Source organism: Serpentinimonas barnesii (genome assembly GCF_000696225.1).
GTDB lineage: Bacteria > Pseudomonadota > Gammaproteobacteria > Burkholderiales > Burkholderiaceae_C > Serpentinimonas > Serpentinimonas barnesii.
Genome location: NZ_BAWN01000033.1, coordinates 1 through 56,893 on the forward strand (window position 1 = coordinate 1; position 56,893 = coordinate 56,893).

Here is a 56,893-nt window from a genome sequence, read left to right on the forward strand (position 1 = left end):
ACACCGGTCGATGCGGTCACGCTCAACCCGGAGCGCGACTCGGTCATCAAAGCGGCTGTGGCGGGCGCACATATTCAGGCGGCGGCTGCATGATTCAGGCGACAACTATCTTGACATGCGCCGTCACCAACGTCACCATCCGCATGGAAGACGCCGGCGCACTCAAGCGCAAGCTCTACGGCTACTTCATGGAGCACGCCAAAAAGGTTGGCCCCGCGCTCATGGACGGCAAATCCATAGGCGGCATCGACCGCCTGCTGTATGCGCTGGGCAACCTGATGGTCTATGGGCCGCTGCGCAACACGCTGGGTTTTTCGCGCGTGCGCGTGGCCTACACCGCCGGTGAGGCCATCGGGCCGGATTTGTTTACCTTCTACCGCTCCATCGGCATCAACTTAAAGCAGCTCTACGGCTCCACCGAGACCGCCGTGTTCGTCTGCCTGCAACCCGACCACGAGGTGCGCGCCGACACCGTCGGGGTGCCGATCGAGGGCGTAGAAATCAAGCTGGCCCCGAACGGCGAAATCCTGGTCAAGTCACCGGGCCTGCTCAAGGAATACTACAAAAACGAAAAAGCCACGCGCGAGGTGCTCACCGACGACGGCTGGTACCACACCAGCGACGCCGGCTTCATCGACGCCAGCGGGCACCTGAAAATCATCGACCGCGTCAAAGACGTGGGCCGCATCAAGGGCGGCGCCAACGACGGCGCCTTGTTCGCCCCCAAATACGTCGAGAACAAACTCAAGTTCTTCCCCTACATCAAAGAGGTGGTGGCCTACGGCGACGGGCGCGAGCGCGTTTGCGTGTTCATCAACATCGACCTCGAAGCCGTGGGCAACTGGGCCGAGCGGCGCAACCTGCCCTATGCCGGCTACACCGATCTGGCCGGCAAGCCCGAGGTGCTGCAACTCATCAAGGGCTGCGTGGAGCAAGTCAACGCCGACCTCAGCCGCGACGAGTTGCTGGCAGGCAGCCAGATCGCCCGCTTCCTGGTGCTGCACAAAGAGCTCGACCCGGACGACGGCGAGCTCACCCGCACCAACAAGGTGCGCCGCGGCTTCATCGGCGAGAAATACGCGGTGCTGGTCGATGCGCTCTACGGCGGCAAGGCCGAGCAGTTCATCGAAACCCAGGTCAAGTTCGAGGACGGGCGCACCGGCAAAGTGAGCGCCACGCTCAAGCTGCTCGACGCGCAAACCTACTCCCCCGTCAAGGCCGCCGCATGAAGCATTCACCCATCCACCGCGCACAGGGTCAACGGAGCAAGGCATGAGCAAGAAAAAGATCGGCGAGGTCATCCTCGATGTGCAAAACATCAGCCTGCGCTTTGGCGGCGTGAAAGCGCTGAGCGACATTTCCTTCGATGTGCGCGAGCACGAGATTCGCGCCATCATCGGCCCCAACGGCGCTGGCAAGAGCTCGATGCTCAACTGCATCAACGGCGTCTACAAGCCGCAAGAGGGCTCCATCACCTTCCGCGGCCAGACCTTCAAGCACATGAACAGCCGCCAGGTGGCCGAGCTGGGCGTGGCGCGCACCTTCCAGAACCTGGCGCTGTTCAAGGGCATGAGCGTGATCGACAACCTCATGACCGGGCGCAACCTGCGCATCAAAAGCAACCTGCTGCTGCAGGCGCTGCGCTGGGGTCCGGCCGAGCGCGAAGAAACCGAGCACCGCGAGAAGGTCGAACGCATCATCGACTTCCTCGAAATCCAGGCGCACCGCAAAACGCCGGTGGGCCAGTTGCCCTACGGCCTGCAAAAGCGCGTGGACTTGGGCCGCGCGCTGGCCATGGAGCCGCAGGTGCTGCTGCTCGACGAGCCCATGGCGGGCATGAACGTGGAAGAAAAGCAGGACATGTGCCGCTTCGTGCTCGACGTGAACGACGAGTTCGGCACCACCATCGTGCTGATCGAGCACGATATGAGCGTGGTGATGGACATTTCCGACCGCGTGGTGGTGCTCGACTACGGCAAAAAAATTGGCGATGGCTCACCGGGCGAAGTGCGCGCCAACCCGGACGTGATCAGCGCCTATCTTGGCACCAGCCACTAAAGGAGACGGCAAATGGGATTTTTAATTGAAACCGTGATCGCCGGGCTGATGAACGGCGTGCTTTATGCGCTGGTGGCCTTGGGCTTCGTGCTGATCTTTAAAGCCTCGGGGGTGTTCAACTTCGCCCAAGGCGCGATGGTGCTGTTTGCCGCGCTGGCCATGGCGCGCTTTGCCGAATGGCTGCCCGAGTGGCTGGGCTTTGAGAGCCTGCTGCTGGCCAACATCCTGGCCTTTGCCATAGCCGCCTTCCTCATGTTTCTGTTTGCTTGGGCGGTCGAGCGCTTGGTGCTGCGCCACTTGGTGAACCAAGAGGGTGTGGTGCTGCTCATGGCCACGCTGGGCATCACCTTCTTCATCGACGGCTTTGGCCAGACCATTTTTGGCAGCGACATTTACGCCATCGACCTGGGCCTGCCGGCCGAGCCGATCTTCATCCTAGAGGGTGTATTCCCGGGCGGCCTGCTGATCAACTCCGACGACCTCGTCACCGCCCTGATGGCCATTGCCATGGTGGCCCTGCTCACGCTGTTCTTCCAGAAAACCGGCACCGGGCGCGCCCTGCGTGCCGTGGCCGACGACCACCAGGCGGCTCAGTCGGTGGGCATTCCGCTGGGGCGCATGTGGGTGATCGTCTGGTTCATGGCCGGCCTGACCGCGCTGGTGGCCGGCATGATCTGGGGCGAGAAGATGGGGGTGCAGTTTGCGCTCACCTTCGTCGCCCTCAAGGCGCTGCCCGTGATCATTCTGGGCGGCCTGACCTCGGTGCCTGGGGCCATCGTGGCCGGCCTGATCATCGGCGTGAGCGAGCAGTTGGCCGAGGTCTATATCGGGCCGCTGGTCGGCGGCGGCATCCAGATCTGGTTTGCCTACGTGCTGGCGATGGTGGTGCTGCTGTTCCGACCGCAGGGCCTGTTTGGCGAAAAAATCATCGACCGCGTGTAAACCTCGCTCAGGACGAACGGAATCATCATGTTTTACCGCGAAAACGGTCAGTTCAAGACCACCTACCAATCCGACCAGCAGATCTTTGGCGTCAAGCAAGACCGCATCGCCATCATCGCGCTGATCGCCTTTGCCTTCATCGGGGTGCCGCTGCTGGCCGATGAGTACCTGTTTCGTGCCATTCTGGTGCCCTTTTTGATCTTGTCGCTGGCCGCCATCGGGGTCAACATCCTGGTGGGTTACTGCGGTCAGATCTCGCTCGGATCGGGTGCCTTCATGGCGGTTGGGGCCTACATGGCCTACAACGTCTTCATGCGCGTTGAAGACGTGCCGCTGATTGTGGCCCTGCTCTCGGGCGGCTTCTTTGCCATGGTGGCGGGCATCATCTTTGGCATTCCGAGCCTGCGCGTTAAGGGCCTGTATTTGGCGGTGGCCACGCTGGCGGCGCAGTTCTTTTTCGATTGGCTGTTTGTGCGCGTGAAATGGTTCACCCTCGACAGCCCCGCCGGAACCGCCGAAGTGAGCAACCTGAGCGTGTTCGGCTGGCAGATCGCCTCCCCGCTGGACAAATACCTGTTCGTGCTCGGCTTTGTGGTGGTGTTTGCGCTGCTGGCCAAAAACCTGGTGCGCGGCCCCATAGGGCGCGAGTGGATGGCGATCCGCGACATGGACGTGGCCGCCTCGGTGATCGGCATCCGCCCCATGTACGCCAAGCTCACCGCCTTTGCCGTCAGCTCCTTCATCATCGGCGTGGCCGGGGCGCTGTGGGCCTTCATCCACTTGGGCTCGTGGGAGCCGCTGTCTTTTGACATCAACCGCTCGTTCCAGCTGCTGTTCATCGTCATCATCGGCGGCCTAGGCTCGATCATGGGCTGCTTCTTTGGTGCCGCCTTCATCGTCATCATCCCGATTGCGCTGAACCAGTTGCTGCCTTGGTTTGGCAGCCTGTTCGGGGTCGAAATCTCGACCGCCATGGTGGGCCACGCCGAATTCATGATCTTTGGCGCCTTGATCGTCTGGTTCCTGATCAAGGAACCGCACGGCTTGGCCAAGTACTGGAGCATGGCGCGCCACAAGCTGCGCCTGTGGCCCTTCCCGCACTGATTTTTTTCCGTTGGCAGGCAGCGCCCGACACCTCGCTGCCCGCCCTTTTCCTTGTGCCAGGTGTTTGATTTTAGGAGACATTTGATGAGACTGCGAAAACTCGCGCTGTCCGCAGCCCTGGCCATGGCTGCAGCGGCCACTGCCCTGAGCACCAGCTTGGTCATGGCCCAGGCCCCGGCCGCTGCCCCGGCCTCGGCCACGGCCACGGTGCAATTCTTCCCCAGCCTAACCGGGCGCACCGGCGCCGTGGCCCCCAACGCCGCCCCCTTTGCCAACGGCTATGCCGACTACATGAAGCTGGTCAATGCGCGTGGCGGCCTCAACGGCGTGCAGACGCTGGTGGAGGAGTGCGAAACCGCCTACGCCACCGACCGCGGCGTGGAGTGCTACGAGCGCCTGAAAGGCCGCCACGGTGGCGCCACGGTGTTCCAGCCGCTCTCGACTGGCATCACCTTCGCCCTGATGCCGCGTCTGGCTGTTGACAAAATCCCCATGATCACCTCCGGCTATGGCCGCAGCGACACCGCCGACGGGGCCATCTTCCCGTGGGTGTTCCCGCTGCTGGGCCACTACTGGATCGCGGGCGACGTGCTGATCCAGCACATCGCCGCCAAGGCCGGCGGATTCGAGCGCCTGCGCGGCAAAACCATTGCCGTGGTCTATCACGACAGCCCCTTCGGGCGTGAGGTGTTGCCGATCATCAACCGGCGTGCCGAAATGCACGGCTTCCAAGTGCTGGCGCTGCCGGTGCCGCCCCCCGGCGTGGAGCAGCGCGCGATCTGGCTGCAAATCCGCCAGCAGCGGCCCGACTACGTGATCATGCAAACTTGGGGCGTGATGACCGCCACCGCCATCCGGCAAGCGATCGCCACCGGCTTTCCGCGTGACCGCATGTTTGGCACCTGGTGGAGCGGGGCCGAGCCCGATCTGCGCGACATCGGCGCCGACGCCCGCGGCTACAGCGCCGTCATGATGCAGCACGGCCAAGCGCGCAACTCCGAGGTGGTGCGCCAGATTCTGGCCCAGGTTCACGACCGTGGCCAAGGCACCGGCCCGCGCACCGAAGTGGGCGACGTGCTCTATATGCGCGGTGTGGTGGGTGCCATGCTGGCCACCGAAGGCGTGCTGCGGGCGCAAGAGCGCTTTGGCCGTGGCCGCCACATGACCGGCGAGCAAGCGCGCTGGGGCTACGAGAACCTCAACATCACGCAAGCGCGGCTCGATGCGCTGGGCTTTGCGGGCGTGTTGCGCGGGCCCATCGCCACCTCGTGCCGCAACCACGTGGGCACCGCGCTGATGCGCATCCACACTTGGAACGGCAGCGGTTTCGACTGGACCTCCGACTGGCTGCAAGCCGACATGAACGTGATTACGCGCATGATCACGGCCTCGGCCGAGTCGTTTGCGCGCGACAACAACATCACCCGCCGCACCGAGGCCGGCTGCTGATGGTTTGATGCAGCCCCTGCCCGCGCACCCCTACGCAAGGGGTGCGCGGGAACTGCCGGGTTGCCTGCGCACCGTGTTGGAGCGCAGCCACAGCCCGCAGTCGCATGCCCTGTGCCCAGCGCCCTGCGCTGGACGCGGGCAGCCGACTGCCCCACCCGCCCCCGTTTTTTCGTCCGAGGTTCAACCATGAGCACCCCCTCCATCGTCATCAACGTCAACGGCATCGAGGTCATTTACAACCACGTCATCTTGGTGCTCAAGGGCGTCTCGCTGCAAGTGGCCGATGGCCAGATCGCCGCCCTCTTGGGTGGCAACGGCGCTGGCAAAACCACCACCTTGCGCTCCATCTCCAACCTGCTCAAGGCCGAGCGCGGCGAAGTCACCAAGGGCAGCGTGGAAATGCGCGGCGAGCGCATCGACCACCTCAGCACCTCCGATCTGGTCAAGCGCGGCGTGGTGCAGGTGATGGAAGGGCGGCACTGCTTTGCCCACCTCACCATCGAAGAAAACCTGCTCACCGGGGCCTACACGCGCAGCGGCAAGGCCGAAATCGCCGCCAGCCTAGAAAAGGTCTACAACTACTTCCCGCGCCTCAAAACCCGGCGCACCAGCCAGGCCGCCTACACCTCGGGCGGTGAGCAGCAAATGTGCGCCATCGGCCGCGCCCTGATGGCCAACCCAAGCGTGCTGCTGCTCGACGAGCCCTCGATGGGGCTGGCGCCGCAAATCGTGGAAGAGGTGTTCGAGATCGTCAAAGACCTGAACCAGAAAGAGCGCGTGACCTTCCTGATCGCCGAGCAAAACACCAACATGGCGCTGCGCTACGCCGACTACGGCTACATCATGGAGAGCGGCCGCATCGTGATGGACGGCAAGGCCGACGACCTGCGCAACAACGAAGACGTGAAAGAGTTCTACCTCGGCATGGGTGGCGACGAGCGCAAGAGCTTCAAGGACGTGAAGAGCTACAAACGGCGCAAGCGCTGGCTGGCTTGAGGCGCGCCACCCCACCCCACACACCGAAGCCACACCATGCCCGCCCACTTCGACGCCTTGGAAACCCGCGCCCCGGCCGAACGCGAAGCCGCCCTGCTGGCGGCCCTGCCCGCGCACGTGCGCCATGCGCAAACGCACAGCGCCGCCTACGCCGAGCTGCTGGCAGGCGTGAGTCCCGATGACATCACCAGCCGCCACGCCCTGGCCCAACTGCCGCTGCTGCGCAAGGGCGATCTGCTGGCGCGCCAGCAAGCCAGCCGCGCCGCCGGTGGCGACCCCTTTGGCGGTTTTTCCACCATCGGCTGGCTGGGCCAGCGCCACGTGGGCGGAGCCCGGCGGGTGTATCAGTCGCCCGGCCCCATCTACGAACCCGAAGGGCTGCAACCCGACTACTGGCGCGTGGCGCGGGCGCTGGTGGCGGCCGGGTTTGAGCCCGGCGAGTTGGTGCACAACTGCTTCAGCTACCACCTCACGCCCGGCGCCTGGATGATGGAAAGCGGTGCCCAAGCCCTGGGCTGCACCGTGATTCCGGGCGGCGTGGGCAACACCGAACAGCAACTGGCGGCGATCGCCGACCTGCGCCCCAGCGCCTACACCGGCACCCCGAGCTTTTTGCGCATTCTGGTCGAGAAGGCCGAGCAGACCGGGCAGCGGCTCTCGATCCGCAAGGCGCTGGTCTCGGGCGAGGCCTTTCCGCCTTCGCTGCGCGACTGGCTGCTAGAGCGCGGCATTGCCGCCTACCAGTGCTACGCCACCGCCGACGCTGGCGTGATCGCCTACGAAACGGCGGCGCGCCAAGGGCTGGTGCTGGACGAGCAGGTGCTGCTCGAAATCGTGCGCCCCGGCACCGGCGACCCGGTACCGGATGGCGAAGTGGGCGAGGTCTGCGTCACCGTGTTCAACCCGGACTACCCGCTGCTGCGCTTTGGTACTGGCGACCTGTCGGCCACCTTGCCCGGCCCTTGCCCGACCGGGCGCAGCAACACCCGCATCAAAGGCTGGCTTGGGCGCGCCGACCAGACCACCAAGATCAAGGGCATGTTCGTACACCCGGCCCAAGTGGCCGAAATCGCCCGCCGCCACCCCGAGGTGCGCAAGGCGCGGCTGGTGGTGAGCGGGGCCATGGCCGACGACCACATGAAGCTGCAAGTCGAGCTCCACACCCCCAGCACCCCAGCCGATGCCGACTTAGCGAAAGCGCTGACCCAGACCCTGCGCGATGTCACCAAGTTAAACGGCCAGGTGGAGTTCCTTGCCGCCGAGGCACTGCCCAACGACGGCAAGGTGATCGAGGACGCGCGCCGTTACGACTGAGGTCGATACAGGTTGAGCGTGAGGCGCTCGCGCTCGATCGCCCGCGCCACCGCTGGCAGGGCAGCAAACTGCTGCGACAGCGCCCATGTGGCGGGCAAGGTATGGGGGTCGATCCCGGCCAGCCCGCCCCAGCGCAGCAGCGTGAGTGCGTAGCCATCGAGGGCACCAGGCTGCTCGCCGCTGAGCCACGGCGTGTCCTTGTGCGCCACCCACTGTTCGATTTCGGCCAGTTCCTTGCGGTATTGCACCAAGGCCTGCGCCTTGATGGACGCCTGGGCGGCAGCGTCGTCGCTGAACTTTTGCGGGGCAAAAAAGTGCGAGAAAGTCGGGTGCGCGGTGTTGTTCATCCACAGCAGCTTCTCCAGCGCCCGGGTGCGCGCCAAGCCCGCTGGCGGCAACAAGCCGGCCTCTGGAAAGCGCTGATCCAGGTGCAGCACAATGGCCACGATTTGGCTGATGGCGTCCGACCCGTCGACCAGCACCGGCACCTGGCCATGCGGATTCAGGGCCAGAAACTCGGCACTGCGCTGCTCGCCGCGTTGCAATTTAAGCAACACCGGCTCGAAGGTTGCGCCGGCCAGCTCCAACGCAGCGTGCGCCACAAAAGAACAGGTCCCGGGTGCAAAATACAGTTTCAGACTCATGCGCGTCTCCAAAAAATAAGGTGCCAGCGGCTGCGCATCATAAACCGCCGCGCGCAATGGCTTACAGTAGCAGCCATGCCCCATGCCACCCCAAGATGAGCAGCCCCACCCCCTCTGTTGTCCGCTCGGCCCCGCTGGGCTTGGCCGCTTGGCGCAAACGCTTGGCGGCGGTGCGCTTGCCCTTGGTCAGTCCGCCCGATGTGCTGCAAGCCCTGCAAGACCCCGACCTGCCCAGCCCGCGCCTGCTCGAAGCCCTGAACCGCGACCTGCCGCTCGGGCTGGCGGTGATGCGCGAAGCCCAGCGCGTGCTGCCCAAAGGGCAGCGCGTCAGCAACCTGGCGCACGCGCTGGGCGTGCTGGGCCTGACCCGCCTTTATAAATTGATCGACACCCTAGGCCAGCAGCGGCTCGACCCAGAGCAGCCGGGCCATCTGCACCTGGCCGAGGCGCTGCAAACCAGCCGCCTAGCGGGGCATCTGGCGCTGCAATTCGCCCAGATCGAGCCCGGCAACGACGGCCTGGCGCGCATGGGCGCGGTGCAGGCGCAAAACGTGGCCGAATGGTTGCTGCCGGTGGCCGCGCCCGCCTTGGCCGAAGCGCTGGCGCAACGGGTGCAGGACAACGAGCGCCCGGCGCGGGTGGAGCAAGAGCTGCTGGGCTGCACCCTGCAGCAGCTCAGCGCCGCCGTGGCGGTGGACATGGGCCTGTTTGAGGCCGAAAGCGCCAGCTTGCTGCACGCCCTCGAACCGGCGCGGCTGGGGCGCGCCGCCCGACTGGCTTGGGTGGGCACCAACCCGCCCGAAATCCCGACCGAACTCGGACGCTGGCTGTACCGGCCCAGCACCCTGCCTTCGCTGCTGCAAATGCTGGCGCACGAGCTGATGCACGACTGGCACAGCCGCCGCAGCAGCGTGCTGCTCAAAGCCATCGCCACGCACCGCCGCCTCAAGCTCGACGAGGTGCTGGCCGCCACCCGGCGCGCCGCCATCTTGGCCAGCCAAGAGCCGCATCTGTGGGCCTTTTGCGCCGCCCCGGCGGCGCGGCTGCTGTGGCCACCCCAGCCACGCCTGCGCCGCCTGCGCCGCGGTCACGCCGCCGAGCCGGCTGCGCTGGAACCCGCCCAGCCAGCAAGGCCCGCAGCCCAAGCTGCTCCACCTGCCGCCCAAGCGGCGGCAACGCGCAACGCCCCCAGCCCGGCCGCACCCGCACCGCGCCCCAAGCCAGCACCCGAGCACCCGAGTTCGGTGGAGCCGGGCAGCCGCGCCCGCCTGCTCATCGACCTGTTCGTCAACGACTGCCGCGATGGCCGCCATGCCGACCTGAGCACCTTCTTTCGCGCTTTCAAGCTCAGCTTGGCCGATGGGCTGGGCCTGGAGCGCTACGCGCTGTTTTTGAAGATGTCGCAGGCCGAGCAACTGGTGTGTTTTTTGGCACGCGGTTTTGGGCCCGACATCGAGCCGCGCCGCTACAGCCTGGCGCTGGATGGGCACAACCTGATCGCCAAGGTCTTTGCGCAACCCAATGGGTTCTTCATGGCCGAGCGCGCCCGCGCAGCCGGGCTGCGCGCCCTGCTGCCCGAGAAGCTGCGCCCCGAGCTGCTGCCCAGCGGGGCCGTGTGGGGCGCGGTCAGTGTGAACCAGCGCTCGGTCGGGGTGTTGTGGGCCGACTGCGGCCCTGAGGGTGGCGACCTCGACCCGGTGCAGTACGCCGGCTTCAAGCTGCTGGTGCGCCACTTTGGCGATGAGCTCACGCGCCTGATGCGGGTGCAAAAGAGCCAGACCGTGTTCGCCGATTCCAGCCGCCTTTAAAGCGGCTCTGCAAAACCCTGCTGCCCCAGAGGCATCACTGCCAGCCAAGCTGAAACGCTTCCTGCGCGCGCCCCTGCTCCAGCAGGCTCAGCACCTTGGCCTGGTAGGCGGCGATGGGCTGCTCCAGATCCACCACGATCTCCACGCGCCGGTTCTGCGCCCGGTGCTCGGGCGTGGCGTTGTCGAGCACGGGCCGGGTTTCGGCCAGGCCGCTGATGCGCAGCCGCTCTTGTTGCACCGCGCCCTTGGCCAGCAGCGCGTTGGCCACGGCAGCCGCGCGCGCCGCCGACAAATCCCAGTTGGAGGCGTAGCGCGCGCTGCGCATCGGGATGTTGTCGGTGTGACCCTCGATGGCAATCTTGCCCGGCACCTGCGCCAGCGTGTCGCCGATGCGGCCCAAAATCTCGGTGAACTCCGGTGAGAGTTGCGATGCGCCCGAACCAAAGGAGCCGCGCTCCTCGATGCGGATGATGATGCGGTCTTCTTCCTGTTGCAGTTGCAACTTGCCGGCCTGGATTTCGGCCGCCAGTTGCTGCGCCACCTGGGCGGCGGTGCGCTCGACCTGCTGCTGCGTTTGCTGCTCCACCTGCGCCAGCACCTGCGCGGTGTGGGTGCGCAAGCGCGGGTCGTCTTGCTGGGTTTGCTGGCGCACCTCGTCGAGCAGGGTCGGCTCGGGGCGGCCGGGGGAAAAATGGTCGAACACCGGGCTGGTGCCCATGGGGATTTCCATCGCCGGCACCTCGCGCTGCACGCCAAAGGCCTTTTCCAGCGATTCGGCAATCTGCTTGAATTTGGTGGCGTCGATCTCGGCAAACGAGAGCAGCAGCACAAAAAAGCACATCAAGAGCGACATCAGGTCGGCAAAGGTCATCACCCAAGCCGGCATGCTGCGCGGCTCTTCGGGCGGGTCTTCCATGGCCATGGCTTCAGGCCTCGGCTTTGCGCTGCTTGGGCGGCAGGTAGCTGCTCACGAGCTGCTCGACCACGCGCGGGTTGCTGCCACTCTGAATGGCGGTCACGGCGTCGATCAGCATGGCGTTCATGCGCGCCTCTTCGGTCATGCGCAGGTTGAGCTTATCGGCCAGGGGCAAAAAGATCATGGTCGCCATCACCGCCCCATAGAGCGTGGTGAGCAGCGCCACCGCCATGGCCGGGCCGATGGAAGCCGGGTCCTCCATATTGGCCAGCATCTGCACCAGCCCGATCAGGGTGCCGATCATGCCCATGGCCGGGGCCACATCGCCCATGGCAGAGAACACCTTGGCGCCCCAGCGGTGCCGCTCCAGCGTCAGCAGGCGCTCTTTTTCCAGCTTGGAGCGCACCACCTCGGGGGCGTGGCCATCGACCATCATCTGGATGCCCGTTTTAAACAAAGCCACCTCGGTGTCGTGGCCGTCGAGCGCCAAAAAGCCCTCTTTACGGGCAATGCGCGAGACCTCCATGATCTCTTCAATCAGGGCGTCGGTGGCGGGCAGCTTGAACTTGAAGGCCTTGATCGCCACCTTGAACGCGCCCAGAAACTGCTGCAGGCTGAACTTGGACAGCACCACGAAGACGCTGCCGCCAATCACGATCAGCACCGAGGCCGGATCCAAAAAACCGCCCGGGTCGCCGCCGACAAAAATGGCCGCCATGACGATCACCATGGCGCCGACCAAGCCTATGAGGGTAGCGATGTCCAAGGCGCAAACTCCTGTTCGTGGCCGCCACGGTGACCTTGGGCGGCAGTTCGATTTCGACGCACAGCACCCAGCCGCACACCAACTGCCCCGAGTATATTGAGCTTAAACGGCCGGCATTTGAAAATCCGACCAATTTTGCAGCTTGGTGCGCCCGCTGGGGTGCCGCGCTTTGGCTCAGACCGCGCTTTTGCGCGCAGCGGTTTTGCGCACGGCGGTTTTGCGCACGGCCACGGGCTTGGCCGCTGGCTCTGCTGCGCCAGCCTTGGTGGGCTTGCGCGCTGGGGTTTTGCGCGCGGCGGCGGGCTTGGCGGCAACCGTGGCGCTGGCCTGGGTTTCAGTTTGGGCGGCAGCCGGTTTGGCTGCGGTTTTGCGTGCGGCTGGCTTGCCCACCCCCGCCTTGCCCGCACGCGGCTCGAACTCGAAACCCACCTTGCCTGCCGCCGCGTCCCACACCAGGTAGGCTTTGAAGGTGCGCCGGGTTTTGTTGGAAACAAAGCGCTGCAGCAAATCGGTTTTGCCGCCGTGCAGCAGCTTGCCCATCTGCTCGGGTTCGATCACCTGCTGCAAAATCACGGCCCCGCTCTTGAAGTCGCAGCTAGTCTCGGCCTGCACCGAACTGGGCACGGCGTGGCTGCACACGTACTGGCTGCCGTGCGCATACACCGGGCTGGCGCACTTGGGGCAAGGCCCGAGTGGCGTGGCGGCGCTGAAGTCGGCCAGCTCGCCGCTGGCCTCGCCCTTTTTGTCGTCGCCAAAGTCGAACTCCAGCTTCCAGTTTTGCTCCTCGGCGTTAAAGGCCAGCGCCAGCTCGGCCACGAAGGGCCAGCCGGCCTTGGAGCGAAAGCCCTGCAGCGGGCCGATGCGCTTGTCGCGCAAAAAGGCCTCGGCCTCGGGCAACTCGAAGGTGCGCCCGGCGGGCGACTTGCCAAAGGAAAAGCCGCAGCCCTGGCCAGACCCGGCCGTGGCCCCCTCGGCACCATCGGCCCCTGCAACCCCTGCGGCCCCGGTGCAGGCGTAGCGGCGGTAGTTTTCGCGCACCACGCCGCCGCAGTGCGGGCAGGGGGCGCCCAAGGTGGCGTAGTCGCCCGGCACGCTGTCGCGGTCGTATTCCTTGGCCTGGCGCACCATGCGCTCGGTCAGATCGGCGATCTGGCGCATAAAGTCGGCGCGGCTCAACTGCCCGCGCTCCATCAGCGCCAGCTTGTGCTCCCACTCACCCGTCAGCTCGGGCTTGCACAGCTCTGGCACCTGCAGGCCGCGCAGCAGCGTCATGAGCTGGAAGGCCTTGGCCGTGGGAATGATCTCGCGCCCCTCGCGCAGCAGGTAGTTTTCGCTCAGCAAGCCTTCGATGATGGCGGCGCGCGTGGCGGGCGTGCCCAGCCCCTTGTCGGCCATGGCGCTGCGCAGCTCTTCGTCGTCGATTAGCTTGCCCGCGCCCTCCATCGCGCCCAGCAGCGTGGCTTCGTTGTAGCGCGCCGGGGGCCGGGTTTGCAGGGCCTTTGCGGCGGCCTCGGTGTTGCGCACGGTTTCGTCTGGTTGCACCGGCACCAGGCGCTGGCCTTTGTCGCCGGCCTGCGCGCCCTCGGCTTCGTCGGCCGCTTCCTTGCCATAGACCGCCATCCAGCCCGGCTTGACCAGCACCTTGCCTTCGGTCTTGAAGGCGTGGCTGGCCGTGGGCAGCCGCACGGTGCTGATGCGGGTGGTGAGCAAAAACTCGGCCGGCGGAAAAAACACCGCCAGAAAACGGCGCGCCACCAGGTCGTAGAGTTTTTGCTCGGCCTCGCTCAAGCCGCTGGGGGCTTGCAGGGTGGGGATGATGGCGAAGTGGTCGCTCACCTTGGCGTTGTCGAACACGCGCTTGCTGGGCCGGATGTAGCCGTGCTCGATTGCGGTGCGCGCGTGCGGGGCCAGGTGCGCCAAGCCGCTGGCGGCCAGCATGGCCACGGTTTGCTGCACCGTGGGCAGGTAGTCTTCGGGCAGGGCGCGGCTGTCGGTGCGCGGGTAGGTCAGGGCCTTGTGCCGCTCGTACAGGCTCTGCGCCAGCGCCAGCGTGGTTTTGGCGCTAAAGCCAAAGCGGCCATTGGCCTCGCGCTGCAAGCTGGTGAGGTCGTACAGCAGGCCGCTGGCCTGGGTGCTGGGTTTGGATTCTTCGCTCACCTGCGCCGGCTGGCCGCGCACGGCGGCGGCAATGGCCTCGGCCGCCGCCGCGTTCCAGAGCCGATCCGCCTTGAGTTCGGCATCGGCCGCCTCGCCGCTGGGTTTTTTAAAGGCCGGGTCGAACCACTTGCCCGCGTAGCTGCCCGCCTGGGCCGCGAAAGTGGCGTGGATTTCCCAGTAGTCGCGGCTTTTGAAGGCGCGGATTTTTTCTTCGCGCTCGACCACCACCGCCAGCGTGGGCGTTTGCACCCGGCCCACGGTGGTGAGGAAGAAGCCGCCGTCGCGGCTGTTAAAGGCCGTCAGCGCCCGGGTGCCGTTGATGCCCACCAGCCAATCGGCCTCGGAGCGGCTGCGCGCGGCGTCGGCCAGCGGGCGCATCTGCGCGTCGCTGCGCAGGTGCGCAAAGCCGTCGCGTATCGCCTGCGGCGTCATGGACTGCAGCCAGAGCCGCTCGACCGGCTTGCCCAGCCCCTTGCTGCCACCGGCGTACTGCTCGATCAGGCGAAAGATCAGCTCGCCCTCGCGCCCGGCGTCGCAGGCGTTGATCAGCGCGCCCACGTCTTTGCGCTTGGCCAGCTTGACCACGGCGTTCAATCGGCCTTTGGATTTTTCGATCGGCCTCAAGTCGAACTGCGGCGGGATCACTGGCAGGCGGGCAAAGCTCCACTTGCCGCGCTTGACCTCGTAGGCCTCGGGGGCGGCGATCTCCACCAAATGCCCGACCGCCGAGGTCACGATGTAGCGTTCACTCTCGTGGTACTCGTCGTGTTTCTCGAACTTGCCCGCCAGTGGCGTCAGGGCGCGCACCAGGTCGAGGGCGACCGAAGGTTTTTCGGCAATGACCAGGGTTTTGTTGCTGTTGTTCATGCTCATCATCTCTACAATCCGCTCCCATGCGCGCACGCGCGCCCATGCATGAGTTAACCTTAGCAAAGTTTTGGCCCGTTTCCATGAAATGCGCCCAAGCAGCCCCACCCGTTTTCTCCCCGCACCCTGCCCACCGCGCCTGAGCTGCCCATGACCGACGCCCGCCTTCTGGCCGATTTGCACGCTGCCGCCGAATCGGTGTGGCAAGACGTGGTGCCTCTGTGCCCCGGTTTTGCGGTCGAGGTGCTGCCGCGCATCGACTCCACCAACTCCGAGCTGATGCGCCGCGCCCGCGACGGCGCGCTGCACCCGCTGCTGCTGGTGGCGGCCGAGCAAAGCGCGGGCCGGGGCCGCCAGGGTCGGCAGTGGATCAGCCAGCCCGGGGCCTCGCTCACTTTTTCGCTGGGCTTGCCGCTGCAACCGGCCGATTGGTCGGGGCTGTCGCTGGCGGTGGGCGTGGCCCTGGCCGAGGCCCTGCACCCGCAGGTGCAACTCAAATGGCCCAATGACCTGTGCTGGCAAGGCCGCAAGCTCGGCGGGGTGCTGGTCGAGACCGCCTCGCTGGGCGCGCAGCGCTACGCGGTGATCGGGGTCGGCATCAACCTGCAAACCCCCGATCTGCTGCCCGGTGCGGCACCCAACACGGGGCTGCAGCCGCTGCCCGCTGCCGGCCTGCTGGACTTGGTGCCGGATGCGCCCCGGGGTGCGGGCCATTGGCTGCGGCGCGTGGCGGCCCCGCTGCTGCGCCAGGTGCTGGACTTCGAGGCCCAAGGCTTTGCCCCCATGATGGCGCGCTACGCCGCCCTTGATGCCTTGGCCGGGCGCGCGGTGCGCCTGTCCGACGGCCGCGAGGGCGTGGCCGATGGGGTGCGCGCCGATGGGGCGCTGTGGCTGGCCACGGCCAGCGGGCGCACGCCGGTGTGGCAAGCCGAAGTGAGTGTGCGCCCGTGCTGAGGGGCTTGGCACTGCTGTTGCTGCTGGCCAACCTGGGCCTGTGGACCTACACCCAAGGCCATTTGGCCCCGCTGGGCTTGGCCCCTTTTGAAGCGCGCGAACCCGAGCGGCTGGCGCAGCAGGTGGCGCCGCACACGCTGCGCGTGCTCAATGCGCCTGCGCCTGCCGAAGCTGCTGCCGCCGCACCCGCCCTGCCGGAGCCTGCCGAAGCGGTTGCAGCCGGGCTCGGGCCGCTGGCAGCCGAGGCCACCCCCGCTGCCGCACCCACCCCGGCACCACGCCCAGAAACCGAGCCCGCCGCACCCACCCCGGCAGCGGCCCCGGAAGCGCCGCGCCCCAACCCGGCCATCGCTGCCGCCCCCGGCACTGGCCTAGGCACCGCCCCCGGCCCCGCCACGGCCTGCTGGCAGGCCCGAGGCTTATCGGGGCCGCAGGCGGCGCTGGTGCGCGCCGCACTGGAGCCCAAGGCCGAGCTGCAAGGGCGCTGGAGCCTGACCGAAACCCGGCTGCCGCCACGCTGGCTGGTCTACATCGGGCCCTTGGCCAGCGAGCGCGCCTTGCAGCAGCGCCGCTCGGAGCTGAGCTTGGCCGAGATCGAACACCGCAGCGTGGCCGCCCCGCTCGCGCCCGGGCTGGCGCTGGGCACCTTCTCCAGCCGCGAGCGCGCCGAAACCGCCCTGACTCAAGTGCGCCGCCAAGGCGTGCGCGACGCCCGCGTGCTGCAAGAGCGGCCCGAGTCGGTCACCCACACGCTGGTGCTCAGCGCCGTCAGCGCGGCGCAGTTGCGCCAGATCGAGGCCATGGCCATCGTGCCGCCGCGCGTGTTGCAATCCTGCCCTTAATGCCCACCCTCATACACCCCTCGCACCAGCCCGAAGCCCGGCGCACGCTGCTTGAACTGCTGCTGCTGGCCTTGTTGTGGCTGGTCCTGCTGGCGCTGCCACCCATTTTTCCGCAACCCAACCTGCTGCTGCACGTCGGGCTGGAAACGCTGGGCATCGTGCTGGCCGGGCTGATTTTTGCCGTGGTCTGGTCGGCTCCACGCACCAGCATCTCGCGCAACGCCCGCCTCTTGGCGACCACCTTCCTCGGCGTGGCCCTGCTCAATTTGGGCCACTTGCTCGCGCACCCCGGAATGCCGGCTTTTGTCACCCCCAGTGGCACCGAGAAAGCCATCAACTTTTGGCTGGCGGGGCGTTTGCTGGCGGTGCTGGGCTTGCTGGCAGCGCTGTGGCTGCCTTGGCGGCAGGCTGCATCGAGCCCGCGCTGGCTGCCGCTGCTGGCGGTGCTGGCACTGACCGCCAGCTTTTATGCCTGGTTTTTGTGGGCGCCGCACACCGTGCCGCGCACCCATATTGAGGGCGTTGGCGCCACGCCTTTCAAGCAGGCCGTCGAGGCGCTGCTGATCGGCCTGTACCTGCTGCTGCTGCTGCGCCTGCTCTGGCTGTGGCGGCAAGCGCGCACATTCAACCTCAGCGGCCTGTTTGGCGCCGCAGTGGCCATGGCCATGGGGGTGGCGCTGTTTGCCCAATACGCCGGCGCCAACGATCTGTTTTATGTGCGCGACCACCTGTTCAACATCTTGCCGTATCTGTTCCTCTACCGCGCCCTGTTCACCGAAACGCTGTTGGCCCCGCACCAGGCCCTGCAAGCGCGCACCCTCGAACTCGAGCAGGCGCGCTCGAATCTGGCGCGCGAACAAGAGCGGCTGCAAACCGCCCTTGATGCCTCCCAGACCGAGATCGCCGAGCGCAAGCAGGCCCAAGCCGAGCGCGAGGCGCTTTGGCAGCAGCTGGGCGACCTGGCCGCCAACGTGCCTGGGGTGCTGTTTAGCTACCGCCACGACCCCGATGGCCAGCCCCGCTGCCTCTACCTGAGCCAACGCGCCGAGGCCGTCTGCGGCGTGGCGCGCAGCCTGCTTCAAGTCGACGTCAGCGCCCTGATCGCGCGCCTGCGCACCCGCGACCGGTTGCGCCTGATGCGTACCATGGCCGAGGCCGAGCTCTTGGGCGGCCCTGTGCACACCACCTTCAGGCTGCCCCACCCCGAGCGGGGCTTGCGCTGGATCGAAATTTCGGCGCAACCGCACCACCAGCCCGGTGGCGGCGTGCTGTGGCACGGCTATGCCCAAGACGTTACACGCGCCCACACCGACCAAGAATGGCTGCGCCTGTCTGACAAGGTGTTCGAGGCCAGCCAGAGCGGCATTTTCGTCACCGACGCGCGCCGCCGCTTGGTCAAGGTCAACCCCGCGTTTACCGAAATCACGGGCTACCCACCCGATGAGGTGCTGGGCCGCTCACCCAAGGTGCTTGGGTCGGGGCAGCACGACCCGCAGTTTTTTACGCGCATGCTCGACACCCTGGCCCAACACGGGCGCTGGCAAGGCGAGGTCTGGAACCGGCGCCGCTCGGGCGAGCTGTACGCGCAGTGGCTGGCGGCCTCGTGCATCCGCAATGAAAGCAGCGAGATCACGCACTATCTGGCGGTTTTCACCGACATCTCTGGCCTCAAGGCGCACGAACAACAACTGGACCACCTGGCCAACCACGACATGCTCACCGGCTTGCCCAACCGGCGCCTGCTGCGCGACCGGCTGCAGCAGGCCATCGCCTACAGCCAGCGCAACGGCAGCGGTCTGGCGGTGGCCGTGCTGGACCTCGACGGCTTCAAGCCGGTCAATGACGCGCACGGCCACGCGGTGGGCGACAAGCTTCTGGCCGAAGTGGCGCTGCGCCTGCGCGAGGTGGTGCGCGCCGACGAAACGGTGGCGCGTTTGGGCGGCGACGAGTTCGTGCTGCTGTTTAGAGAAAACCACGGTCCGCTGCCGCTGGAACGCGTGCTGCAAACGGTGCAGGAGCCGATTTGGGTCAACGGCTTGAGTCTGCGGGTGGGGGCCAGCGTTGGGTTGTCGCGGCTGCGCGCCGACAACGCCAGCGTCGAGCAACTGCTGCAAGAAGCCGACCAAGCCATGTACCAGGCCAAGAGCGCTGGCCGCAACCGCTGCGTCACGTACAACCCATCCGCCTCGAAGCAGGAGCGCGCCGAGGCCGCCGCCGGTGCCGCCACCCGGGCCCCGGCGCTGCCCCACAACGGGGAGACGCCCCCATGAAGCCCCCTACCGACCCCGTTTTGCCTGCCAGCGCCCTGCTGCTGGCCGCTGGCCGCGGCGAGCGCATGCGCCCGCTCACCGACCGCACCCCCAAACCGCTGCTGGCGCTGCACGGCCAGCCGCTGATCGCTTGGCACCTGGACGCACTGGCGCGCGCCGGCGTGCGCCACGCGCTCATCAACACCGCCTGGCTGGGCGAGCAGTTGCCCGAGCGCCTAGGGTCGAGCTGGCCGGTGGATGCCGCCAGCGCCTCTGCCACGCCCTTGGCCCTGAGCTACTCGCACGAAGGGCGCGACTTTGGCGGCGCACTCGAAACCGCTGGCGGCATTGCGCGCGCCCTGCCCGCGCTGGCCGAGTGCTTTTGGGCTGTGGCTGCCGACGCCTATGTGCCCGGCTTCGCCTTCGACCCCGCCGCCTTGCAGCGCTTTGCCGCCAGCGGCCTGCTGGCGCACCTGTGGCTGGTGCCCAACCCGGCGCAGCACCCGGGCGGTGATTTCGGCCTAGACCTCAACCCCGGCCCCAGCCACCAAGGCTGCACACTGGCGCTCAACCTGCCCCCCACCCACCCCGGACCGCGTTACACCTTCAGCGGCTTGGCGCTGTACCGGCGCGAGTTGTTTGCCCCGCCCTGGCTGGACATTGCCCCCGGCAACCCACAGGGCATCCGCGCCGCGCTGGCGCCGCTGCTGCGCCACGCGATGGACAATCAAATGGTAAGCGCCGAGCTCTACCCCGGCCCTTGGGCCGACGTCGGCACCCCGGAACGCTTGACCGCCCTCGAAGCACGAATCCCCCTATGAACGCCCCAGACCCCATTGCCGCCTCTGCCCCTGTCGCGCCCACACCGGCCTGCCCCCCAATCGCCCACGCCGAGGTCTATGCCGCGCGCCGCGCCCGGCTGGCAGCGCAACTGGGCCCGGGCGGCATCGCCCTTGTTCCCACCGCGCCCGAGCGCAAGCGCAACCGCGACAACGAATACCCGTACCGCTTCGACAGCTACTTTTACTACCTCACCGGCTTCACCGAACCCAATGCCTGGCTGCTGCTCGACGATCAGGGCCACAGCACCCTGTTTTGCCAGCCCAAAGACTTGCAACGCGAAATCTGGGACGGCATCCGCCTCGGCCCCGCAGCGGCCCCGGCCGCGCTCGGCGTCAGCGCCGCCTACCCGATCGAGGAGCTCGACGCCCGCCTGCCCGCGCTGCTGGAAAACCGCGCCAGCCTGAGCTACCCCTTCGCCATCCACGCCGGACTGGAGGGCCGCATCGACGGCTGGCTGCAAAAGGTGCGCGCCCGCACCCGCTACGGTGCCCTGTGCCCCGACACCCAGCGCGACCTGTGCGCCCTGCTCGACGACATGCGCCTGTTCAAAGACGCGCACGAGCTGGGCCTGATGCGCCGCGCCGCGCAGATCAGCGCCGGGGCGCATGTGCGCACCATGCAGCGCTGCGCCCACTGGCTGCGCGGCGGCCGCGAGCTGCGCGAGTACCACCTAGAGGCCGAGCTGCTGCACGAGTTTCGCCGCCACGGCGCCCAAAGCCCGGCCTACGGCAGCATCGTTGCCGCCGGCTCCAACGCCTGCGTGCTGCACTACCGCGCCGACGCCGCCCCGGTGCGCAGCGGCGAGCTGGTGCTGATCGACGCCGGCTGCGAGCTTGACGGCTACGCCAGCGACATCACCCGCACCTTCCCCGCCAACGGCCGCTTCAGCGGGCCGCAGCGCGACGCCTACCAACTGGTGCTGGCGGCGCAACAGGCCGCCGTGGCCGCCACCCGGCCCGGCCAGCGCTTCACCGACCCGCACCAGGCCAGCGTGCGCGTGCTGGCGCAAGGCATGCTCGATCTGGGCCTGCTCGATGCCGCCAAAGTGGGAACGCTCGACGATGTGATCGAGCAGCGCCACTACTTTCGCTTTTACATGCACCGCACCGGCCACTGGCTCGGGCTCGACGTGCACGACGTGGGCAGCTACGTGGAACCGAGCGAAATCGGGCAGGCCAGCGAGCGCACCGACCCGCTCAGCGGCGAGACCATCAAAGACCGGCCCAGCCGCATCCTGCGCCCCGGCATGGTGCTCACGCTCGAACCCGGCCTGTACGTGCGCCCCGCCGACGACGTGCCCGAGGCATTCTGGAACCTCGGCATCCGCATCGAAGACGACGCCGTGCTCACGCCCGAGGGCTGCGAGCTCATCACGCGCGCCGTGCCCGTAGAGCCCGATGAAATCGAGGCGCTGATGCGCGGCTGAGGCGCGACTGATGCGCACAGCAGGCGCAATATCGGCCCAGCAGCGCCAGCCCTGGTTCAGCCCTTGGGCGACCCAGCCCAGCGGCTACACTGGGCACCTCGACCCGCAAAGGCCCGCTCCATGAACACCCCCCGCCCCACCGAAGCCATCGCGCCCGCCCAAACCGCCGCAGCAGACGCGCCGCCCGATCCGTCCGAGCCCAGCGCCCCGATCGAAGCGGCCCAAGCCAACGAAGACGACGCCACCCCAGCCCACCCGCCAGCCGCCGCCACCCACTTGAGCCCGCAAGAGCTCGACGAGCTCGAAGACATCCTGCTCGATCTGGGGCAGCGCGGCGTCGAGGCGCCCTCGTGGGAATTTTTGGAAGGCTTCATGGCCGGGCTGCTGTGCTGCCGCCGCGCCATCGAAGCCGATGAATACTTTGCCGCTGTGCTGGCCGACCCGAATAGCGGGCGCTTCGGGCCGCATCTGTTCCCAAGCCCCGAGCAGCACCAGCGCTTCATGGACCTGTGGCAGCGCCGCTGGCTGCAGGTGCAAACCGCGCTCGACGCCCCGGTCGATGCGCTGGACGACGAGCGCGCCTATGCCCCCGAGCTGTTCGATCTGCGCGCCCTGCTGTGGTCGCTCAGCGAAGAAGAGCGCGCCAAGATGCTCGCCGAAATGGCCGCCGAAGCGGCGGCCCAAGAGGGCGTCGATGCCGACGGCATGCCCCACGTGCCCGCCTTCGCCCAGTTGTGGGCCATCGGCTTCATGGCCGTGGTGCAGACCTGGCCCGAAGAATGGCAGCCGCCGCGCGACCGCGAACTGGCCCAGTGGCTGCAGGAAGCGCTCGATGACATCGAAGCCCTCACCGAAGACGATCTGGATCCGCCCAGCCTGAGCACCCAGGCCGACAACGACCCGCCCAGCGTCAGCCAGCAGCGCCTAGACGACTACGGCACGGCCCTGTGGGCCGCCTACGACCTGCGCGAAATCGCGCGCACCCTAGGCCCGCGCGTGGTGCCGCAGCGCAAAACCGAACAACCCGGCCGCAACGACCCCTGCCACTGCGGCAGTGGCAAAAAATTCAAGAAGTGCCACGGGGCTTGAAGCCCACCACCAGTGCCCAACAAGTGCCCGAAGGCGGGGCGCTGTGGCCGGCGGGTGTGGGCCGATTTCTGGCCGCGCAGCGGACGGCATGAGGCCCGCGCCCGCCGGCCGCAGCGCCCCGCCGGAGCGAGCCGCAGGTTCGGCCTCAACCCGCCTCAACCTGCCGCAACAGCCCCTGCAGCGCGTGCCGCACCGCCGCCCAGCGCACGGCGTCGCGATCGCCCTCGAAGTGCTGCGTCTGGCTCGTTACCCCGGCCGGCGTGGCCCAAGCAAAACACACCGTGCCCACCGGCTTGCCGGGGCTGCCACCCAGCGGCCCAGCCACGCCGCTCACCGCCACGCTCACCTGCGCCACAGAATGCCACAGCGCCCCCTCGGCCAAGGCGCGCACCACCGGCTCGCTCACCGCCCCGTGCTGCTCGATCAAGGCCGCGCTCACCCCCAGATGCGCGCTCTTGGCCGCATTGGAATAGCAAACAAAGCCGCATTCAAACCACTCGCTGGAGCCACTCAGGCCGGTGCAGGTGGCGGCGATCAGGCCGCCGGTGCAGCTCTCGGCGCTGGCCATGCGCCAGCCGCGCGCGCGCAGCGCAGCCGCTAGGGGCTGACACAGATCGAGCAGTTGCGGCTCCAGCGTGTTCATGCGCAGCCCCTCAATAATCAGAACAAAAACCGCCACAGGGCGAACAACAGCAGCACGCAAAAAGCCGCCACCAAGTCGTCGAACATCACCCCCCAAGCCCCGCGCCAACCCTGGCCCTTGAAGACGCGGTCGGCCCATGCCACCGGCCCGGGCTTGGCGGCGTCAAAGTAGCGAAACAGCGCAAAAGCCAGCAACTGCCCCAGCCAGCCCGCCGGTGCGATCAGCCACAGCACCAGCCAGAAGGCAACGACTTCGTCGATCACGATAAAGCCTGGGTCGCTGGCGCCGCTGTGGCGCAGCGTGATCGCCGTGGCCCACCAACCCAGCAGCAGCGTGACAGCGATGATTAGCCCCCACACCCAATCGGGGGGCTGCCACAACAGGCTGACCCACACAAACACCGCCCAAGCCCACAGCGTGCCGACGGTACCGGGCGCGCCCGGACTCAAACCAGACCCAAAACCCAGCGCCAGCGTGTGCGCCGGATGTGCCAGCAGAAAGCGCAGCCCCGGCTGGCGCATGGCTTTGGGTGCCGAGGCCGAGGCCGATGCCGATGTCGATTCCGGGCTCACGCAAACCAGCCCTCAAAACCATCCACCGGCTCGAAGCGGCGGCCCAGCACGCGCAGCCGCGTCGGGCCGGGCAGCAGGCGCGTGGGCTGCGCGTGGCAGGGGTCGCCGGGGTAGCACAGGCCGCGCAGCGCGCCTTCGGCAAAGGGCGTGGGCTCGATGCACGGGGCGCGCCGCCCCAGTGCCTGCTGCCACGCCGCCGCCGCGCTCTCAAAACGCGCCAGTTCGGCCAGCGCCATCAGTTGCGGCGCAATCAGCTCCAGCTCCTGCGCCCAGTGGCGCTGCAGGGCCGCGCGCGGGCTCAGCCAGAGCGCCTCCACGGCCTCGCGCTGGTCTGGCACGGCCTGCTGCCCCGGCGGCAGCAGGGCCAGAAAAAACCGGGTGTCAAAGCGCGCCGTGCCCACCACCGGGTTGCGCGGCGTGATCCAGCGCGACCACGGGCGCAGGGCCGCCGTCCGGGCCTGCACCCCATGTAGGCCCAGCACCTCGGGCCAAGGCCGGCCTTGCTGCAAAGCCTGGAGCAAGCCCTGACTGAAGGCCGGGCTTGGCCCAAGCCCAGACGGCCACGCCCCGCCGCCCGCAGGCGCCGCCAGCAAGACCCCGGCCTCTTCGTACAACTCGCGCAAAGCCGCCAGATGCAGCCCGCGCGCCTGCTCGCCGCTCGTCTGCGGTTCGTTGAGTTGGTGCGCAAAATCGGCCTCGGGCTGGTCCAGCGCCGCCAACCAAGCGGCGTCGCAGTCGGCCGCATCGAGCTTGCCACCCGGAAACACATAGACCCCGCCCAGCACCTCGGTGCCAGGGTGGCGGCGCAGCAGCAGCACCTCCAGCCCAGCGCTGCCGTCGCGCAGCAGCAACACAGAGGCCGAGGCACGCGGCGGCCGGTCGGCCTCGCAGCCAGTGGCATCAGTGGCGCCCGGAGCACGGGTTGCGCTCGGTTCGGCCTTGGGGCAGTTTGCGGACGGGTTCATGGCGCGATTGTGGCACCGTCAGCGGCCACGCAAGCCTGGTGCAACACCCGCGCTGGGCACCCAAGCTGGAGCGCACGCTATGCGGCCGGTCTCAAGCAAAGTGATCAAAGCCCGCCAACTCCACCCCCGGCGGCAGGGTGTAGGGCTGCCCCCGGGCATCCACCAGGCGGCACGGCGGCCCCGCATCGGCCAAGGCCACGATGCGCCCGATGCGGCTCAAGGCCACCCCCGCCTCCTGCCCGGCGCGCTCGATGGCAGAGCGCGCCGCCAGCGGGGCCGTGAACAAAAGCTCGTAGTCGTCGCCACCGGCCAGCAAGCAGGTCAGCGCCCGACCGGGCTGCGACTGCGCCAGCGCGCACAGCTCTGGCCCCACAGCGGCGCTGGCCAGCAGCGCCGGCACCTCCAACTGCGCCGCCACCCCCGAGGCGCGCAACACATGCCCAAGGTCGGCCAGCAGGCCGTCGCTCAAGTCGATCGCCGCGTGCGCCTGCCCGCGCAAGGCCAGCCCGAGCGCCACCCGTGGCTCGGGCCACTCCAGCCGCTGCCGGCAGCGCGCCAGCGCGGCCGCAGGCAGCGGCCAGTGCCCGCGCAGGGCCTCCAGCGCCAGCCGCGCCTGGCCCAAGTGGCCGCTCACGTACAGATCATCGCCAGCGCGGGCAGCGTCGCGGCGCAGCGCCTGCTCGGGCGGCAGTTCGCCAAACACCGTCAGGCACAGATTGAGCGGCCCGGCGCAGGTGTCGCCCCCCACCAGCGCGCAGCCGTGCGCGTCGGCCAGCGCCAGCAGGCCGGTGGCGAATTCCTGCACCCAGGCTTCATCGATCTGCGGCAGCGCCAGCGCCAGCGTAAAGGCCAGTGGCCGCGCGCCCATGGCCGCCAAGTCGCTCAGGTTCACCGCCAGCGCCTTGTGGCCGAGCGCGCGCGGGGCCACATCGGGGAAGAAATGCCGCCCCTGCACCAGCATGTCGGTCGAAACCGCCAGCACCTGCCCCGGCCCGGCTTGCAGCAGCGCGCAGTCGTCGCCATTGCCTAAGCGCACTCCGGCACGCGCCCCGGCTTGCGCCAAGGGGTGCTGGAAATATCGCCGGATCAGATCGAATTCGCCCAAGGCCATACACCGCGCTCAGTGCAGCGCCGAGCGGCCTGCTTCCCCGTCGGCGCGCAGCACGAAAGCCGCCACCGGGGCCTCGAAGCGCTGCCCATCGACGGCGACACAGAAAAAATGCCCGCTCATCAGCCCCATCGGGGTGCGCAGCGGCACGCTGCTGCTGTAGCGAAACGACTGCCCCGGCTGCAGCAGGGGCTGGTGCCCGACCACGCCCAGCCCATCGACCTGCTGCGTCTGGCCGCGCGCGTCTTCGATCTCCCAGTGCCGCGCCACCAATTGCGCCGCCACCTCGCCGCTGTTGCGGATGGTGATGGTGTAGGCAAACAGGTACAGCGGCGCCTGCGGGTCGGACTGCTCCGGCACGTACTGGGGCTCGGCTTCGCAAGTGAATTGGTAACGTGACATGGGCCGCATTGTGAAGCACGCGGCGCCGCGCTGCACGCCTTGGCTGCGGCAACCCTGCAAAGGGCGGGCGCGCATGCGCCAATCTGAAGCCCGGCCTAAGGAAATCTAAAGCGTTGCGGTGCGTCTTGGGCGCCGCCATCGGTACACAATCGCACTGTGTAAGCTGCCCGACCCTTGGTTCAACCCCCTCACAGAGCCCATCCCATGCCCACCTACCGCATTGCCCCCTCCATCTTGTCGGCCGACTTTGCCCGCCTTGGGCAGGAGGTGAGCGAGGTCATCGCCGCCGGGGCCGACTGGATCCATTTTGACGTGATGGACAACCACTACGTGCCCAACCTCACCTTTGGGCCGATGGTCTGCCAGGCGCTCAAGCCGCACGCCAAAAAGCCCGACGGCACGCCGGTGCCGATCGACGTGCACCTGATGGTGCAGCCGGTCGATGCGCTGGCCGGGGCCTTTATCGACGCCGGGGCCAATCTGGTGAGCTTTCACCCCGAGGCCAGCGCGCACGTGCACCGCAGCATCCAGGCCATCAAGGCGCGCGGCTGCCAGGCCGGGCTGGTGTTCAACCCCGCCACCCCGCTCGATGTGCTGGACTGGGTGATCGACGAGCTGGACCTGATCCTGATCATGAGCGTCAACCCCGGCTTTGGCGGCCAGGGCTTCATCGACTCGGCGCTGCGCAAGGTCGAGCAGGCGCGCAAGCGCATCGAGTCCTGCGGGCGCGACATCCGGCTTGAAGTCGATGGCGGGATCAAGGTCGGCAACATCCGCCGCGTCGCCGCCGCCGGGGCCGACACCTTCGTGGCCGGCAGCGCGATTTTTGGCCAGCCCAGCTACGCCGCCGTGATCGCGCAGATGCGCGCCGAACTGGCCGCCAAGGCCTGAACCGAGCGCATGCAACCCCACACCGGGGCAGCGCCCAAGCCCGCACCATTAAGGGTAAACCCCGGTCCAATTGATAACCACGCTTGCCGCAATGTGACTATGATCAAATAGTATCTTTTATTGACCCCACTTGGGCGCTTACCACATGACTTCACCATTGCGCTTTCACCCCCTGATCCGCCCCGGTGTCTGGCTGATGCAGCGCCTGCCCATGGGCTTCAAGCTGTTGGCGCTGGCCGCCGTGGTGCTGCTGCCGCTCTCGCTGGCGGCGGTGTGGATCGTTCACAACCTCTGGAGCGATCGCGCCGGGGTGCAGGGCCAGCTCAGCGGCTTGCAGGTGCAGCAGCAGGTCGTGGCCGTGGCGGCCCCGCTGCTGGAGCACCAGGGCCAGGTGCACGGCTTGCTGGCCGGGCGCGCCGATGCCGCCCCAGCGCTGGAGGCCGCGCGCACGCAATTGCGCCCCGCCGTCGCCGCGCTGGATGGGGCCATTGCCACCACGGGGCAAGCCGAACTGAGCGCCAAATGGGCACCGCTGCGCGACGAACTGCGCCTGCTGCTCAACACCGCCCCGGCCAGCCACAACGCCGCCGACTGGTACGCCCGCCACACCGATCTGCTGCTGCGGCTGCAGCGTCTGGCGCTGCTCAACGACGAAACCTCTACCCTGCTGCTCGACCCCGACCGCACCCTGTTCTACCTCGTCGATGCGCTGGTGCAGCGCCAATTGCCCTTGCTGCAAGCCAGCGCGCACCTGCGCAACGAGGGCGCCGTGCTGCTGCTGCAAGCCCAAGGCGGCGGCATCAGCCCCGAGCTCATCACCCAGGCGGTGCGGCTGGGCAGCTACACGACCGTGGTCGATGAACAGCTGCGCCAGATGCAAGAGCGCATCGAGGCCTTGGTCCGCATCGGCGCCGCCGCTCCGGCGGCTTGGCCGCAAGCGCAGGCCAGCAGCCAGCAATACGCGGCGGCGGTGCGCGACGGCATCGGGGCGGGCGTGCTGGCCACCGAGGCGCCAGCGCATTTCCAGCAAGGCAGCCAGGTGCTGGCCCTGCAACTGGATCTCAACCAACAACTGGTCGCACAGGCGCAACAACTGCTGGACCAACAGCACAGCCGCCTGCAGTGGCTCTTGCTCGGCATGGGCTTGGGGGCGTTGCTGGTGCTGCTGGCGCTGGTCTATGGCATGGTCGCGCTCTACCACGCCACGCTCGATGGCCTGCGCCAACTCGGTACCGTGTTCAAAAACGCCACCCAGGGCGACTTGACCGGCGAGGTGCAGATTGCCGGCCAAGACGAAGTGGCGCAGATGGCGCAGCAATTTCGGCTCATGCTCAACACCCTGTCGGCCATTGTTGCCGATGTGCGCAGCGTGGCCGCCGTGCTCACCCACATGGGCGGACAACTGGTGCAAGACAGCCAGCTTTTGTCTGAGCGCACGCAGTCGCAGGCCGCCAGCCTGGAGCAAGCCAGCGCCAACATCCGCGAAGCCGCCGATACCGTGACGCGCAACAGCGAGGGCGTGCTCGAAGTCAGCCGCGTCAGCGCCGGGCTGCACCGCCAGACCGAACACGCCAGCGGCCTGATGCAGCAGACCATGAGCGGCATGGGCACGCTGCAAAGCACCTCCAAGCGCATGAACGAGATCATCGGCGTGATCGACAGCATCGCTTTTCAGACCAACATCCTGGCCCTCAATGCGGCGGTGGAGGCGGCGCGCGCGGGCGAGGCCGGGCGCGGTTTTGCGGTGGTGGCCTCCGAGGTGCGTTCGCTGGCCCAACGCAGCCAATCGGCCGCCGGAGAGGTGCGCCAGTTGATCGCCGAATCCACCAGCCGGGTAAAAAACTCGGTCGATGAGATCAGCGCCGTCAATGCCGTGATGGAGCAACTGGTGCAAGGCATCCGCGACATCACGCAGCGCATCGACGCCATGGCGGTGGCCAGCAACCAGCAAAGCGCCGCCCTCAAGGAGGTCTCGCAAGCCATGACGCAGCTCGACGGCGTGACCTACGACAACGCCGCCATGGTCGAGCGCAGCGCGCGCCACACCCATGAGCTGCTGGCCCACACGGCCGACCTCGACGCGGCCGTGCACCACCTGCGCCTCAAGCAGGGCACGGCCGACTTGGCGCGCCAACTCACCGAGCAGGCGCTGGCGCATGTGCGCAAGGTCGGCTATGAGCGCGCCAGCGAAGATTTTTACAAGCAAAACGGGCCCTTCATTGACCGCGACCTCTACATTTTTGTGCTCGATCGGCAAGGGGTGTACCGGGTCATGGGAGCCAACCGCGCCAAGACCGGCAGCCGCGTGCAAGACGCACCCGGCATCGACGCCGTGCAATTCATGCACGATGTGTGGGAGCAGGCCGATGCCGGCGGCGGCTGGCTTGAATACAATATCGTCAACCCCTTGACCGGCGAGGTGCGCGGCAAGTCTTCTTTCGTGTTGCCGCTCAGCGCCGACTTGCTGATCGGCTGCGGGGCCTACCGCAGCGCGCTCAAAACCAGCTAACCGTCGCTCCATTCTTTGTCCATCAACGAAACTGCATCGCCGCACCTGATGACGGCTGGCGAACGCCGCGCCAGCGCGTCCTTGGCCGCCATTTTTGCGCTGCGCATGCTGGGCCTGTTTTTGGTGCTGCCGGTGTTTGCGCTGGAGGCGGCGCGCTACCCCGGCGGTGACGATCCGCTGCGGGTCGGGCTGGCGCTGGGCATTTATGGCCTGACGCAGGCGCTGCTGCAAATCCCGCTCGGCATGGCTTCCGACCGCTGGGGCCGCAAGCGCGTCATCCAGGGCGGGCTGCTGCTGTTCGCTGTCGGCAGTTTGGTGGCCGCCTGGGCCCCGACGCTGGAATGGCTCACCGTGGGTCGCGCCCTGCAAGGTGCGGGAGCAATTTCGGCCGCCATCACCGCCTTTTTGGCCGATGTCACGCGCGACGAGGTGCGCACCAAAGCCATGGCCATGGTGGGCATCAGCATTGCCCTGACCTTTGCCCTCTCGCTGGCCACGGCGCCGCTGCTGGTGACGGTAATCGGGCTGCATGGCCTGTTTGGGCTCACGGCCGCGCTGGCGCTGCTGGGCATGGCGGTGGTGGCTTGGGTGGTGCCGCCGGAGCCGCTGCGCCTGCGCCCGCCCCAGCGCGCCAGCTTGCGCTCGGTCTTGCTCGATGCGCGCTTGGCGCGGCTGAACGTGGGCGTGTTCGTGCTGCATGCGGTGCAACTGGCCTGCTGGGTGGCGCTGCCGGCTCTGCTGTTGCAAGCGGGCCTGGCGGCGCATCTGCATGGCTGGGTGTATTTGGTGGCGGTGTTGGCGGCCTTTGTGGTCATGGGCGCGCTGCTGTTTCGGCTGGAGCGGCGCGGGTTTTTGCGCGCCGTGTTTTTGTTCGCCATCGGCCTGATCGTGCTGGCGCAACTTGGCCTGTGGTGGGCCAGCGCCGCGGCCGCGCCGAACTGGATGTGGCTGTTTTTGTGTTTGCTGGTGTTCTTCATTGGCTTTAACACGCTCGAAGCCAGCCAGCCCAGCCTGGTCTCAAAAATGGCCAGCGCCGAACAGCGCGGCGCCGCGCTGGGGGTCTACAACACGCTGCAATCGCTCGGATTTTTTACTGGCGGGGCGCTCGGTGGGGCGGTGCTGGCGCTGTGGGGGCCGAGTGGCCTGTTTCTGGCGTGCGCCGCCCTGGCCCTGCTGTGGCTGCTGGTGGCCTGGCGCATGCCGGCGTTGCCGGCTGCGCCGCCCAAGCCCAAGCGATCGGGCGCGCCCTGACCGGGGCGCGGGTTTCAACAAATGCGCGGCAACTGCTCACCACTGAGCCAGTCCACCACGCGGCGCCCGCCAAAGCGGGTTTGCATTTGCACGAAGTGCTGCGCGTCGGCGGCCACGGTGCCAATCTGGCAGGCCTGGCCGCCCAGCGGGTGCGCACGCATCGCCGCCAGCACCGTGGCGGCGGCCTCGGGGGCGCAGATCGCCACCAGCTTGCCCTCGTTGGCCACATAGAGCGGGTCCAGCCCGAGCAGCTCGCAGGCGGCATCGACTTGCGGCTGCACCGGGATCGCCGCCTCTTGCAGCAGCATACCCACGCCCGACTGGCGCGCAATTTCGTTGAGCGTGGTGGCCAAGCCGCCACGGGTGGGGTCGCGCAGCACGCGCACCGCCCCCGGGGCCGCTGCCAGCATGGCCGCCACCAGGGTGTGCAAGGCGGCGCTGTCGCTCTCGATGGTGGTGGCAAAGGCCAGTGACTCGCGCTGAGACAGCACCGCCACGCCGTGCTCGCCAATCGAGCCTGACAGCAACACCGCATCGCCGGGGCGGGCGTTGCGGCCGCTGACATCGACCCCCGCCGCCTGCAGCCCCACGCCCGTGGTGGCAATGAACACCCCGTCGCCCTTGCCGCGCTCGACCACCTTGGTGTCGCCGCAAACCACCGGCACCCCAGCGGCGCGCGCCGCGGCGCCCATCGAGCGCACGATGCGCTGTAGATCGGCCAGCGGGTAGCCCTCTTCGATGATGAAGCAGGCGCTCAGGTAGAGCGGCTGCGCGCCCAGCATGGCCACGTCGTTGACGGTGCCGTGCACCGCCAGGCTGCCCAGATCGCCACCCGGAAAGAAGATGGGCGAGACCACGTGGCCGTCGCAGGCCATGACCAAGCGGCCCGCGATGGAGCCCGGGCCCGGCAGCGGCAGGCTGGCGCCGTCGTCGCCTTGGCGCAGAAAGGGGTTGTCGAGTTCGGCCAGAAACAGCTCATCGATCAACTGCGCGGCCGCCTTGCCGCCGGCCCCATGCCCCATGTCGATGCGGCCGCGCTTGATATCGAGTGGGCGCAAATAGGCTTTGCGGGTCGGCTCGCCCGTTTGCCCGGCTGCAGAGGAGTCGCTCATGCCGGCGCCCCCTCGGGTTGCGGCGCCGCCGCGCTGGCCACAATGGGGATGTCGCGAAAGCGCCCGTAGGTGTAATGCGCGGCGCAAGCGCCCTCGCTCGACACCATGCAAGAGCCGATCGGGTTTTCGGGGGTGCACACGGTGCCAAAGATTTTGCATTCGCGCGGCTCTTTGACACCGCGCAAAATGGCGCCGCACTCGCAGGCTTTGTTGTCGGCCACGCTGCGGTAGTGCAGGCCAAAGCGGTGTTCGGCGTCAAACAGGCGGTAAGCGGGGCGTATCTGCAAAGCCGAATGGGCCAGGCTGCCCAGGCCGCGCCATTCGAAGGAATCGCGCAGCTCAAACACCTGCTCCATCAGGGCCTGGGCGCGCAGGTTGCCGGTGGGGTTGACGGCGCGGGTGAATTCGTTTTCGACCTCGGCCCGGCCTTCGTTGACCTGGCGCACCAGCATCAAAATGGCTTGCAACACGTCCAGCGGTTCAAAGCCGGCGATCACCACCGGCTTGCGGTACTCACGGGCAAAGCGGGCGTAGGGCTCGGAGCCAATCACGATGCTGACATGGGCCGGGCCCACGAAGCCTTCGATTTCGGCCGTGGACCGCTCGGCCGCGCTGGCACCGTCCAGAATGGCGCGTATGGCCGGCGGCGTGAGCACGTGGTTGCACATCACGCTGAAGTTGGCCACGCCTTGGCGTGCGGCGGCGTCGATCACCAAGGCGGTGGGCGGGGTGGTGGTCTCAAAGCCGATGGCAAAAAACACCACCTCGCGCTCGGGGTTCTGGCGCGCCAGCTCGAGCGCATCAGCGGGCGAATAGACCATGCGGATGTCGGCCCCGCGCGCCTTGGCCCGGGTCAGGGAGTCGCCCTCCGAGGCGGGCACGCGCAAGGTGTCGCCGAAGGTGCACAGGATGACGCGCTGGCTCAGGGCCAGATCGATGGCCATGTCGAGCCGGCCAATGGGCAGCACGCAGACCGGGCAGCCGGGACCGTGGATCAGGCGCAGGTTGGGCGGCAACAGATCGACCACGCCGTAGCGCGATATGGCGTGTGTGTGGCCGCCGCAAAACTCCATGAAGCGGTAGGCGTGCCCGGGGTCAACCTCGGCGGTGATGCGCTCGGCGATCTGGCGCGCCAGCGCGCCGTCGCGGAATTCGTCGATGTGCTTCATGGGGTGCAGTCGTCGAGCTGAGGTGCGGCCCGCAGGGGCGGCTTGGCGGCCAGCGGCGGCGGCTCCAGCTCCTGAAAGCGCTCGATTTCAGCAAAAATCTCGAGCGTGCGCTGCGCCTCTTCCGCGTCGAGCAGGCCGATGGCGTGGCCGACGTGGACGATCACGTAGTCGCCCTCCACCGCCTCGGGCACCAGCGCCAGCGAGATGGTTTTGCGGATGCCGCCGAGCTCGATGACGCCCTGCTCGTGCTCCAGGCGTTGCAGCAGCAGGGCCGGTATGGCTAGACACATGGTTCGTTCTCCTTCGTTGTGGCAAGGGCCGCCGATGCGGCAGTCAGTTCTTGCGCCACCACCCAGGCCTGGCCCAGCGCCAGACCGGCGTCGCCGCAGCCGTGTTCGGTTTGTAGCCAGACCGGCAAACCCGCCTGCTGCAGCCGGGCGCTGAGCCGCTGGCGCAAGATGGCGTTGTAAAAGCAGCCGCCCGCCAGCGCCACGCCGCGCACCGGGCGCTGGCGCCGGGCTTGCAGCACCCAGTCGGCCAGCCCATCGGCCAAGCTCAGGTGAAAGGCGGCGGCGAGGGCGTCGGTGCGGGCGTCGGTGGCAGCGGCCGGGGCCGGGGCGGACTGGTGCAGCGCCAGCCAGAGCGGGCGCAAGTCCAGCCGCCCCTGAGCGTCGGACAGCGGCGTGGGCAGCTCGGGCAGCTCGGTGGCGCGATCCAAGGCCCGCTGCGCCGCCTGTTCCAGCGCCATGGCGGCTTGGGCTTCGTCGTCTTGCTGCAGGCACAGCCCGAGCGCGGCGGCGGCGGCGTCGAACCAGCGCCCGGTGCTGCTGCTGGGCGGGCAGTTGAACTGGCGCGCCAGCATCTGTTGCAGCAGCGCGGCTTGGGGCGCGCCCACCGCCGCACCCCAGCGCGGCCCGATCTGCTCCCCCAAGCCGCAGGCGTGCAAGGCGCTGGCGGCCATGCGCCAAGGCTGGCGCGCGGCGCGGTCGCCGCCGGGCAAGGCCAGCGGGAACAGATGCCCCAAGCGCTGCCAGTGTGGGCCGTGCAGCCACAGCAGCTCGCCGCCCCAGGCGCTGGCGTCGTCCCCCAGGCCAAAGCCGTCCAGCGCCAAACCCAGCACCGGCTCGTCGAGTGCCTGCGCCGCCAGCACGGCAGCTATGTGGGCGCGGTGGTGCTGCACCGCCACGGCGGGCAGGCCCAGCTCGTTAGCCAGTTCCAGCGCCAGTTGCGTGCTGTAAAAGTCGGGGTGCAGGTCGTGCGCCAGCGCCGCCACCGGCGCACCGGCCAAGCGCGCGCGCTCGATCAGCTCCAGCGCCGACTGGCGCAGCGCCGAGCAGGCCGCCGGGTCGCTCAGGTCGCCGTGCGCGGCCGACCACTGCACCCGGCCGCCCTGTACCAGGCAGGCGCGGTTTTTCAGCCACGCCCCCAGCGCCAGCACGGTGGGGGCGGTGCGGTGGCAGGGCGCGGCGAGCTGTGGGTTCATGGGAGTTGGTTCAGACCGCCGCCCCGGCGCGCAGCCGCGCCAGCTCGGCTTCGAGCGCGGCCACCCGCTCGCGCAGCGCCTGTTCGGCTACCGAGGGGCTGGCCGCAGCGTGTGCGTGCCCATGCTCGCCATGATCGTGCTCGTGCCCCAGCGCGTGCTCTATCCAGTGCAGCCAGTCTTCCATGCCCTGCCCGGTGCTGGCCGACAGTTGCACAATTTCGATGCCCGGGTTGACGCGCCGCGCCAGCTCGATGCAGCGCTCGACGTTGAACGCCACGTGCGGCAGCAGGTCGATCTTGTTGAGGATCATCAGTTGCGCGGCGGCAAACATATCGGGGTACTTGAGCGGCTTGTCCTCGCCTTCGGTCACGGACAGGATGGCTACCTTGGCGCGCTCGCCCAAATCCCACATCGCGGGGCAGACCAGGTTGCCGACGTTTTCGATGAACAGCAGGCTGCTGCCGTGGCTGTGGTCATGGCTGTGATCGCCATGGCTGTGAACGTGGCCATGCGCGTGGTCGTGGTCGTGCCCATGTGGATGCGGATGCGACGGCGCATGGCTGTGCAGTTGCGCAAACGCCGCCGCCACCATCGGGGCGTCGAGGTGGCAGCCCTTGCCGGTGTTGACCTGGATCGCCGGGGCGCCGGAGGCGCGGATGCGCTCGGCATCGAAACTGGTCTGCTGGTCGCCCTCGATCACCGCTACCGGCAGCGCCGGGTGGCGCTGGCGCAGCGCTTCGATGGTGGCGCATAGCAAAGTGGTCTTGCCCGATCCGGGGCTGGAGACCAGGTTGAGCGCCAACACCCCGTGCGCCGCGAAATGGGCCCGGTTCTGCTCTGCGATGCGCTGGTTGGCCCCCAGAATGTCTTGTTCGAGCTTGATGGCGCGCGCCTGGCTCATGCCCGGCACCGACACCTTGGCCGCCCCCGCGCCGTAGTGCAAATCGCCGCTGTGCGGGTCGATCTGCGGGCCGTCCTCCGTCTGCGGCACAGGCTGGGCACCGTCAGACGAGGCGGCGGCAGGACGGGCCGGATCGGGGCCGGCCATTCGGTTGGTTTGGCTGCATCCGCATACGACGCACATGGTTCAAGTCTCCTGGGTTCTGGGCGGCTGGGGTGCCCGCACGGGGTTCAAATCTGGGTCTTGCCTGAAAGCCCGCGTGGCGCGTGGTCTCAAGGCGTCAATCATCGCTCACTTGCAGGTCGAGCAGGCGCAATTCCATGCCGCCCGTGGCTTGTATTTGATGGCTGGCACACAATGGGCAGGGCTGGCCGCGCTGGGCAATCGTCACGCTTTGGTGGCAGCCTAGGCACCAGCCTTGGCCGGGGCTTTCGATGATCTCGATCTGCGCCCCGTCGAGCCGGGTGCCGGGGGCGATGCAGTCGAGCGCAAAGCGCAGCGCCTGCACCTCGACCCCGGCCAACTGACCGACTTCGAGCCGCAATTGCAACACACGGCTAAAAGCCTCACGCTGCGCCGTGTCATCGACCAGTTGCAACACGCCGGCGGCGAGGCTGGCTTCATGCATGGCAGTGCTCCAGGGAAATCGGGGTGGGCTTGGTTTCGATCTGCCACGGCACGCAGGGGTCGAGCGCAGCCAGCAGCAACTGGGCCTGCGCACGGCTGCGTGGGTCGGCGGGGTTGAGGCGCTCCAGCGCCTGCGCCGCAACGCCGTCTGGGGCAAAGTTCCAGTCGGTCGGGGCCAGCACCTGCAAGCGCTTGACCTGGGCCGTGTTGGCACTGCCGGTGAGGCTGAGTTGGTGCAGCAGCAGGCCGCGCGCGGTTTCGACCCAGGCCAGGCCCTGCCCCGGCCCGTTGCTGCGCCAACCCCAGGCCAGCAGCGGCGCTGCACCGGTTTCGGGTGCGGTTTCGCCTGCGTCGGCTGGGCCCGGCCCGTGCCCGGCCGCCTCGCTGCCGAGTGGCAGCAGGCTCAGGCGCGCCAGTTCGGCGATGCGCGCACCCAGAAAATCGGCGCTGTGCCACGGGGCCTGGCAGCCGGGTCCAAAACCTGTGGCGCGGGTGGCCAGTCCGGTCTGCGCCGCACCGGCTTGCCAGCGCGGGCCTGGGGCTGCTGCGGCCGCCAGTGTGGCCGCGGTGGAGGTCTCTAGGGTATGGCGCCAGTGTTCCCAAGCGCCCGCTGCACTGGGCAGCGGCAGGTGTGGCACGGCGGGCAGTTCCAGCGCCAGGGGCAGCACCTGGCGCAGCAGTTGCGACGGCCAGAGCGGCTGCTGCGCCGCCCATTCGTGCAGCCAGCCGCGCGCGTCGGCGTCCCAGCGCAGCAGCCATTGCTCGGCGCTTAGGCCCAGCCAGGTGCGCTCCAGCCAGCGCTGCGCTGCCGCCCGCTCGGCGCCGGCTGCGCCCGTGCTGGCGCGCAGCCAAGGGCAGTCGGCCAGGCCGGTGCTGGCGGCGCTGGGCAGGGCAGCGGCAGCGGCATCGGGCAGCAGGCCAGCCAACTGGCGCGGCCAGTCGAGCGCGATGCGGCGCACGTGCTCGGCCGCGCATTCGTGTCGCAAGGCGCGCTCCAGTTCGGCCGCCGGCGGGGCCTCACCCAAGCCCGCCGCGTGCAAGGCCAGGCGGGCGCACAGCCGGTGCGCCTGCGCACACAGGCCAAACAGGCTGGCCAGCCTATCGGGCAGCCGCTGCGCCGGCAACCCGTGTACCAAGCGCTGCAGCAGCCCGGCTCCGTTGCCGTTCTGCAGCAGCATGGGCCGGTTGCTGCGCAAAACCTGCCCCGGCGGCGCACCCAGGCGCACGCTGAGCGCTCCAGCCCAGTCCAGCCCGGCGCTCGCCTTGCTCATGCTGCTCATGCTGCCCCTGTGCCGCCCAGCGGGTAGCGGAAAAAAGCGCGGCGCGAAGCCAGCGCCCGTGCCTCTGCGCTGCTGCGCTCGGCGCCAGGGTCGGCGGCTGCATCGGCAAGGGCTGCAGGCGTTTGGCGCAACTGGCGCAACACCTCCTGCGCCGTCTGCAGCGCCAGGGGCTGGCTGTCGAAGCCGTGCATGGGCGAAAACAGGGCGCAGCTTTCGTAATAGCCGATCTCGGCGTCAAAAGCGCCCAGAAAATCGAAGCACTCGTTGCCAAAGGCGTGGCTGCTGCGCTGCCCGATCCGCCCCCCGGCTGGCGCTTGCGCCCGCAGCGGCAGGCGCAGCAAGCTCATGAACCAGGGGGTGAGCAAGACCCCTTCGGCCAGCGTCGGGTTCTGCGCAGCGGGCTCGAAGCCCAGCGCCTGCACCGACAGCGCCGGGTTGAGCAAACCCAAGCCGCCCATGCGCTCGTGCTGCACCCGGCGGTAGCAGCGCTCCAGCGCCGCCGTGCGCTGCGCCAAGGCGCCTGCTGCCGGGTTTGCACCATGGGTGGGGGCGTTCATGCCAGGTCGGTGTCGGGCAAGAGCAGGAACTGGTCGGGGTGGCAGTCGCAATTGGGGCAACGCCAGTGCGGCGGCAGATCGGCAAAGGGGGTGCCGGGCGCGATCTGCCACACCGCGTCGCCCTGCGCCGGGTCATAGACCCACCAGCAAATCTTGCACTCCAGGCGCGAAGCGGGCCGCAGCACGGAGCGGTCACCCAAGTAGGCGCCCTCGAAGCCCTGAAACTGCGCGCCGTCGTGCGGGCTGCTCATGCCAGCTCCAGGTACTGCAACACATCGAGCAAGCGCTCGTGCGAACTGGCCATGTCTTCGGGGGCGGCCAGCGCCACCTCGGGAATGCCCACGATTTCAACGGTGTTGAGGATCACGCGGTCGTTGGAGTTGTAATAAACCACGCGCCAGCAGTGGGGCAAGCGGGTGTTGGTGATGCGGCAGTTGCCGTAGCCGCGCGAGAGCAGCAGCACGCGCCCGGTGCCGATCTGGTGATCGAGAAAGCCAATGTCGGCCGGCGTCACGGGCAGCAGCGTGAGGTTGATCACGTGCACCGGGTCGCCCGGCTGCCAGCGCTGCACCCGCTCGCGCACCTCCTGCACCAGCAAGGGGGCGTTTTGCACATTGGGCGGCGGGCTGCCCACCCAGGGCGGGCACGGGCTCTGGGCGTCGTCTAGCGCCGCTTGCAGCAGCCCTTGGGGCACAGCCGCCACTTCAATCCATTCCTGCAACACCCGCTGTTCGCGCCGCAGCAGCACGCGCCAGACGCCGGTGAAAATCGACTCCTGGATGCGCACCTCGGTGCCCGAGGCGTCGGCGGCGATCAGGGCGCTGGCCTCGCCTTCGCCCAGCAACTGGTCGATCAGGCCCAGGTCCTCGGGCGCCAGCCCGGTCATGGGCACCTGGGCTCCGGGCTGACCCTGGGCGCAGCGCTGCAGCTGCTGCAACACCTGCGCCATCAGCTCGCGCACCGCGGCGTTGGGCTGGATTTCGTCTGGCTCGGGCAGGATCGGGGTCTGGTAGCCGCCCATGTCTTTGGGCATGGGCAGGTAATCGAGGGCATCGTCTTCGCTGTGCGCACCGGGGCCTAGGGCAAGGACTGGAATCGGGAAGGGTTTCATGGCGGCTGGGGCTCTCAATGGTTCAGTGGCAGGCGCTGCCAGATTGGCCCGGGCCCAGCACCGGGATGCCGATGGTAGGCGGGCGCGAGGGCGGCAGGCGCAGCGCGGCGTCGATGGCGCGCAGATAGACCTCCCAATCCTGCATCCCGACGAGGGCGGTCACGTACTGCGCGTCGCGGAAAAACAGCAGCGCCGGCCAGCGTTGCGAACCGTAGCGGCGCGCCAAGGCGTCTTCTTGCTCGCGCGCTACCACCGCGATCTGGAAGCGGCCCGGGAAGGCCTTCATGAGCTCGGGCAGCACCGCTGCCACATCTTGGCCTTCGGGGAAGCGCACCGGCTCGCCGGCCAGCAACAGCACCCGGTCGCCGCCTTGGGCCAGCCAGTGGTCGAAGGTCTCGGGGGTCACCCAAGCGGCGCCGAAGTCGCGCGCTAGGCGTTGCACTAGGGGTGGAGCCAGAGCGGCAGTGGTGGATGGGTTCATGGGGATAGGGTTGGATTCAGGGCTTTGCTGCGCCGGTGAGGGCGCGCAATTGTTGCGCACTCAGGCGCGAAGGCAGTTCGAAATCGGGCTGCGCCTGCGGCGTTTGGCCGTTCATGGCGGCGCTCACCATGTCGAGCACCGCGTTCACTTCAGCCGCCCGCTGTGCGTCGATGCGCTCGCGCGCGTCGTCGAGAAAGACCAGCAGCCAGTCGCCGGGGGCCACCGTGCCCACCAGCGCGGTGCCGACGCGGCGGCGCTCACCGCGCCCGAGCACCGTGGCGTGGCGCGGCTCGACTTGCTCGACCTGCATGGGTATGCCGATGCACATCGCTTCAGCCTGCGGCAGGCGCCGGGAAAAACCGCTCGTCGCCGAAGCGGCAAGCCATTTCTGGGGATGGGCGCTGCGCCTCGTAGGCGCTCATGGCAAGTTCGTCGAGCGTGACGGCCTCGCGCACCTGCAGCGCAGCCCGGCGCGGCTGCGGCCGCGCTCCCCAGCGCTCGAGTTCTTGCAGGCCCAAGTGCAGCGCCTGCTCCAGCGCCGCCTTGACGACTGGGCGCAGGCTGCCGCCATAGTCGTCGAGCTCTTGTGGCTGGCAGCCCAGCAGCAGCACCTGGGCTGGATAGCGCCCGGTGAATTGCGCCAGCGCCAGCACCTCCTGGAAACCGGTCTGGTGCAAGCTCATTTTTTTGGCGCCCATGAACAGCGGCACCTCGGCGTCGCGCACCGCCTTGAGGGTGCCGGGCTCCAGGCCGTAGTCGATGGCGTCGAAAATCAGCAGCGCGTCGGCCTCTTGCACGTGGTGCAGCAGGTACAGGCCCTGGGTGCCCCCATCGACCAGCCGCACGTGCTCGGCAAACTCAAAACCGCGCTGCAAGGCTTCGATGCAGCGCACCCCAAAGCCCTCGTCGGCCCAGAGCAGGTTGCCGATACCCAGCACCACGATGCGCGCCGGGGCGTCTGGCGCCACGGGGGCGGCGGTCTGGGTGAGTGCGGTCGGATCAGCAAACATGGCGGCGTGGCATCAGTCGCGGAAGGTGCGGTAGCCCGAGAACATGGTCGAAATCGTGCCTTGGCGCCCCAGGATGTCTTCGCGTATGGCGGCGTAGATGTGCAGCACGACAAAAATCACGATCGCCCACAGGCCCATGCGGTGCCAGGTTTGCAGCGTCAGCGGGTTGTCGAAGATCAGGAACATCCAGCCAAACAGCACATCCTGCCACGAGCCCATGCCGGTGCCCAGCGAGTACAGCGCAAAGCCGCTCAGGATCATGAACAGCGTCACCAGCAGGTAGCCAAAGAACATGGCAAAGCGCGCCATGGGGTTGTGCGCCACGTAGCGGCTCGGCCGCGGGGCCAGGAAGGCGTACCACTTGAGCATCAGCAGCACCTCTTTCCAGTAGGCCCTGGACCAGATCGGCAGCCAGAAAATCTCGCGCGAGTAGTGGTTGCCCACCAGCGCCCAATAGGCCCGCCCAAGCAGGCCTATGGCCAAGATATAGCCGGCGGCAAAATGGACGAAGCGGATGTAGCCCATGAGAAACTGCTCGCTCGCCTCGCCCGGCATGGTAGGCAGTGGGCGGCCTATGAAGTAGCCGGTTAGGCACAGCACCGTGATCGCCAGGGCGTTGACCCAGTGCCACAGGCGCACCGGTGCCTCATAGACATAAACCGACTTGAGCGAGCGCCCGCTATCAATGGCGTCTTCATCGACGCCAGTGACCGAGGCCAAACGCCTTTTGTCTTGCATTTCTGCGGAATGGGCGGCCATGGCACTGCTCCCGTATTTGCAGGCCGGCCGTCAGGCTGCCAACTGGCCAAACAGCGCCAAGCCGGCCAGACCCAGCGCAGCACCCAAGCCAGCGAAAACCAGCCCTTGGCGCGCCGCCAGCCAGCGCCGAATGCCCAAACCCAGCAGCACCCCCAAGCCGTGCAGCAGCGCCGTGCTCAGCACCAAACCCAGCGCATACACGCCCGCCCCGCTGCCCGGCACTTGAAAACCGTGTGCCAAGCCATGCACCACACCCGCCAGCGCCACCAGCCCCAAGCCCCAGCCCAGCGGCACCTGGCGCAGCGTGCTCAGCAGCAACAAGGCCCCAAACAGCAGCACCGACAAGGCCAGCGCCTGCCCCTGCCAAGGCAACATGAAGCCCATCCAACCCAGCACCCCGGCCGCCAGCAGCGCCAGCACAAACAGCGCCGGCCCCTGCCAAGCTTTGCGGGCCGGCAAGGCCAGCACCGACCACAGCCCCACCGCCAGCAGTGCCAGCAGGTGATCGAGCCCGAAGGGGTGCAGCAAACCGGCTGCCAGGGTGTGCGTGCCGTGGCCCGGGTGGGCCAAGGCAGCGCCAGTAAACAGCAGCAGGCCGACAGCGGCGGCGCAGCGGATGAACGAGGATTGCATGGTGATCTCCTGTGAAGGTGGGGGGGGTGATTGGTGGAGCCAATTCAGCGCACGGTGACGCGCGCCATCTCTTGCCCGTCGGGGCTCATGACGTGGGTCGAGCACGCCAAGCAGGGGTCAAAACTGTGCAGAGTGCGCAAAATTTCCAGCGGCTGCTCCGGGTTGACCATCGGCGTGTTGAGCAAGGAAGCTTCGAAGGCACCAATCTGGCCCTTGGCGTCGCGCGGCGAGCCGTTCCAGGTGGTGGGCACCACGCACTGGTAGTTCTCGACCCGCCCGTCCTTGATCTTGATCCAGTGCCCGAGCATCCCGCGCGGGGCCGCCACCAGACCCACGCCCTTGGCCTCCTTGGGCCAGGTGCTCGGGTCCCATTTCTCGACGTTGGCGGTGCTGCTGTCGCCGTTTTTGATGTTTTGCACCAGTTGGCGGTAGTCGTCCATCATCATCTCGGCGCAATACTGGCTTTCGAGCGCGCGCGCCAGCGTGCGGCCGATGGTGGTGGGCAGCAACTGCTTGAGCGTGTATTCGGTCTGGGGCAGGCCGAGGGCCGCCGGAATGCCGCGGTTGATGGCTTGGGCGGCGTGATCGACCTGCTCTTTGACGCGCTGGCAATGCTTGTTGCCCTGGCTGGCATGGACGTAGCCCAAAATGTAGCGCGACAGCGGCCCGACCTCCAGCGCGTGCCCGCGCCAGCGCGGGGCCTTGATCCAAGAGTATTTGGCCGACTCATCGACCTGCTCCAGGTTGGTGCGGGTGCCTTTGAAGTTGGGCCCTTCGGGCTTGTAGTTTGGCTCGGTGACGCCGTCCCAGGGGTGCAGGCCCTTGGTTTCGTCGCCGTATTTGTACCAGCTGTGGGTAACGAACTCTTGCACCTGCTCCGGGTCGCGCGCGTCGATTGGGTGGATTTCGTTCCAGTTGCCGTTGAGGATGACACCGCCGGGCAACTGCTGCGTGCGCGGGTCGTACTGCACTTTTTCATAGGTGCCGTAGTCGGCCACATTGAGCGCGGCCAGCCCGCCACCGTAGAGCCAGCCGGCCTGCTTGTAAATGGTGCCTATGGCCAAGACGTCGGGGATATAGACGTTGTTGTTGAAATCTATCATCTCCTTGATGCGCTCTTCGACGAAGTTGAGCCGCTCCATGGTGATGGGGGCACCGACCGCACCGTCACCATCGAGGTTGATGGCGCAAGGCACCCCGCCGACCATGTAGTTCGGGTGCGGGTTCTTGCCGCCAAACACCGTGTGCACCTTGACCCACTCTTTTTGCAGATCGAGCGCCTCCAGGTAGTGCGTGACCGCCATCAGGTTGGCTTCGGGCGGCAACGCATAGGCCTTGGAGCCCCAGTAGCCGTTGGCAAACAAGCCCAGCTGGCCGCTTTCGACAAAGCGCTTGAGCCGGTTTTGCACATCGCGAAAGTAACCCGGCGCCGATTTGGGGTGCGCGGGTGAAACCAGCTTTTGCAATTCGCTGGTTTTTCTGGGGTCGGCGTTGAGTGCCGAAATCACATCGACCCAATCCAGCGCGTGCAGGTGGTAGAAATGCACCGCGTGGTCGTGCACCTGCAGGGTTTTGGCCATCATCTCGCGGATCAGGTAGGCGTTGGGCGGCACCTTGATGCCGAGCGCGTCTTCTACCGCCAGCACGCTGGCGAGGGCGTGGCAGCCGGTGCAAACGCCGCAGATGCGCTCCACAAAGGCCCACACATCGCGTGGGTCGCGGCCCTTGACGATCACCTCCAGCCCGCGCCAAAGCGAACCGGTCGAGACGGCGTTGCGGATCACGTTGTCGCTGTCGAGGTTGACCTCGCAGCGCATATGGCCTTCGATGCGGGTAACGGGATCGACCACCACGCGGCGGCCCGTGTTGTCGAGCTTGAAGCCCTGGGTTTCGTATGCGCCCATTTTTATGTCCTTCTCATGCGTCTATGCCAGCGGTGGCGGCGGCTTAGGTTTTTTCCTGCTCGGTCGCAGCAGGGCTCTGGCTGGCGGGTTCGGGGCCTTTTTTCTCGCGCGCCGCTTCGACGCCGCGCTTGGCCACCGTGATGGCGGCGTGCGCGGCCACTGCCGCCCCGACCACCGCCGCCGCCGTGCCGCCGACCAAATCGGCATTGGCCTCGACGCCAAACTGCAGCAGGTCGGTTTGGCGGTCGTAGAAAGAGCCCTTGTCCCAGAAGCCGTCTTCGGAGCAGCCGATGCAGCCGTGGCCGGCCTTGATCGGGAAGCTGGTGCCCTCGTTCCACTCCATGGTCGCGCAGGCGTTGTAGGTGGTGGGGCCTTTGCAACCCATTTTGTACAGGCAGTAGCCCATGCGCGCGAATTCGTCGTCGAAGGCCTCGACGAACTGCCCGGCGTCGAAGTGCGGACGCCGGTAGCATTTGTCGTGGATGCGCTGGCTGTAGAACATTTTCGGCCGCCCCTGCCGGTCCAGCTCGGGCAGGCGGTCGAATGTCAGCATATAGGTGACGACGCCGGTCATGACCTCGGCAATCGGCGGGCAGCCCGGCACCTTGATGATGGGCTTGTTGGTGATGACCTTGTGTATTGGCACCGCCTGCGTGGGGTTGGGCTTGGCCGCTTGCACGCAGCCCCAACTGGCGCAGGAACCCCAGGCGATCACCGCCTTGCAGTGTTCGGCGGCGCGTTGCAGCTTGTCCATGAAAGGCTTGCCGGCTTGGATGCAGAACATCCCGTCTTCGTTCAGCGGCGGGTTGCCCTCCACCGCCAGAATGTAGTTGCCCTTGTATTTCTCGATGGTGTCGTTGAGCGACTTGATGGCCTGGTGCCCGGCGGCGGCCATCAGGGTGTTGTGGTAGTCCATCGAGATCATCGACAGCACCACATCGGTCGCCAGCGGGTTGGCCGAACGGATGAAGCTCTCGGAGCAACAGGTGCACTCCAAGCCGTGCAGCCACAGCACCGGGGTGCGCGGCTTGGTTTCCATGGCGTGAGCGATCTGTGGCACGAAGGATGGGGCCAAACCGAGCGAGGTTGCGGTGAGCGAGCAGTATTTGAGGAAGCTGCGCCGCGAAATGCCGCGCTTGCGCATGATCTCGTAAAACGTCTCCATCTGGGCGTATCTCCGTTGGAATAAAAACAGGCCGGTAGCGCCCCCTAGCAGGGCGGTGCCTCTAAGCAAGGCAATTCACGGGCCATCTTGGGGCCGCTTGGTGTAAACCCTGATTCCACCCGCCAGCGGCTTGATTAAGCGAGTGAATTTTGGCCCGTGCAGGGAGACTAGGCTGCAGTGGGCGGCAGGATCGGAATTTTTCATTCCAATATTACCGCCGAACTGGAATTATGCTTTCCGGTTGCGCCACGGGCGATCCAAGGGCTCGCAGCCTCCCTCGCATCGGGCACGGCTCCCTCTCGGCAGATACACTGTGGCTGCCATCGCCTAGGCCGCCCCGGCTGGCGAGCCCAACCAGTCCCTACCCCGCCGCATGAACCCCTGCCCACTGGACGCTGCATCCGCAACCCCCGCCACCCGGGTGCTGTGCGCCACCACGCGGCTGGCGGCGGAGCTGCGCCAGCGCCACGGCCGTTTGCAGGCCGCGCAGGGGCGAAAAAGCTGGGCGGCGCTGGACTGCTGCACCCTAGGCCAGTGGCTGGCGGCGCTGCGCCAGCAGTGGCTGCTGCGCGGCACCGTGCCGCTGCCGGAGCTGGCGCGCACCCCTTTGAGCGAGCTGCAGGCGCGCGAGCTCTGGCAGCGCCTGATCGCGCAGCAGCTTGGCCCCGAAGCCCCCTTGCTGTTCGATCTGCCCGCGCTGGCGCAGTCGGCGCAGCAGGCGCTGGCGCTGCAGTTCGTTTGGCGCATCGAAGTGGGTGCGCCGCCGCTGGCGGCTGAGGCGCAGCAATACCTGATCTGGCGCAGCGATTTTTTGGCCCATTGCGCGGCGCAAGGCTGGGCCACCGTGGAGCAACTCGACGCCGCCACCGTGGCCGCGCTGGCCGAGCTGGAGCACGCCCCGGCGGGGCCAGGTTGGCCACAGCGCCTGCTGCTGGCGGGCTTTCACCGCCTAAGCCCCTTGCTGAACACGCTGCTGCAGCAGTTGCAGCGCCTGGGGCTGCAGGTGCAGAATCTGGCCGATGAGCCTGTGGCCGAGCGCATCGAGCTGCGCAGCTACCCCGACGCCGCCGCCGAATGCCTGGCCGCCGCGCAGTGGGCGCAGGCGCAACTGGCGGCCGATGCGCACAGCCGCATCGCCATCGTCGCGCCCGATCTGCGTGCGCTGCGCCTGCCCCTGCACGATGCGCTGCAAGATGCGCTGGCCCCGGAGCTGCTGCACCCGCAGCGCGCCCAAGTGCCGCCACCTTTCAACCTCACCCTGGGCGCGCCACTGGCCGAGCAGGCGCTGGTAGGGGCTGCGCTGGCGCTGCTGCAATGCCTGGCCCAAGCCGATGCGCTCGAGCAGCGCGACATCGGCCTGCTGCTGCGCCACCCCTACTGGTCCGCCCCCGAAGAGGCGCTGGCGCGCGCGCACCTGGAGCAGCAGATGCGCAGCGAACTGCCCGCGCGCTTGTCGTTGGAGCAATGGCTGGCTTGGGCGGCGGCAAAACCCGAATCGCCCGCCAGCGCCCAGCCCGCTACACCGGCCTGGCTGCAGCATGTGCAGCAGTTGCACCAGCTGGCCGCCAGCGCCCACGCCGCCTCGCGCCTGCCATCGCAGTGGGCGGCGCTGCTGCCCAGCTGGCTGGAGCAAGCCGGTTGGCTGCATGGGCGCAGCCTGTCGAGCCCCGAATACCAGGCGCAGCAGGCCTGGCTGGAGGCGCTGGACGAACTCGGCCGCCTCGACGCCTGCAGCGGCCCCTTGCCCCTGCGCGGCTGGCTGCAGCGCCTGCGCGCCCTGTGTGGCGAGCGCATTTTTCAGCCGCAGAGCGTGGGCCAGCCGCGCCTGCAGGTGCTCGGCGCGCTGGAGGCCAGTGGGCAGCGCTTCGACGCGGTCTGGGTGCTGGGCTTGCAAGCCGCGGTCTGGCCGCCACCGCCGCAACCCAACCCCTTGCTGCCGTATGCGGCCCAGCGCCGCGCCGCCAGCCCCAACGCCTGCGCCGCCGTGCAGGCCGAATTTGCGCAACAGGTGCAGCAGCGGCTGCTGCGCGCCGCGCCCGCGCTGTGGCTATCCTGGCCGCGCAGCGAAGGGGCCGCCCCCTGCCAGCCCAGCCCCTTGCTGGCGGGTTTGCCTGGCAGCCTGTCGGACTTGGGAATCGTCGGCTGCAAATCGACCGCAGCGGCCCCAGTCCGACAGGCTGCTGGCGCCACCGAACACGCCGCGCCGCCCAACCTGCACTGGAGCGCGCTGGCGCTGCGCAGCGGGCAGGCGCTGGCGGCCCGCGAAACCCTGGACGACGCCTGGGCTCCGCCCATGAGCGCCGAGGAAGCGGCGCGCGGCGGCAGCGCCCTGCTGCGCGCCCAAGCCCTGTGCCCGGCCTGGGCCTATTTCCAATACCGGCTCGCGGCGCTGGGCCTGCCCGAGGCCAGCGAGGGCCTGGAGCCGCGCCAGCGCGGCAGCCTGATGCACGCCGCGCTGGCGCATCTGTGGCTGGAGTTGAAGGATGCACCCACCCTGCACGCCCTAAGCGCGGCCGATTGCGCAGCCGCCATCGAGCGCGCCTGCCGCAGCGCGCTGGACGCGCACGCCGCCTACCCCCTGCCAGAGCGGCGGCACACCCTGGAGCAGCGCCGCCTGCACCTGCTGCTGCAGCGCTGGCTGGAGCTAGAGCGCCGCCGGAGCAGCGGCTTTACCGTGCTCGGCATCGAGCAGAACCAGGAAATCGAACTGGCCGGGCTGAGCCTGAAGCTGCAAATCGACCGCATCGACCAACTCGACGACGGCCGGCTGCTGGTGATCGACTACAAAAGCAGCCAGCGCATCGACACCGGCAACTGGGCCAGCCAGCGCCCAAGCGAGCCGCAACTGCCGCTCTACGCCGCCTGCGCCACGCTGCCCCAGGGCCCTGTGGCCGGTGCCCTGTTTGCCAAGGTGCGGCGCAAAGAACCCGGCTGGGCCGGCCTGGTTGCCGACGCCGCTGCCAAACCCCATGGCGCCGCCTGCTACGACGAGCCGCGCAGCCGCCAGCGCTACCCGCTGGCGCGCTTTCCCACCTGGGACGCGGTGCTGCAGCACTGGCGCGAACGCTTGCAGGCGCTGGCCACCGAAGTGCGCACGGGTGATGCCGCCGTGCGCCTGGCCGACCCGGCGCTGCTGCGCCACTGCGAGGTGCTGCCGCTGCTGCGCCTGAGCGAGCGGCGCAGCCAGTGGCTGGCCTTGCTGGCGCAGCCGCCCGCCCTTGCGCCCCAGCACCCCGCCCGGCCGCCGCACACCCCATGAACCACGCCGCCACCCAAGCCGCCGCCAGCGCCGATCTGCTGGCCCAAGACGCGCACAACCGCCTGCAAGCCATAGACCCCGAGCGCAGCTTCATCGTCGAAGCCCCGGCCGGGGCCGGCAAAACCGAGCTGCTCACGCAGCGCTTCCTGGCCCTGTTGCAGCGCGTCGAGGAACCCGAGCAAATCGTCGCCCTCACCTTCACCCACAAGGCGGCGGCCGAAATGCGCGAGCGCATCGTCGGCAGCCTGGAGTTGGCCGCCCTGGGCCACGCCCCGGCCGAGCCGCACCGCCTGCAAACCTACCACCTCGGGCAGGCGGTGTTGCAACACGAGCGCCAGCGCCAGTGGGGCCTGCTGCAGCACCCGGCGCGGCTGCGCATCACCACCTTAGACGCGCTCTGCGGCCAATTGGCGCGCCAGATGCCGCTGCTCTCGCGCTTGGGCAGCCAGCCCGGCATCGCCCCCGACGCCCAAGCCCACTACCGCCGCGCCGCCCAGGAAACCCTGCGCCTGCTCGATACCGACAGCCCGCTGGCCGACTGCCTGCAGCGCGTGCTCGAGCGCTTTGACCACGACCCGGCGCGCCTCTCTGAACTGCTGCAAGCCATGCTGGCGCGCCGCGAAGCCTGGCTGACGCGCAGCCACCAAGGGGCCAATCTGGAGCAGGCCGAGGCCGCGCTGCGCGACCTGATCGACGACGAGCTGCGCCGCCTGGCCGCGCTGCTGCCCCCTGGCTGGCAAACGGCGCTGCAAGCCGCCGCCCGCTGGGCCGCCGCGCACGCGCTGCAAAAACGCAGCGAGCAGGCTTGCACCGAAAACCCAGCCCAGACCGAGGAACTGGCCCGGGCCAGCGACCCGACGCAGCCGACAAGCCGCGGCAGCGCCACGCCCATCCCGGTTCACCCGCTGCAAGCCGTGGCCGACTGGCAGCAGCCGCTGCAGGGTTGCTGCGCCGAGCTGCCCCTGTGGCGCGGCTTGGCCGAACTGCTGCTCACCCAGACCGGCAAACCGCGCCAAAAAATCCCGGCCGAATACGGCCTGAGCGGCCCCGAAGGCAAGGCGCTGGCCCTGGTTTTCAAGCACAGCCTGGGGGCGCTGCCCGAGGCGGCGGCCGCGGCGCTGGCGCGGGTTCGGCGCCTGCCCGATCCGCACTACCCCAGCGCCGACCACCCCTTCATCGCCGACCTGCTGGAACTGCTCAATGTGGCGGCAGCGCAGCTCTGGCTGGTGTTCCAGCAGGCGCGGGAAGTGGATTTTTCCGAAATCGCCCAACAGGCTCTGCGCGCCCTGGGCCACACCGATGAGCCCAGCGAGTTGCAACTGCAGCTCGACCACCGCCTCAGCCACCTGCTGATCGACGAGTTCCAAGACACCAGCCCGCTCCAAGTCGAGCTGCTGCGCCGCCTCACCGCTGGCTGGCAAGCGGGCGACGGCCGCACCCTGTTTCTGGTTGGCGACCCGATGCAATCGATCTACCGCTTTCGCAAAGCCGAAGTCGGGCTGTTTTTGCAGGTGCGGGCGCATGGCCTGGGGGCGCTCAAGCCGCAGCCGCTGCACCTGTACCGCAACAACCGCTCGCACCCGCCGCTGGTGCAGTGGGTGAACCAAAGCTTTGCCACCGTGTTTGGCGCGCACGACGACCACCGCCGCGGTGCCGTGCGCTTCGCCCCGGCCAGCGCCACCCGCGCCGCGCACCCGCTGGCGCGCGTGCAGTGGCACCCGATCATCATCCAAAACCCGCCCGCCAGCCCAGCAGACGAGGAGCCCGACCCGCTGCTGGCCGACGAGCCCGCCAGCGGTGCCGAACGCGAGGCGCAGCAGGTGCTGGCCCTCATCGAGCAAGCCCGCGCCGACGACCCGGCCGGCCGCATCGCGGTGCTGGTGCGCGCCCGCACCCACCTCCAAGCCCTGGTGCAAGCGCTGCGAGCGCGACCGCAGCCGCTGCCCTTTCAGGCCGTTGAAATCGAAGCCTTGGCCGAGCGCCAGCCGATTCAAGACTTGCTCACCCTCACGCACGCGCTGCACCACCTGGCCGACCGCGTGCATTGGCTGGCGCTGCTGCGTGCCCCCTGGTGCGGCCTCAGGCTGGCCGACCTGCACGCGCTGGCCGCCGACGCACCGCGCCACAGCGTCTGGGCACTCATCCAAGACACCGCGCGCTGCCAGCGCCTGAGCCCCGACGGCCAGCAACGGCTGGCGCACCTGCGCGAAGTGCTCACCCTGGCCTTTGCGCACCAAGGCCAGCAGCGGCCACGGCGCTGGGTAGAAGGGGTTTGGCAGGCGCTGGGCGGCCCGCTCACCCTGGCCCAGGAATCCGACCTGCACGACACCCAAGCCTACTTCGAGGTGTTGGATCGCTGCACCCAGCACGGCGCGCTGCAGCCCGAGCGCATCGCCAGCGAGCTCGAGCGCCTCTACGCCGCCCCCGACCCCGACGGCAGCGCGCTGCAACTCATGACCCTGCACAAAGCCAAGGGGCTGGAGTTCGACACCGTGATCCTGCCCGGCCTGCAGCGCAAGGCCCAGGGAGCCGACCGCGCCCTGCTGCTGTGGGACCAGGTGCTCGACGACTCGGGCCACGAACGCCTGCTCGTGGCCGCCCAAGCCGAGGCCGAGCACGGCGGCCCCTCGATCTACGACTACCTGCTGGCGCTAGAAAACGAGCGCCAGCGCAACGAAGCGCGCCGCCTGCTCTACGTCGGGGCCACGCGCGCGCGCCGCCAGTTGCACCTGCTGGGCTGCGCCGCGCCCAACAGCAAAGGCGAGGCCCTGCGCGAGCCGCCCTCCGACAGCCTGCTGGGGCTGCTGTGGCCGCTGGCCGAAGCCGAATTCGTGCGCGCCTGGCAGGCCGTAGCACCGCCAGCCGATGCCGATGCCGATGCCGATGCCGATGCCGATGCCGATGCCGATGCCGATGCCGATGCCGATGCCGATGCCGATGCGGATGCGGATGCGGATGCCGCTGCTGGTGCTGGTGCTGGTGCTGGTGCTGGTGCTGGTGCTGGTGCTGGTGCTGGTGCTACCCGGCCCAGCTTGGCCGAGTACACGCACCGGCTGCAGCGGCTAATCGCACCTGGCTGGCCTGCGGCCTTGATGCACCCGACGCAGCCTGCCACGCCAGCGCCCCGCGCTGCCCCAAGCGCTGCGTACCCCGCCTTTGATCTCGCCAGCCATTCGACCACTGGGCCTGCCTCTGCCACGGATTTTGCGCCCACAGACGCCTGCGCCCCAAGGCCCCAGCACCCGCTTGCGGCTGCAACGCCCGAGCGCGCCGCCCCAAGCAGATCAAGCCGCCCACCCAGCCCCACCCGGCCCGCCGCCATCGGCACCCTGGTACACCGCTACCTGGAACTGATCGCCCACGACGGCCTAGACGCCTGGCCCACGGCGCGCCTGCCCGCGCTGCACGGCGCCATGCAGCAGGCCCTGCGCACCCAGGGCCTGACCGATACCCAAGCCAGCGCCGCCGCCACCGAGGTGCAGCGGCACCTGCACAACACCCTGAGCAGCCCCGAGGGCCGCTGGCTGCTCGCCCCACATCCGCAAGCGGCCAGCGAATGCGCCTTGGCCAGCGCCGCCGCCCAAGGCAGCGCCAGCGACACCAGCGACACCAGCAGCCCCACGCTGCACGTGCTCGACCGCACTTTCATACACGAGGGCAGGCGCTGGATCGTGGACTACAAAACCGCCGACCCCGACAGCGCCGACCCCAGCGCCTGGCAGGCCCAGTTGCAGCGCTACAGCGCCCTGTTCGACGACGGCCTGCCGGTGCAACTGGCGCTGTTTTTCACCCACAGTGGGCGCTTGCTGCCGCTGGCCGACGAAGCGCCTGCTGCGCCTGCGAGGCCCTAAGGTTCACACCCCCCAGGTCACACGCCATTTGCCCACCGCCCCATGAACCGCGCCATCGCCTACGCCCTGGCTTCGGCGCTGCTGTTTGGGGCCAGCACCCCGCTGGCCAAGCAGTTGCTCGACCAGGTGCCGCCGCTGCTGCTGGGCGGCCTGCTCTACCTTGGGGCGGGGCTGGGGCTGCTGCTGTACCGGCTGCTGCGCGACCGGGGCTGGCGCCACCCCGGCTTGCAGGGGCGCGACTGGGGCTGGCTGGGAGCGGCCATCGCCATCGGCGGCGTGCTTGGCACCGGCGCGCTCATGTTTGGGCTGCAGCTCAGCAGCGCCGCCAGCGCCTCGCTGCTGCTCAACCTCGAAGCGGTGTTCACCGCGCTGCTGGCCTGGCTGGTGTTTCGCGAGCACGCCAGCCGGCGCGTGGTCACCGGCATGCTGGCCATCGTGGCCGGGGGGCTGCTGCTGGCCTGGCCCACCGACCCGGCCGCCACTGCTGCGGCTGCCGCCACCGCCGGGGCTGCCGGGGCTGGCCTGGTGGCCCCGAGCGCCTGGGCTGCGGCCAGCGCCTGGTTGGGGCCGCTGCTGGTGGCGCTGGCCTGCCTGTGCTGGGCCATCGACAACAACCTCACGCGCAAGGTCGCTGCCGCCGACGCCCTGTTCATCGCGGGCAGCCGCGGCTTGGTGGCGGGCGTGGTGAGCAGCGGCGCGGCGCTGGCCTTGGGTGCCGCCTGGCCCGCTGCTGGCCCTGCGCTGGCGGCCATGCTGGTGGGTTTGCTGGGCTACGGCGTGAGCTTGGTGCTGTTCGTGCTGGCGCTGCGCGGGCTGGGCACGGCGCGCGCCAGCGCCTACTTTGCCACCGCCCCCTTCATCGGCGTGGCGCTCTCGCTGCTGCTGCTGGGCGAGGCCACCACCTGGCTATTCTGGCTCGCCGGCCTGCTCATGGCCGCGGGGGTCTGGCTGCACCTGGGCGAGCGCCACGCCCACCTGCACCAGCACGAGGCGCAAGAGCACGAGCACTGGCACCAGCACGACGCCCACCACCAGCACACGCACGAGGGCGGCGCGCGCCCCGAAAGCCCCCTGGGGCACCGGCACTGGCACCGCCACGAGCCCCTCACGCACCGCCACCCGCACTACCCCGACACGCACCACCAGCACCGCCACTGATCTGATTGCTGCCGGCTTGACCCCATGCTTGGCCCACTGCCCGTGCTACCAGACTGGAGTGAAAAACCATGAATAAGCAGCCCATCGAGACCGCCCGCGACTGCGACCTGCGTCTGTCGTTTCAGGCCATGCAACGCGCCGCACTGAGCGCACGCGCACTGGCCACACAAACCGGCACCGCCTTGGTCGTGAGCCGCAACGGGGTCATCGAGCACATCCGGCCCCAGCCAGAGCTGGCCAGCCCGCGCACGCGCGCGAGCCGCAGCCGCTCTGATGGACAATCCCCCCCATGACATGGATCACCTTAACCGGCCTTAGCCTCGCCTACGGCCACCTGCCCCTGCTCAACCGGGTCGACTTTTCGCTGCAAGCGGGCGAACGCGTTGGCCTCGTGGGGCGCAACGGCAGCGGCAAATCGTCGCTGCTCAAAATCATTGCTGGCCTGGAGCGGCCCGACGACGGCGCCGTGCAGCGCCAAAACGGGCTGCGGCTGGCCTATGTGCCCCAAGAGCCCGATCTGGACCCCGAGGCCAGCGTTTTTGAGGCCGTCAGCGTGGGCTTGCAGCGGGTGCAGGAACTGGTGCAGCGCTACCTGGCGCACGAGCCCGGCTGCGACCTCGATGCGCTGCAAAGCGAGATCGAAACCCTGGACGGCTGGAACTGGGAGCAGCGCGTCGAGCAAACCCTGAGCCGGCTCGGGCTGCAAGCCGATGAGCGCGTGGGCAGCCTCTCGGGCGGGGTGCGCAAGCGCGTGGCCTTGGCGCAGGCGCTGGTGGCCTTGCCCAATTTGCTGCTGCTCGACGAGCCGACCAACCACCTCGACCTCGACGCCATCGGCTGGCTGGCCGAGCTGCTGCGCGATTTTCGCGGCACGCTGCTGCTGATCAGCCACGACCGCGACTTTCTGGACCGCGTCTGCACCCGCACGGTGGAACTCGACCGCGGCCAACTGCACAGCTACGACGGTGCCTTCAGCGCCTTCGAGCGCCTGAAAGCGCAGCGGCTGGCGCAAGAGGCGCTGCTCAACGCCCGCGCCGACAAGCTGCTGGCCCAAGAGGAGCAGTGGATACGCAAGGGCGTGGAGGCGCGGCGCACCCGGGCCCAAGCGCGCATCGAGCGCTTGCACAGCCTGCGCGCCGAACGCGCCGAGCGCCGCGCCGCCGTCGGGCAGGTGCGGCTCGACGTGAACAGCGGGCAGGGCAGCGGGCGCCTGGTGGCCGAGCTCGAAGGCGTGAGCAAGAGCTTTGGCGAGGGCCCCGAGCGCCGTTGCATCATCGACAACTTTTCTGCCACCATTTTGCGCGGCGACAAGGTCGGCCTGATCGGCCCCAACGGCGCCGGCAAAACCACCCTGCTCAAGCTGATTTTGGGCCAACTCGCCCCCGACAGCGGCCGCGTGCGCAGCGGCAGCCGCATCGAAGTGGCCTACTTCGACCAGATGCGCGACGCGCTGGACCTCAACGCCACGCTGGAGGACTTCATCAGCCCCGGCAGCGAGTGGATCGAGATCGGCGCGCGCCGCATCCATGTGCGCAGCTACCTGGCCGACTTTTTGTTTGCCCCGGCGCGGGCGCGTGCGCCCATCAGCGCGCTCTCGGGCGGCGAGCGCAACCGGCTGCTGCTGGCGCGCCTGTTTGCGCGCCCGGCCAACGTGCTGGTGCTCGATGAGCCCACCAACGACCTCGACATCGAAACGCTGGAGCTGCTGGAGCAGTTGCTGGCCGAGTTCGACGGCACCGTGTTCCTGGTCAGCCACGACCGGCGCTTCCTCGACAACGTCGTCACCAGCACCATCGTGTTCGAGGGCGCAGGCCAGTGGCGCGAGTACGAAGGCGGGGTCGAAGACTGGATCGCCCAATCGATGCGCGTACACGGCGCCGCCCCGGTGTGGGGCAAGCGCGGCGCGGGCGCAGCGAGCCTGGGCGGATCGAGCAGCCAGGGCGGCTTGGGCGCGGCTCCCACCGGCGCGAGTGCAAACGCCTCATCGCCCGCTGCCACACCCTCTGCCACAAACGCCGCTGCATCATCCGCCCCATCCCCCCCACCCGCCAGCAGCGCGCCGCAACCGGGGGCCACACCCGCCGCCGCAAAGCGCAAGCTCAGCTACAAAGAGCAGCGCGAACTGGAAGCGCTGCCGCAACGCATCGAGGCGCTGGAAGCCGAGCAAAAAGCCATCGCCGCCGAATTGGGCGACGGGCTCCTGTATGCGCGCCACCCAGAGCGTGCCAGCGCACTCACGGCACGCCACGCCGTGCTCGAAGACGAGCTGATGCAGGCGCTGGAGCGCTGGGAGGCGCTGGGGCACACCAGCTAACTCGCGCAGACCGCTCAGGCCGCATGCCCCATAGGCATGAAACGTGCTTGCATCCAGATGGCCCTACAACACCACTGGATCAAGGTCGACTCACATGAGAAAACGCCCACGCCCGCCCCTGAAATCGGGTTTTGATTACCTTTTGGGCTTCATGCATGGCCTGCAAGATGACCGCAGGCGGCTCAAAGACATCCAGTCAACCTACGACAACCTCACGCTGCTGGGTCAATTGCTGGGTGCCGGCACCGATATCACCCGCATGCGCGCCGACTTCAACCGTTTGGCCGACGTCTTGATCGAACAGATGGCGAGCGAGCACCACCGCAAGGCCGTCCTCAATTTGGGCTATGGCGCGCGCGTGGCCATTGACACCCTGACCCGCAACCTCTATGAACGCACCGCCGACATCGGCTTTCTTGCCACCGATGCCGAGATTTGCTCCTTTGCCCAAGCGGTTGCCAACGACCCCAGCCTGCGCCAAGATGCGTCACGGCTTGCGGCGCTCAGGGCACGCTTTGGCGAGTACGTGCAGAATTATTCGGTTTACCACAACATCATTTTGCTCACCCCAGACGGCCAAGTGCTGGTGCAACTCGATGAACACAACCCCGCCACCTGCACCACCGACCCGCTGCTGGAGCAGGCGCTGCGCACCGAAGCCGGCTACGTCGAGGCCTTTCACCCGACCGACCTGCTGCCGCTCGAGGCCAGCCCGCTGGTTTACGCCTACCGTGTCATGTCAGATGATGGCCGACGGGCCACCGGCGTCTTGTGCCTGTGTTTTCGCTTTCAAGACGAATGCCAGCGCATTTTTGACAGCTTGGTGGCCGAGGACGACTGGAACGTGATCACGCTGCTCGATGCCAATCAGCGCGTCATTGCCAGCAGCGACTCCTACCAGTTTCCCTTGGGCGTGCGGCTCGAACCCGTGCCCGGCGAAGACTGCCGCGTGGTGCGCTTTGCGGGGCGCGAATACCTCGCCAGCACACGCCCCGCCCAAGGCTATCAGGGCTATACCGTCCCGGGCTGGCGCGGGCACGCCTTGGCACCACTCAACCACGCCTTCGAAATGTCGGCCGCCCATGAGCTGGAGTCGGTCCGATCCGAACTGCTCGATTGCGTGTTGGCAAGCACTTCGCTGTTCAGCCCAGAATTGCGGGCCATTCCCCGCAACGCCGCGCGCATCCAAAGCGAGCTCAACCGGGCGGTATGGAACGGCCACGTCTGGCTGTTGCGCCTGCCCGATGCCGCACAGAGCGGCTCTTTTGCCAAGGTCTTGTTGCACGAGATTGGCGACACGGGCGAGCGCACGCGCAGCGTCTTTGCAGAATCGATCCACAACCTCTACAAAACC

The 56,893-nt window shown here is 68.2% G+C and carries 48 protein-coding genes and 1 pseudogene (1 of these 49 cut by a window edge); 23 read left to right on the forward strand and 26 right to left on the reverse strand.

Annotation, left to right across the window (positions count from 1 at the left end):
* Positions 1-122: 122 nt before the first annotated feature.
* The 7 genes and pseudogenes from SRAH_RS09825 to SRAH_RS09855 form a co-directional block, all read left to right on the forward strand.
* A pseudogene (locus tag SRAH_RS09825) lies at positions 123-1,229 on the forward strand (AMP-dependent synthetase/ligase); the annotation flags it as partial.
* A 43-nt stretch (positions 1,230-1,272) separates the two neighbouring features.
* Positions 1,273-2,058, forward strand: coding sequence for an ABC transporter ATP-binding protein (locus SRAH_RS09830; protein WP_029463176.1), 786 nt, complete (start codon positions 1,273-1,275; stop codon positions 2,056-2,058).
* 12 nt (positions 2,059-2,070) lie between these two features.
* Complete coding sequence (locus SRAH_RS09835; RefSeq protein WP_029463177.1) at positions 2,071-3,000, forward strand: branched-chain amino acid ABC transporter permease; 930 nt, start codon at positions 2,071-2,073, stop codon at positions 2,998-3,000.
* 27 nt (positions 3,001-3,027) lie between these two features.
* The gene (locus tag SRAH_RS09840) at positions 3,028-4,104 is read left to right on the forward strand and encodes a branched-chain amino acid ABC transporter permease (protein WP_029463178.1); all 1,077 of its coding nucleotides are present in this window, start codon (positions 3,028-3,030) and stop codon (positions 4,102-4,104) included.
* A gap of 84 nt (positions 4,105-4,188) precedes the next feature.
* The gene (locus tag SRAH_RS09845) at positions 4,189-5,553 is read left to right on the forward strand and encodes an ABC transporter substrate-binding protein (protein ID WP_029463179.1); all 1,365 of its coding nucleotides are present in this window, start codon (positions 4,189-4,191) and stop codon (positions 5,551-5,553) included.
* A 186-nt stretch (positions 5,554-5,739) separates the two neighbouring features.
* Positions 5,740-6,549, forward strand: coding sequence for an ABC transporter ATP-binding protein (locus SRAH_RS09850; protein WP_029463180.1), 810 nt, complete (start codon positions 5,740-5,742; stop codon positions 6,547-6,549).
* Between the two features lie 36 nt (positions 6,550-6,585).
* The gene (locus tag SRAH_RS09855; protein WP_029463181.1) at positions 6,586-7,863 is read left to right on the forward strand and encodes a phenylacetate--CoA ligase family protein; all 1,278 of its coding nucleotides are present in this window, start codon (positions 6,586-6,588) and stop codon (positions 7,861-7,863) included.
* Here the strand turns inward: SRAH_RS09855 and SRAH_RS09860 are convergent.
* The gene (locus tag SRAH_RS09860) at positions 7,854-8,507 is read right to left on the reverse strand and encodes a glutathione S-transferase family protein (protein WP_029463182.1); all 654 of its coding nucleotides are present in this window, start codon (positions 8,505-8,507) and stop codon (positions 7,854-7,856) included. The genes SRAH_RS09855 and SRAH_RS09860 overlap by 10 nt on opposite strands.
* Before the next feature lie 95 nt (positions 8,508-8,602).
* Between SRAH_RS09860 and SRAH_RS09865 the strand changes: the two genes are divergently transcribed.
* Positions 8,603-10,315 (forward strand): HDOD domain-containing protein, encoded by a 1,713-nt coding sequence (locus SRAH_RS09865; RefSeq protein WP_029463183.1) that lies wholly within the window; start codon positions 8,603-8,605, stop codon positions 10,313-10,315.
* A 34-nt stretch (positions 10,316-10,349) separates the two neighbouring features.
* Here the strand turns inward: SRAH_RS09865 and tssL are convergent, their stop codons facing one another.
* From tssL to SRAH_RS09880, 3 genes are all read right to left on the reverse strand, one after another.
* Positions 10,350-11,237, reverse strand: a complete 888-nt coding sequence (tssL, locus tag SRAH_RS09870; protein WP_197537876.1) for a type VI secretion system protein TssL, long form — start codon at positions 11,235-11,237, stop codon at positions 10,350-10,352.
* A 4-nt stretch (positions 11,238-11,241) separates the two neighbouring features.
* Positions 11,242-11,997: a flagellar motor protein PomA gene (pomA, locus tag SRAH_RS09875; RefSeq protein ID WP_029463185.1), complete on the reverse strand. Its 756-nt coding sequence runs from the start codon at positions 11,995-11,997 to the stop codon at positions 11,242-11,244.
* A 174-nt stretch (positions 11,998-12,171) separates the two neighbouring features.
* A complete protein-coding gene (locus tag SRAH_RS09880; RefSeq protein ID WP_029463186.1) occupies positions 12,172-15,021 on the reverse strand; it encodes a DNA topoisomerase III in 2,850 nt (949 codons plus the stop codon).
* Positions 15,022-15,171: 150 nt separating this feature from the next.
* Here SRAH_RS09880 and SRAH_RS09885 point away from each other — a divergent pair, with 150 nt between their 5' ends.
* From SRAH_RS09885 to SRAH_RS09910, 6 genes are all read left to right on the forward strand, one after another.
* Entirely contained in the window at positions 15,172-15,975 is an 804-nt protein-coding gene (locus SRAH_RS09885) for a biotin--[acetyl-CoA-carboxylase] ligase (protein WP_045477108.1), read from the forward strand.
* A 5-nt stretch (positions 15,976-15,980) separates the two neighbouring features.
* A complete protein-coding gene (locus tag SRAH_RS09890) occupies positions 15,981-16,817 on the forward strand; it encodes an SPOR domain-containing protein (protein WP_052369161.1) in 837 nt (278 codons plus the stop codon).
* Positions 16,817-19,087: an MASE3 domain-containing protein gene (locus SRAH_RS12130; protein ID WP_052369162.1), complete on the forward strand. Its 2,271-nt coding sequence runs from the start codon at positions 16,817-16,819 to the stop codon at positions 19,085-19,087. The genes SRAH_RS09890 and SRAH_RS12130 overlap by 1 nt, the downstream gene beginning before the upstream one ends.
* Positions 19,084-19,887: a nucleotidyltransferase family protein gene (locus tag SRAH_RS09900; protein WP_029463190.1), complete on the forward strand. Its 804-nt coding sequence runs from the start codon at positions 19,084-19,086 to the stop codon at positions 19,885-19,887. Before SRAH_RS12130 ends, SRAH_RS09900 begins: the two co-directional genes overlap by 4 nt.
* Positions 19,884-21,335 carry an aminopeptidase P N-terminal domain-containing protein gene (locus tag SRAH_RS09905; RefSeq protein ID WP_082210170.1) on the forward strand — a complete coding sequence of 484 codons (1,452 nt, stop codon included), beginning with the start codon at positions 19,884-19,886 and terminating at the stop codon, positions 21,333-21,335. Before SRAH_RS09900 ends, SRAH_RS09905 begins: the two co-directional genes overlap by 4 nt.
* 120 nt (positions 21,336-21,455) lie before the next feature.
* Complete coding sequence (locus SRAH_RS09910; RefSeq protein ID WP_052369163.1) at positions 21,456-22,424, forward strand: YecA/YgfB family protein; 969 nt, start codon at positions 21,456-21,458, stop codon at positions 22,422-22,424.
* A gap of 145 nt (positions 22,425-22,569) precedes the next feature.
* Here SRAH_RS09910 and SRAH_RS09915 read toward each other — a convergent pair whose 3' ends face one another.
* The 5 genes from SRAH_RS09915 to apaG form a co-directional block, all read right to left on the reverse strand.
* Positions 22,570-23,067 carry a CinA family protein gene (locus tag SRAH_RS09915; RefSeq protein ID WP_029463193.1) on the reverse strand — a complete coding sequence of 166 codons (498 nt, stop codon included), beginning with the start codon at positions 23,065-23,067 and terminating at the stop codon, positions 22,570-22,572.
* Between the two features lie 17 nt (positions 23,068-23,084).
* Entirely contained in the window at positions 23,085-23,588 is a 504-nt protein-coding gene (locus SRAH_RS09920; RefSeq protein WP_029463194.1) for a phosphatidylglycerophosphatase A family protein, read from the reverse strand.
* A 47-nt stretch (positions 23,589-23,635) separates the two neighbouring features.
* Complete coding sequence (locus SRAH_RS09925) at positions 23,636-24,604, reverse strand: NUDIX hydrolase (protein ID WP_197537877.1); 969 nt, start codon at positions 24,602-24,604, stop codon at positions 23,636-23,638.
* Positions 24,605-24,695: 91 nt separating this feature from the next.
* Positions 24,696-25,715, reverse strand: coding sequence for a thiamine-phosphate kinase (gene thiL / locus SRAH_RS09930; RefSeq protein ID WP_029463196.1), 1,020 nt, complete (start codon positions 25,713-25,715; stop codon positions 24,696-24,698).
* Between the two features lie 9 nt (positions 25,716-25,724).
* Positions 25,725-26,114: a Co2+/Mg2+ efflux facilitator ApaG/CorD gene (apaG, locus tag SRAH_RS12680; RefSeq protein ID WP_029463197.1), complete on the reverse strand. Its 390-nt coding sequence runs from the start codon at positions 26,112-26,114 to the stop codon at positions 25,725-25,727.
* Positions 26,115-26,318: 204 nt separating this feature from the next.
* On the opposite strand from apaG, the gene rpe reads away from it, so the two are divergent.
* The 3 genes from rpe to SRAH_RS09950 all read left to right on the forward strand — a co-directional run bounded on the left by rpe (position 26,319) and on the right by SRAH_RS09950 (position 30,765).
* Positions 26,319-27,005 (forward strand): ribulose-phosphate 3-epimerase, encoded by a 687-nt coding sequence (gene rpe / locus SRAH_RS09940; protein WP_029463198.1) that lies wholly within the window; start codon positions 26,319-26,321, stop codon positions 27,003-27,005.
* A 145-nt stretch (positions 27,006-27,150) separates the two neighbouring features.
* Positions 27,151-29,514 (forward strand): methyl-accepting chemotaxis protein, encoded by a 2,364-nt coding sequence (locus SRAH_RS12135; protein ID WP_052369164.1) that lies wholly within the window; start codon positions 27,151-27,153, stop codon positions 29,512-29,514.
* Between the two features lie 48 nt (positions 29,515-29,562).
* Positions 29,563-30,765 carry an MFS transporter gene (locus tag SRAH_RS09950; RefSeq protein WP_045477146.1) on the forward strand — a complete coding sequence of 401 codons (1,203 nt, stop codon included), beginning with the start codon at positions 29,563-29,565 and terminating at the stop codon, positions 30,763-30,765.
* 14 nt (positions 30,766-30,779) lie between these two features.
* On the opposite strand, the gene hypE is transcribed toward SRAH_RS09950, so the two are convergent.
* From hypE to SRAH_RS10035, 17 genes are all read right to left on the reverse strand, one after another.
* Positions 30,780-31,877: a hydrogenase expression/formation protein HypE gene (hypE, locus tag SRAH_RS09955; RefSeq protein ID WP_045477125.1), complete on the reverse strand. Its 1,098-nt coding sequence runs from the start codon at positions 31,875-31,877 to the stop codon at positions 30,780-30,782.
* Positions 31,874-33,046 (reverse strand): hydrogenase formation protein HypD, encoded by a 1,173-nt coding sequence (hypD, locus tag SRAH_RS09960; RefSeq protein WP_029463202.1) that lies wholly within the window; start codon positions 33,044-33,046, stop codon positions 31,874-31,876. The genes hypE and hypD overlap by 4 nt, the downstream gene beginning before the upstream one ends.
* Positions 33,043-33,336 (reverse strand): HypC/HybG/HupF family hydrogenase formation chaperone, encoded by a 294-nt coding sequence (locus SRAH_RS09965; protein WP_029463203.1) that lies wholly within the window; start codon positions 33,334-33,336, stop codon positions 33,043-33,045. The genes hypD and SRAH_RS09965 overlap by 4 nt, the downstream gene beginning before the upstream one ends.
* A complete protein-coding gene (locus tag SRAH_RS09970; protein ID WP_029463204.1) occupies positions 33,327-34,529 on the reverse strand; it encodes a Kae1-like domain-containing protein in 1,203 nt (400 codons plus the stop codon). The genes SRAH_RS09965 and SRAH_RS09970 overlap by 10 nt, the downstream gene beginning before the upstream one ends.
* A gap of 10 nt (positions 34,530-34,539) precedes the next feature.
* On the reverse strand, positions 34,540-35,613 hold the full coding sequence (hypB, locus tag SRAH_RS09975; RefSeq protein ID WP_029463205.1) for a hydrogenase nickel incorporation protein HypB: 1,074 nt from the start codon (positions 35,611-35,613) through the stop codon (positions 34,540-34,542).
* A 97-nt stretch (positions 35,614-35,710) separates the two neighbouring features.
* Entirely contained in the window at positions 35,711-36,058 is a 348-nt protein-coding gene (gene hypA, locus SRAH_RS09980; RefSeq protein ID WP_029463206.1) for a hydrogenase maturation nickel metallochaperone HypA, read from the reverse strand.
* Positions 36,051-37,328: a hypothetical protein gene (locus SRAH_RS09985; protein ID WP_149028973.1), complete on the reverse strand. Its 1,278-nt coding sequence runs from the start codon at positions 37,326-37,328 to the stop codon at positions 36,051-36,053. The genes hypA and SRAH_RS09985 overlap by 8 nt, the downstream gene beginning before the upstream one ends.
* A 5-nt stretch (positions 37,329-37,333) precedes the next feature.
* Entirely contained in the window at positions 37,334-37,894 is a 561-nt protein-coding gene (gene hybE, locus SRAH_RS09990; protein WP_076607020.1) for a [NiFe]-hydrogenase assembly chaperone HybE, read from the reverse strand.
* A complete protein-coding gene (locus tag SRAH_RS09995) occupies positions 37,891-38,145 on the reverse strand; it encodes a rubredoxin (protein WP_045477128.1) in 255 nt (84 codons plus the stop codon). Before SRAH_RS09995 ends, hybE begins: the two co-directional genes overlap by 4 nt.
* Positions 38,142-39,005, reverse strand: coding sequence for a hydrogenase expression/formation protein (locus tag SRAH_RS10000; RefSeq protein WP_029463210.1), 864 nt, complete (start codon positions 39,003-39,005; stop codon positions 38,142-38,144). The genes SRAH_RS09995 and SRAH_RS10000 overlap by 4 nt, the downstream gene beginning before the upstream one ends.
* Positions 39,006-39,027: 22 nt before the next feature.
* Complete coding sequence (locus SRAH_RS10005; protein ID WP_029463211.1) at positions 39,028-39,486, reverse strand: thioredoxin domain-containing protein; 459 nt, start codon at positions 39,484-39,486, stop codon at positions 39,028-39,030.
* A 16-nt stretch (positions 39,487-39,502) separates the two neighbouring features.
* Positions 39,503-39,814, reverse strand: coding sequence for a HypC/HybG/HupF family hydrogenase formation chaperone (locus tag SRAH_RS10010; protein WP_029463212.1), 312 nt, complete (start codon positions 39,812-39,814; stop codon positions 39,503-39,505).
* A 4-nt stretch (positions 39,815-39,818) separates the two neighbouring features.
* Positions 39,819-40,496 (reverse strand): HyaD/HybD family hydrogenase maturation endopeptidase, encoded by a 678-nt coding sequence (locus SRAH_RS10015; RefSeq protein ID WP_045477131.1) that lies wholly within the window; start codon positions 40,494-40,496, stop codon positions 39,819-39,821.
* Between the two features lie 12 nt (positions 40,497-40,508).
* Positions 40,509-41,255, reverse strand: a complete 747-nt coding sequence (gene cybH, locus SRAH_RS10020) for a Ni/Fe-hydrogenase, b-type cytochrome subunit (RefSeq protein ID WP_029463214.1) — start codon at positions 41,253-41,255, stop codon at positions 40,509-40,511.
* A gap of 30 nt (positions 41,256-41,285) precedes the next feature.
* Positions 41,286-41,888, reverse strand: coding sequence for a HupE/UreJ family protein (locus tag SRAH_RS10025; RefSeq protein ID WP_029463215.1), 603 nt, complete (start codon positions 41,886-41,888; stop codon positions 41,286-41,288).
* 44 nt (positions 41,889-41,932) lie between these two features.
* Positions 41,933-43,792: a nickel-dependent hydrogenase large subunit gene (locus SRAH_RS10030; RefSeq protein ID WP_029463216.1), complete on the reverse strand. Its 1,860-nt coding sequence runs from the start codon at positions 43,790-43,792 to the stop codon at positions 41,933-41,935.
* Positions 43,793-43,835: 43 nt separating this feature from the next.
* Positions 43,836-44,957: a hydrogenase small subunit gene (locus SRAH_RS10035; protein WP_029463217.1), complete on the reverse strand. Its 1,122-nt coding sequence runs from the start codon at positions 44,955-44,957 to the stop codon at positions 43,836-43,838.
* A gap of 373 nt (positions 44,958-45,330) precedes the next feature.
* Between SRAH_RS10035 and SRAH_RS10040 the strand changes: the two genes are divergently transcribed.
* From SRAH_RS10040 to SRAH_RS10065, 6 genes are all read left to right on the forward strand, one after another.
* On the forward strand, positions 45,331-48,216 hold the full coding sequence (locus SRAH_RS10040) for a PD-(D/E)XK nuclease family protein (RefSeq protein WP_076607021.1): 2,886 nt from the start codon (positions 45,331-45,333) through the stop codon (positions 48,214-48,216).
* A complete protein-coding gene (locus SRAH_RS10045; protein ID WP_045477133.1) occupies positions 48,213-52,067 on the forward strand; it encodes a UvrD-helicase domain-containing protein in 3,855 nt (1,284 codons plus the stop codon). The genes SRAH_RS10040 and SRAH_RS10045 overlap by 4 nt, the downstream gene beginning before the upstream one ends.
* Before the next feature lie 42 nt (positions 52,068-52,109).
* On the forward strand, positions 52,110-53,225 hold the full coding sequence (locus SRAH_RS10050) for a DMT family transporter (protein WP_029463220.1): 1,116 nt from the start codon (positions 52,110-52,112) through the stop codon (positions 53,223-53,225).
* A 68-nt stretch (positions 53,226-53,293) separates the two neighbouring features.
* Positions 53,294-53,518 carry a hypothetical protein gene (locus SRAH_RS12140; RefSeq protein ID WP_045477136.1) on the forward strand — a complete coding sequence of 75 codons (225 nt, stop codon included), beginning with the start codon at positions 53,294-53,296 and terminating at the stop codon, positions 53,516-53,518.
* The gene (locus SRAH_RS10060) at positions 53,515-55,539 is read left to right on the forward strand and encodes an ABC-F family ATP-binding cassette domain-containing protein (protein WP_029463221.1); all 2,025 of its coding nucleotides are present in this window, start codon (positions 53,515-53,517) and stop codon (positions 55,537-55,539) included. Before SRAH_RS12140 ends, SRAH_RS10060 begins: the two co-directional genes overlap by 4 nt.
* A 94-nt stretch (positions 55,540-55,633) precedes the next feature.
* On the forward strand, positions 55,634-56,893 hold the start of the coding sequence (locus SRAH_RS10065) for a chemotaxis protein CheW (RefSeq protein WP_045477138.1). The gene runs 1,353 nt beyond the window's last position; 1,260 of the gene's 2,613 nt are visible here — the first part of the coding sequence; the start codon lies at positions 55,634-55,636; its stop codon lies beyond the right edge, outside the window.

Bases quoted from the DNA above. Each gene is read 5' to 3' on its own strand.
- SRAH_RS10060 (WP_029463221.1), top strand. From the start codon at position 53,515: ATGACATGGATCACCTTAACCGGCCTTAGCCTCGCCTACGGCCACCTG.
- SRAH_RS09905 (WP_082210170.1), top strand. From the start codon at position 19,884: ATGAACGCCCCAGACCCCATTGCCGCCTCTGCCCCTGTCGCGCCCACA.
- SRAH_RS10005 (WP_029463211.1), bottom strand. From the start codon at position 39,486: ATGAACCCATCCACCACTGCCGCTCTGGCTCCACCCCTAGTGCAACGC.
- tssL (WP_197537876.1), bottom strand. From the start codon at position 11,237: ATGGCCATGGAAGACCCGCCCGAAGAGCCGCGCAGCATGCCGGCTTGG.
- SRAH_RS10010 (WP_029463212.1), bottom strand. From the start codon at position 39,814: ATGTGCATCGGCATACCCATGCAGGTCGAGCAAGTCGAGCCGCGCCAC.
- SRAH_RS09830 (WP_029463176.1), top strand. From the start codon at position 1,273: ATGAGCAAGAAAAAGATCGGCGAGGTCATCCTCGATGTGCAAAACATC.
- SRAH_RS12130 (WP_052369162.1), top strand. From the start codon at position 16,817: ATGCCCACCCTCATACACCCCTCGCACCAGCCCGAAGCCCGGCGCACG.
- SRAH_RS09965 (WP_029463203.1), bottom strand. From the start codon at position 33,336: ATGTGTCTAGCCATACCGGCCCTGCTGCTGCAACGCCTGGAGCACGAG.
- SRAH_RS09970 (WP_029463204.1), bottom strand. From the start codon at position 34,529: ATGAACCCACAGCTCGCCGCGCCCTGCCACCGCACCGCCCCCACCGTG.
- SRAH_RS10035 (WP_029463217.1), bottom strand. From the start codon at position 44,957: ATGGAGACGTTTTACGAGATCATGCGCAAGCGCGGCATTTCGCGGCGC.
- SRAH_RS12135 (WP_052369164.1), top strand. From the start codon at position 27,151: ATGACTTCACCATTGCGCTTTCACCCCCTGATCCGCCCCGGTGTCTGG.
- hypD (WP_029463202.1), bottom strand. From the start codon at position 33,046: ATGAAGCACATCGACGAATTCCGCGACGGCGCGCTGGCGCGCCAGATC.
- SRAH_RS09910 (WP_052369163.1), top strand. From the start codon at position 21,456: ATGAACACCCCCCGCCCCACCGAAGCCATCGCGCCCGCCCAAACCGCC.
- SRAH_RS09860 (WP_029463182.1), bottom strand. From the start codon at position 8,507: ATGAGTCTGAAACTGTATTTTGCACCCGGGACCTGTTCTTTTGTGGCG.
- hypB (WP_029463205.1), bottom strand. From the start codon at position 35,613: ATGTGCGTCGTATGCGGATGCAGCCAAACCAACCGAATGGCCGGCCCC.
- apaG (WP_029463197.1), bottom strand. From the start codon at position 26,114: ATGTCACGTTACCAATTCACTTGCGAAGCCGAGCCCCAGTACGTGCCG.
- SRAH_RS10040 (WP_076607021.1), top strand. From the start codon at position 45,331: ATGAACCCCTGCCCACTGGACGCTGCATCCGCAACCCCCGCCACCCGG.
- SRAH_RS12140 (WP_045477136.1), top strand. From the start codon at position 53,294: ATGAATAAGCAGCCCATCGAGACCGCCCGCGACTGCGACCTGCGTCTG.
- SRAH_RS09840 (WP_029463178.1), top strand. From the start codon at position 3,028: ATGTTTTACCGCGAAAACGGTCAGTTCAAGACCACCTACCAATCCGAC.
- SRAH_RS10025 (WP_029463215.1), bottom strand. From the start codon at position 41,888: ATGCAATCCTCGTTCATCCGCTGCGCCGCCGCTGTCGGCCTGCTGCTG.
- SRAH_RS09925 (WP_197537877.1), bottom strand. From the start codon at position 24,604: ATGAACCCGTCCGCAAACTGCCCCAAGGCCGAACCGAGCGCAACCCGT.
- SRAH_RS10045 (WP_045477133.1), top strand. From the start codon at position 48,213: ATGAACCACGCCGCCACCCAAGCCGCCGCCAGCGCCGATCTGCTGGCC.
- SRAH_RS09855 (WP_029463181.1), top strand. From the start codon at position 6,586: ATGCCCGCCCACTTCGACGCCTTGGAAACCCGCGCCCCGGCCGAACGC.
- SRAH_RS09880 (WP_029463186.1), bottom strand. From the start codon at position 15,021: ATGAACAACAGCAACAAAACCCTGGTCATTGCCGAAAAACCTTCGGTC.
- SRAH_RS10030 (WP_029463216.1), bottom strand. From the start codon at position 43,792: ATGGGCGCATACGAAACCCAGGGCTTCAAGCTCGACAACACGGGCCGC.
- SRAH_RS10000 (WP_029463210.1), bottom strand. From the start codon at position 39,005: ATGAAACCCTTCCCGATTCCAGTCCTTGCCCTAGGCCCCGGTGCGCAC.
- SRAH_RS09915 (WP_029463193.1), bottom strand. From the start codon at position 23,067: ATGAACACGCTGGAGCCGCAACTGCTCGATCTGTGTCAGCCCCTAGCG.
- cybH (WP_029463214.1), bottom strand. From the start codon at position 41,255: ATGGCCGCCCATTCCGCAGAAATGCAAGACAAAAGGCGTTTGGCCTCG.
- SRAH_RS09950 (WP_045477146.1), top strand. From the start codon at position 29,563: ATGACGGCTGGCGAACGCCGCGCCAGCGCGTCCTTGGCCGCCATTTTT.
- SRAH_RS09985 (WP_149028973.1), bottom strand. From the start codon at position 37,328: ATGAGCAAGGCGAGCGCCGGGCTGGACTGGGCTGGAGCGCTCAGCGTG.
- SRAH_RS10015 (WP_045477131.1), bottom strand. From the start codon at position 40,496: ATGTTTGCTGATCCGACCGCACTCACCCAGACCGCCGCCCCCGTGGCG.
- rpe (WP_029463198.1), top strand. From the start codon at position 26,319: ATGCCCACCTACCGCATTGCCCCCTCCATCTTGTCGGCCGACTTTGCC.
- SRAH_RS09865 (WP_029463183.1), top strand. From the start codon at position 8,603: ATGAGCAGCCCCACCCCCTCTGTTGTCCGCTCGGCCCCGCTGGGCTTG.
- hypE (WP_045477125.1), bottom strand. From the start codon at position 31,877: ATGAGCGACTCCTCTGCAGCCGGGCAAACGGGCGAGCCGACCCGCAAA.
- SRAH_RS09995 (WP_045477128.1), bottom strand. From the start codon at position 38,145: ATGAGCAGCCCGCACGACGGCGCGCAGTTTCAGGGCTTCGAGGGCGCC.
- SRAH_RS09835 (WP_029463177.1), top strand. From the start codon at position 2,071: ATGGGATTTTTAATTGAAACCGTGATCGCCGGGCTGATGAACGGCGTG.
- SRAH_RS10050 (WP_029463220.1), top strand. From the start codon at position 52,110: ATGAACCGCGCCATCGCCTACGCCCTGGCTTCGGCGCTGCTGTTTGGG.
- SRAH_RS09850 (WP_029463180.1), top strand. From the start codon at position 5,740: ATGAGCACCCCCTCCATCGTCATCAACGTCAACGGCATCGAGGTCATT.
- hypA (WP_029463206.1), bottom strand. From the start codon at position 36,058: ATGCATGAAGCCAGCCTCGCCGCCGGCGTGTTGCAACTGGTCGATGAC.
- hybE (WP_076607020.1), bottom strand. From the start codon at position 37,894: ATGAACGCCCCCACCCATGGTGCAAACCCGGCAGCAGGCGCCTTGGCG.
- SRAH_RS09900 (WP_029463190.1), top strand. From the start codon at position 19,084: ATGAAGCCCCCTACCGACCCCGTTTTGCCTGCCAGCGCCCTGCTGCTG.
- thiL (WP_029463196.1), bottom strand. From the start codon at position 25,715: ATGGCCTTGGGCGAATTCGATCTGATCCGGCGATATTTCCAGCACCCC.
- SRAH_RS09845 (WP_029463179.1), top strand. From the start codon at position 4,189: ATGAGACTGCGAAAACTCGCGCTGTCCGCAGCCCTGGCCATGGCTGCA.
- SRAH_RS09885 (WP_045477108.1), top strand. From the start codon at position 15,172: ATGACCGACGCCCGCCTTCTGGCCGATTTGCACGCTGCCGCCGAATCG.
- SRAH_RS09920 (WP_029463194.1), bottom strand. From the start codon at position 23,588: ATGCGCCAGCCGGGGCTGCGCTTTCTGCTGGCACATCCGGCGCACACG.